Raw genomic sequence first — 55,827 nt, 5'->3', positions numbered from 1 at the left:
CCACAACCTCGACCTCCTGGAGACGTACGCGGAGCGCCACGGCCTCGCGTTCGCCCCGCACGGCAAGACCTCCATGGCGCCGCAGCTCTTCGCCGACCAGCTGGAGCGCGGCGCGTGGGGCATCACGGCCGCCGTGCCGCACCAGGCGCGGATCTACCGGGCGTACGGCATCGGGCGGATCTTCCTCGCCAACGAGCTGGTCGACGCGGTCGCCCTGCGCTGGCTGGCCGGCGAGATGACGGCCGACCCGTCGTTCCGCTTCGTCTGTTACGTCGACTCCGTGCGCGGCGTCGAGCTGATGGAGGCGGCCCTCGGCGCGGCGGGCGCCACCCGCCCGGTCGACGTGGTCGTCGAGCTGGGCGCGGGCGAGGGCGCGCGCACCGGGGCCCGCACGGAGGCCGACTGCGCGGCGGTGGCCGACGCGGTGGCGGCGGCCGGGTCGCTGCGCCTGGTGGGCGTCGCCGGGTACGAGGGCGAGGTGCCGGACGCCGACCCCGAGCGCGTACGGGCGTGGCTGCGGCGGCTCGTCGCGCTCGCGGCCGCCTTCGACGGCGAGCAGCGGTTCGCCGGCGCCGAGGAGATCGTGATCAGCGCGGGCGGCAGCGCCTGGTTCGACGCGGTCGCGGACGTCTTCGCCGAGATCCCCGAACTGAGCCTGCCCGTGCTGAAGTTGCTGCGCTCCGGCGCGTACGTCTCGCACGACGACGGGCACTACAAGCACCTCACCCCGTTCAACCGCGTCCCCGAGGAGGGCGCTCTTCAGCCCGCCTTCCGGCTCTGGGCGCAGGTCGTCTCCCGCCCCTCCGGCGAGCAGGCGTTCCTGAACGCGGGCAAGCGGGACGCCGCGTACGACCTCGATCTGCCCGAGGCCCAGGTGGTCCGCTCCGGCCGGGACGGCTCGGTCCGGCCCGCCACCGGGATCACCGTCACCGGCCTCTCCGACCAGCACACCTGGGTGCGCACGGAGGGCGGGGCGGAGCTGGAGGTGGGCGACTGGGTCGGCATGGGCCTGTCGCACCCCTGCACCAGCTTCGACAAGTGGCAGCTGATCCCGCTGGTCACGGCGGACGGCACGGTCACCGACTACATCCGCACGTTCTTCTAGAGCCGCCGAGCCGTACGGCGTTCCCCCTCCGAAAGGTGACCCATGGACCTGGTCCTGCGTGACGCGCTGGTCGTCGACGGCACCGGCGAGCCCGGCTACCGCGCCGATGTGGCCCTCGACGGCGGCCGCATAGCCGAGATCCACCCCGAGGGCGCCCCCGGCCCCCGCCCCACCGCCACCCGCACGGTGGACGCGGACGGCCTCGCGCTCGCCCCCGGCTTCATCGACATGCACGCCCACAGCGATCTGGCGCTGCTGCGCGACCCGGACCACAGCGCGAAGGCGGCGCAGGGCGTCACGCTCGAAGTGCTCGGCCAGGACGGGTTGTCGTACGCCCCCGTCGACGACCGTACGCTCGCCGAGGTCCGCCGCTCGATCACCGGCTGGAACGGCGACGGCTCCGACATCGACTTCGACTGGCGCACGGTCGGCGGCTATCTGGACCGCCTCGACCGCAACTTCGGCGGCCAGGGCATCGCCGTCAACGCCGCCTACCTCATCCCGCAGGGCACGGTGCGGATGTACGCGGTGGGCTGGGACGACCGGCCCGCCACCGACGCCGAACTGGCCCGGATGAAGGAGCTGGTGGACCAGGGCATGCGGGAGGGCGCGGTCGGCATGTCGTCCGGGCTGACCTACACGCCCGGCATGTACGCGGACGACGCCGAACTCACCGAGCTGTGCCGGGTGGTGGCCCGTCATGGCGGCTACTACTGCCCGCACCACCGCAGTTACGGAGCGGGCGCGCTCGAAGCGTACGAGGAGATGGTGCAGCTCACCCGGAACGCCGGCTGCGCCCTCCATCTCGCGCACGCCACCATGAACTTCGGCGTGAACAAGGGCAGGGCGCCCGACCTCCTGGCCCTGCTGGACGGGGCGCTCGCCGCCGGGGCCGACATCTCGCTCGACACCTACCCGTACACCCCCGGCTGCACCACCCTCGTGGCGATGCTGCCGAGTTGGGCGAGCGAGGGCGGACCGGAGTCGATCCTGACCCGGCTCGCAGACCCGGCGAGCGCGGAGAGGATCCGGCACCATCTGGAGGTGCTGGGCTCGGACGGCTGCCACGGCGTGCCGATCGAGTGGGACACCATCGAGATCAGCGGCGTGAGCGCGCCGCACCTGGCGGAGTACGTGGGCCGTACGGTGGCGGAGTCGGCGGCGGCGCGGGGCGAGGAGCCCTGGGTGACCGCGCGGCGGCTCCTCACCGAGGACCGGCTCGGCACGACGATCCTCCAGCACGTGGGCCACGAGGAGAACGTCCAGCAGATCATGCGCCACCCGGTGCACACCGGCGGCAGCGACGGCATCCTCCAGGGCGACAAGCCGCACCCGAGGGCGTACGGCACGTTCCCGCAGTATCTGGGGCGGTACGCAAGGGAGTTGGGCATCCTCTCACTGGAGGAGTGCGTCGCCCATCTGACCTCGCGCCCGGCCGCCCGGCTGCGGCTCGCGGACCGGGGGCTGGTGCGCGAGGGGTACCGCGCGGACCTGGTGCTGTTCGATCCGGAGACGGTGGCGGCGGGCTCCACGTTCGAGGAGCCGCGCACGCTCCCGGTCGGCATCCCGCATGTGCTGATCGACGGCCGGTTCGTCATCGAGGACGGCAGGCGGACCTCGGCGCTCGCCGGCCGGGCGGTCCGGGGAGCGGGGGCGGCGGCGGTCTGACGTTACGAGGCGTCAGCCGCGCGCTCCGCCGCCCAGGCGAGGTCCTCCTCGGTCGGGGCGTCGTCCTGGGTGAGGGCACGCCGCCAGTAGCCGCTGAACTCGACGGCGGCCTTGGGCAGTCGACGGTCCTCGACCAGGTGGCGGCGGAGCGCCCGGACGGCGGACGCCTCGCCCGCCACCCAGGCCGCGTCCACCCCGTCGAGGTCCGCTCCGGCGTCCCGTACGGCGTCCACCAGCGCGCCGCCCCGGTCCCGGCGCACCCAGCGGACCTCGGCCCCTCCGGCGGCGGACGGCAGTTCCCGTTCCTCCGCAGCGTCCGCGACCTCGGCGTACACCACGGCCCCGGTCCCGGCCGGCAGCGCCTCCAGCACGGTGGCGATGGCCGGGAGCGCGGACTCGTCCCCGGCGAGGAGCATCCGCCGGGCGGCGGGCAGCGGGCGGGCGTAGAGGGAGGACGGGCCGACCATGCCGAGGACGTCGCCGGGCCGGGCCGCCGCACCCCAGCGGGAGGCGGGCCCGTCCGCGCCGTGCAGCACGAAGTCCACGGTCATCACGTTGCGTTCGCGGTCGTAGGAGCGGACGGTGAAGCCGCGCATCCAGGGCCGTTCCGCCTCCGGAATCGCGAGGAACGCCTCGTACCAGCGCATGCCGTACGGATCGCCGGCGTCCCGCTCCGGCAGCAGCCCCTCCCGCACGCTCCGCCCCTCGCGCGGCAGGCACAGCTTCATCTGCTGGTCGGGGCGGTCCTCCAGCAGGCGGGGCAGCGCCTCGCCGGTGAAGCCGACCCTGGCGGTGCGCGGGGTGATCCGCTCCACTCCGGTGACCCGTACATAGCTGACCGGCATGGCCCGACTCATGACGCTGCGCCCTCCACTGATAGCCACCCTGATATCTTTACGCGGTAAAGCATTACCCGGGTCGAAGTTACTTTATGGCGTAAGGAGTCGCAAGTGGTGGTCTTTGCCGGGCAGGGCGACGCCCGCCGCTCCCTCTCCCTGCTCTGGCGCGCGGAGGTCGCCGCCCCGACGCGCGGCGGCCCCGGGCCCAAGCCCCGGCTGAGCGTGGACGCCATCGTGACGGCGGCCGTCGCGGTCGCGGACGAGGAGGGCATGGCGGCCCTGTCGATGCGGGCGGTCGGCGACCGGCTGGGCCGGACCGCGATGGCGCTGTACACCCACGTCCCGGGCAAGAGCGAGCTGCTGGACCTGATGTACGACGCGGTCCATGCCGAACTCCCGTCGGACTACGAGGAGTACGAGAGACAGGGCGGCTGGCGGGTACCGCTCACCGCGTGGGCCGGAGAGGTCCTGGAGTTCTACGTCCGCCACCCCTGGGTGCTCCAGGTCTCGCAGGCCCGGCCGGTGCTGGGGCCGCACGAGTACGCGAACCTGGACACGCTCGTCCGGCTGCTCGGGGCGACCGGGCTGGAGGCGCGGACGGTGCGGCGGCTGGTGGGGACGCTGTTCCCGCTGGTGCAGGGCTCGGCGCGGACGGTGGCGGACGCCCGACGGGCCGCGGCCGCGACCGGGAGCTCCGACGAGGAGTGGTGGGCGGCGCGCTCGGCGGCCCTGACGGAGCTGGTCCCGGACTTCGCGGAACGCTTTCCGGCGGTGACCGGGCTGGAGCGGGACGGGGCGCCGGAGCCGCCTCCGGAAGACGGCGGGCAGGACGCGGTGCCGTATCCGGAGCGGGAGGCACGCGAGACGTTCCGGGTGGGGCTGGACGTGCTGCTGGACGGAATCGAGGCGGCGCGCGCCCGGCGGCCCTGAGGAAGGTCAGGACCGCCCGGCGCGCGCCCGGGATCGCGTGGGACGACCGCTACGGCTTGGGCAGCGCGCAGCCCTCGGCGTCCAGGTCGATCTTGCTGCCGACCCCGATGCACGGGACCATGGTGTAGGTCTGCTGGGCGTAGTTGATGCCCTCGCGGACGGTCACCTCGCCGTTCTCGTCGACCTCGCACGGGTTGTTGTCCGTGCACTCCTCGCCGCTCTCGTTACCGGTGTTGTTGACGGCGACCACCTTGCCGGTGGCGTCGTCGATCACCGGCGAGCCGGACGTACCGCCGATGGTCTGGCACTCCGGGGTGTAGCGGACCGAGTCCTTCCAGGTCCACCGGCCCTCCTTGAGCTGGTGGACGAAGCCGTCGATGTCACAGCTGTAGGTGCGCTTCCAGTAGCCGGAGGCGACCGTGATGGCGGTGCCCGCCGTGGGGTGCGCGGTCTCCAGCTCCAGCGCCTGGATGCCGTAGCTGTCCTCGATCTGCTGGTAGGTGCTGGTGAGTTCGTAGAGCGAGAGGTCGGTGTCGGTCATCGTGCCGTACGCGATCTTGCTCGCCTTCAGCGTGCCGACACCGCTGCCCGAGGCGTTGAGCAGGGTGAAGGTCCGCGAGGACGGCTGGTCGAGGACGACCTCGCCGGGGCCCGGGAAGCCGGACTCCAGGCAGTGCCCGTTGGAGAGCACGAGGGCGGGGTCGGTGGGCTCGGCGTCGGGTGAACGGACGACGGAGCCCGAACAGTTGCTGAGCGCGACGGTCCCGGCGAAGGTCACGGCCTTCGCGGCGGGGGTGGCTTCGCTTGCCCGCGGCGCGGCTTCGGCCGAAACCTCGCTCGCGTTCCCGGCGGGTTCGGCCGCGACGACGGGCGCGGCACCCACTCCCAGGAGCAGGGCAGCAAGAAACGCACCGACGAGAGGCTTGTTCATGTGGGGGGTACCTCCGGTGATGCCATGGGCCGGAGATCTTCCGGCTTTTGACATGCGCATGTTGGCGCAGATGTCAGGCCATCACAAGGGGTCAATTCCGGCCACGGCGCCGGCCTCGGCCGCACCGCGGTAGATGTGGTCGCGCCCCCACAGCCCCAGCGGCTCCAGCGCCGCGTTCAGCGAGAGGCCCAGCGGGGTGAGCGAATACTCCACGCGCGGCGGCACCTCGGCATACACCTCGCGGTGCACGATGCCGTCGTCCTCCAGCTCCTTGAGATGGGAGCTGAGGACCTTCTCGGTCACCCCGGGCACGGCCCGGCGCAGCTCACCGAAGCGGCAGGTCCGCTCGTTCAGCGCCCACAGGATGAGCACCTTCCACTTGCCGCCGATCACATCCATCGCCGCGTCGATCCCGCAGACGAAAGCCCCCGGCCTCCGTACGATCCGTTTCATCGCCCGCTCCCCCACCTGCTCGCTCACCACGAGGTAACCACCCACTCCATAGTGCGTACTTGTCGCCTCCGGCACCGTCGACCAGCCTAATCGGCATGTCCGACAACACCGTTGCTCCCGTTCCGCCCGCCCCGCCCACTCCTCTCACCCTGCTCGGCCTCGGCGCGATGGGCGCCGCGCTCGCCCGCACCTGGCTCGCCGCCGGGCACCCGCTGACCGTCTGGAACCGCAGCCCCGGCCGGAGCGCCGAACTCGCCGCCGCCGGTGCGCGGGTGGCCGCCACGGCGGCCGAGGCGGTGGCCGCGAGCCCGCTGGTCGTCACCTGCCTCCTGGACGACGCCTCGGTCCGCGCGGCACTGGCCGACGCCGACCTCACGGGCAGGGACCTGGTCGACCTCACCACCTCCACCCCCGCCGAGTCGCGCACCCGCGCGGTCTGGGCGAACGAGCGCGGCGCCCGCTTCCTGGACGGCGGGATCATGGCCGTTCCGCCGATGATCGGTGTGCCGGAGGCCGGCGGCTATGTCTTCTACAGCGGTGACCGCGAGGTCTTCGACGCCCACCAGGAGGTGCTGTCCGTTCCCGTCGCCACCCGGTACGTCGGCGCCGACCCCGGGTTCGCGGCGCTCCACGACGTGGCGCTGCTCAGCGCGATGACCGCCATGTTCGCCGGAGCCCGGCACGCGGCCGCGCTGGTCGCGGGCTCGGGGGTCGACGAGAAGGAGTTCGGCGCGCTGGTGGCCGGCTGGCTCACGGCGATGGCCCCGTCGACGGCGGCGTACGCGGGCGGCCCGCTGCCCGACGACCCCACCAGCGCGGCCGTGGCGGAGGCGGGGCACGCGGCGCTGCTCCGTACGGCGCGGGAGCAGGGCGTCGACACGGCCCTGCTGGTCGCGTCGGCGGGCTCGATGAACGGCATCTGACGCCCGGGAGCCCGGAGGCCAGGGGACCCGAGGCCGGAGGCCGGGAGGCCCGGAAGCCCGGAGGCCCGGAGCCCCGGCCGCGTCAGGCGTCGGCGGCCGCGGCCTCCTTCGCGTACGTGACCGCCTGGAGCAGCGTCAGACCGGGTTCGGCCTCGCGCAGGATCTTGATGGCCGGCACGGAGTCCGCCGGGCCCTCGTGCCCGGCGGCGGCGAGGTGCTGCCGCACCCACCGGCCGCGCAGCTCCGCGGCCGGGCGCCCGGCCGATTCCTCGGCCAGCGCGAGGGCGCGCTCCAGGCCGGGGCGCTCGGCGTCCGTGGCGGTCTCCAGCGCGCTCCGGATCGCGGCGGCGACTTCGGGGGCGTCGTGGAGGACGAGGACGGCGAGGGGCTGGGGCTTCCGGAACAGGCTCATGGGGCCACCCTTCCCCGGCCGGCCCGGCTCTCACTTGAGTTGAGCAAGATCTGAGCCGCCCCGCCGTGCGCCGCGCCGCCGTGCGCCGCCCCGGCCGGTGCGCGGCCTCGGCCGGTGCGCGGCCTCGGCCGGTGCGCGGCCTCGGCCGGGGTCTCGGTCCGGACCGAGACCCCCCGGCCGCACATGTCGGTCCGCAGCCGGAGGCGCACCCGTGCCCCGGCTGCGTACGGTCGGCGTATGACACTCGACCTCGACGCGTATTTCGCCCGCATCGGCTGGACCGGGGAGCCCCGCCCCACCCTGGAGGTGCTGCGGTCGCTGCACCGCGCGCACCTGCTCGGCATCCCGTTCGAGAACCTGGAGGCCGTTCTCGGCTCCGCGCCGTCGCTGGCACTCGACGACCTGGAGGCGAAGCTCGTACGCGGCGGGCGCGGCGGGTACTGCTACGAGCACAACACCCTCTTCTCCACCGCGCTCCGGCAGATCGGCTTCTCCGTGACACCGCTGACGGCCCGGGTGGTGCTGGGTGCGGCGCCGGGCGACATCCGGCCCCGTACGCACATGCTGATGCGGGTGGACGTGGCCGGCGAGCCGCACCCGTATCTGGCGGACGTCGGTTTCGGGACGGTCGGGGCGCTGCTGGAGCCGATCGAGCTGGTGGAGGGCGCCGAGCTGTTCGACGCGCCGCGCCGCCACCGCCTGGTCCACGCGCCGCACCACGGTCCGCTGCCGCTGTGGGAGCTCCAGACCGATCAGGGCGGTTCGTGGGAGCCGCAGTACACCTTCACCCTGGATCCGTACGAGAAGCCGGACTACGAGGTGATCAACTGGTTCATCGCCACGCACCCGCGCTCGCCGTTCCGGCAGGCGGTGTACGCGCAGCGCACCCGGATCGGTTTCCACCTCGCGCTGTCCGGGCTCGACCTGGTGGAGACGGCCGACGACGGCACGGTCCGGGAACGGCAGCTGAAGGACGGCGACGAGGCGCTGCGGGTCCTGGCGGACGATTTCGACATCCGGCTCCCGGAGGGCACCCGGCTGCCGGAGTGACCACATCCGGTGCCCGGCTGCCGGGCTGCCGGAGTGATCCCTTCCGCCGTATGCCCTGCCGGGCCCCGCCGCCGGTGTGGCCCGCGTGGCGCATCTCACCCGTTCCGGCCGCCGACACCTCCTTTCCAAGCCGCGACGCCGCCCCGACCGGGCGATCCCACGGTCCGGGGCGGTGGCGGGCATGGCGATGGAAGACGGGCCGGGGCCGGAGCGCGCTCCGGAGGGCGTACGGCGGGAGCGATCCCCGAGCACCCCGCGAAACGCGGCCGTAAGCTCGCGGACATGCAGGTCATCCAGTCCACGAAGCTCTCCAACGTCTGCTACGAGATCCGGGGCCCCGTGCTGGAGGAGGCGATGCGGCTGGAAGCGGCCGGTCAGCGCATCCTCAAGCTGAACACGGGCAACCCCGCCGCGTTCGGGTTCGAGTGCCCGCCGGAGATCCTGGAAGACATCCTGCGCAACCTCGCGGGCGCGCACGGGTACGGCGACGCGAAGGGCCTGCTCTCGGCGCGGCGCGCGGTGATGCAGCACTACCAGACCAAGGGCATCGACCTCGACGTCGAGGACATCTACCTGGGCAACGGCGTCTCCGAGCTGATCCAGATGTCGATGCAGGCGCTGCTGGACGACGGCGACGAGGTGCTCGTACCGGCCCCCGACTATCCGCTGTGGACCGCCTCGGTCTCGCTGGCGGGCGGAACGGCCGTGCACTACCGGTGCGACGAGCAGGCCGACTGGATGCCGGACCTCGCGGACATCGAGCGGAAGATCACCGACCGCACCAAGGCCCTGGTGATCATCAACCCGAACAACCCGACCGGTGCGGTGTACGACGACGAGATGCTGCGCGGTCTCACCGAGATCGCCCGGCGGCACAACCTGATCGTCTGCTCCGACGAGATCTACGACCGCATCCTGTACGACGGCGCGACCCACACCCCGACGGCGTCGCTGGCCCCGGACCTCATGGTGCTGACCTTCAACGGGCTCTCCAAGAACTACCGGGTGGCCGGCTACCGCTCCGGCTGGATGGCCGTCTGCGGCCCGAAGGCGCACGCCACCTCGTACATCGAGGGGCTGACGATCCTCGCCAACATGCGGCTCTGCGCCAACATGCCCTCGCAGCACGCGGTGGCCAGCGCGCTCGGCGGGCGGCAGTCGATCGAGGACCTGGTGCTGCCGGGCGGCCGGATCCTGGAGCAGCGGGACGTGGCGTACGACCTGCTGACCTCGATCCCCGGGGTGACCTGCGTGAAGCCGAAGGGGGCGCTGTATCTCTTCCCCCGGCTCGACCCCAAGGTCTACAAGATCAAGGACGACCGGCAGATGGTGCTGGACCTGCTGCGGGCCGAGAAGATCATGGTCGTGCAGGGCACCGGCTTCAACTGGCCCGAGCCCGATCACTTCCGGATCGTCACGCTGCCGACGGTGGAGGACCTGACCGACGCGGTGACCCGGATCGGCACGTTCCTGGACGGTTACGGACAGCCGTAGCGCGCCCGGACGGCTTCCGGCGGTTACGGACAGCCGTGGCGCGACCACATTCCGGATCGAGCACAACTTTAGACTCATTCCAATGTAGGATGGTTCCACGCACCATCGGGAGGCCATCCATGTACGAGCCGATCCGCAGCCCCTCGGCCCACACCCCGGCCGACGACGCGGACTTTCCGCACCGCAGCCGCGAGGAGGAGCTGGACATCCAGCTCGCCGGACATCTGGCCGCTCTCCTCGCGGTCACCGACGAACTGGGCCTCGGCGTGCCGGGCGACCGCATCGCCGAGCAGGTGGCCCGGCTGCGCGGCGCCCCGCCCGCCCGGCACGCCGGCCTGACCGACGCCGCCCCCGCGGACCTCCACCGCCGCGCCCACGCGCTCGCGGGCCGCGCCCTGCTGGTGGCCGCGTCCCGCGCCGACACGACCGCCGCCATCCTCTCCGCCGAGCGGATGGACGCCCACACCGCGGCCCTGGCCGCACTCGCCGACGCCGCCCCCTCCGGGCAGCTGGTCGGCGCCCACTGACGGCCCCGGTCCGCATGCCGCGCAGGCGTGCGGACCGGGCGCCATGGCCTTCACCGGCCGGGACCGTTGCGTTCTGGGATGGGTCCTTCATCTGCCGTCCACCCAACTCGGCCCGGAATGTGGGTTTCCGCGAGCACGCTGCGCAGGGTGAGACGCATCGTGGGAATCGTCCTGGCGGTCGTGCTGATCGCCGGTGTGGCGGCGGCCGTCGCCCTGGGCCGTGACAGCGGGGACAGCGGCACCGCCGCGAAGACCGTGCGCGGGGTGATCGGGTCGGAGAAGGCCGAGTTCTTCGCCGACCCCGACACCGTGAAGGCCCTCGCCGCCAAGGGGTTCACCGTCCGTACGGAGACCTCCGGGTCCTGGGCCATGGACCGACTGCCCCTGAAGGGCTACGACTTCGCCTTCCCCGGTTCCAAGGCCCCGGCCGACGAGCTGCGCCGGGGAGCCGCGGACCAGGGCGGCCCGCTGCGGCCGTTCTACTCGCCGCTCGTCGTGGTGGCCCACCGCAACGCGGCCGAGGTCCTCGCCGACAACGGCCTGGCCCGGCTGCGGTCCGACGGCGGATCGAAGTTCACCACGCAGGGCACCCTGCTGATGGACCCCTACCTGGCGGCGGCGGAGGACGACCGGACCTGGCAGCAGCTCAAGGGGGCGTCCGGACATGCCGAGTTGAGCGGCACGGTGTTCATCACCAGCACCGACCCCGTCTCCTCCAACTCCGGCGCCCTCTACCTCGCCGCCGCCTCGTACGTCGCCGACGGCGGCCGGGTGGCCACGGACGCGAAGGCGGTGGAGCGCACGGCGCCGCTGCTGCGCAAGCTCGTCCAGGTGCAGGGCGCCCAGCAGACCAGCAGCGACGCGCCGTTCCGCGACTTCATCAGCGGGGTCGGCAATCCGCTCGTGCTGGTCTACGAGTCGCAGGTGGCCTCGCTCCTGATGAGCAGTCAGCGACAGGAGATCGGCGACCTCGTCGTCCTCTACCCGGACACCACGGTCTCCAGCGACCACACCCTCGTACCGCTGACCGGCCACGGCCGCGAGCTCGGCGAGCTGCTGTCCACCGACCCCGAACTGCGGAAGCTGGCGGTACGGCACGGCTTCCGGCCCCAGGGCGCGGCGGCCGAGTTCAGCGCCGCGACCGCGGATCACACCGCCTACATCGACCAGCGGCTGACCGGCGTACGCCAGGCGCCCGTGCCCACCGCGGAGGTGCTGCGCTCGATGGCGCAGCGGGCCCGCGGCTGACGACGCCCCGGTCCGCACCCGGCCCAGCCCTCCCGCAGTCAGGAGACCTCCACCATGACCCAGAACGCCGGGCCCCAGAACGCCGGACCCCGGAACGCCGGGCCCGAGAACCCCGGCCCCCAGGACCCCCGAAGGCCGTACGACCCGCCGACCACCCCTCTCGTCCTCACCCCGCCCGCCCCCGTCGCCCCCGTCCGCGCCGAGCAGGCCGCCGGGCTCGTCCCGGTCGACGAGGCCGTGCGGTCCGACATGGTCCGGCGCGCCGAGGAGTACGTCGACGGCCTCGCCGGACTCGACGCCCGCTCACCCGAGTTCGGCGCCCGGGTCGGGGAGATCGCCGCGCTCGGGCAGAACGACATCCGCAGCGCCGCCCAGCAGTCCAACCGGATGCTGGACCGCACCGTCCGCTCGCTCGCCTCCGGCGAGGGCGACGCCCCGGCCCGGGTGGGCTCCTCGCTGGTCGAGCTGCGCCGCACGGTGGAGGACCTCGATCCGCGCGACACCCCGAGGCGCGGGGCCCGCCGGCTGCTGTCCCGGCTGCCGGGCGGGCGCGGGCTGCGCGACCACGTCGCGAAGTACGCCTCCGCCAAGGGCACCCTGGACCGGATCGTGCGCTCGCTCCGCGGCGGGCAGGACGAACTGCGGCGCGACAACGCCGCGTTGTACACCGAACGCACCCGCCTCTGGGAGTCCATGGGCAAGCTCCAGGAGTACGTGGTGCTCACCGAGGCCCTCGACGGCGTCGTGGAACGGCGCGTCGCGGAGGCCGAGGCGGCGGGCGATCCGGCGCGGGCGGACGCGCTGCGGGCCGATGTCCTCTTCCCCGTACGGCAGAAGCACCAGGACCTGCTGACCCAGATCGCGGTCTGCGCCCAGGGGTATCTGGCGATGGACGTCGTGCGGCGCAACAACGACGAGCTGATCAAGGGTGTCGACCGGGCGGCCACCACCACCGTGTCCGCGCTGCGGATCGCGGTGATGCTGTCCTCGGCGCTGGAGAACCAGCGCCGGGTGACCGAGCAGGTGCAGGTGCTGCGCTCCACCACCGAGGACCTGATCCGCGGGAACGCGGAGATGCTCGCCACGCAGAGCGGGGAGATCCAGCAGCTGGCGGCCGATCCGGCGGTCGGCGTCGAGACGCTGCGCACGGCGTTCGGGCAGATCTACGCGACGCTCGACGCGATCGACACGTACAAGGCACGGGCGACCGAGACCATGGCGGCCACCGTGCAGGCGCTGACCGCCGAACTCCAGGAGGCCGGGGCCCGGTTGGACCGCAGCCGCACGGCGGATTCGGCACTGGACGGAGGCCGCTCGTGAGAGACCGCCGCCGCACGATGAAAGCCCGTCGCACGATGAGCGCCCGCCGCACGGTGAGCGCCCTTCCCGCCCTGCCCGCCCGGCGCGCCCGGGTGGCCCGGCGCGCGCTGCTCCCGCTGCTGGCCGCGCTGCTGCTCGTCCCGCTCGCCGCCTGCTCGACGGACCGGGACGCCGGGCCGGACACCGGCCGGGGCGGCGACGACGGGCGTCCGCGCACGGGCACGCTCCGGATCCTGGCCTCCAGCGAACTGAGCGACATGGAACCGCTGTTGGAGAAGGCCCGCGAGGCGACCGGGATCACCGTACGGCCCACCTGGGCGGGCACGCTGGACGCGGTGGAGCGGCTGGCGTCGGGCAAGGCGGACGGGGCGTTCGACGCGGTCTGGCTGTCGTCCAACGACTATCTGCGGCTCGACCCGGAGGCCGCCCGGAAGATCGCGTCCGAGACCCCGCTGATGGCCTCCCCGGTCGCGCTCGGCGTGCGGCCCGCGACGGTGCGGCGGCTCGGCTGGGACGCCGACGCGGTCAGCTGGGCCCAGGTCCACCGGGCGGTCGCGGACGGCGACCTGACGTACGGGATGACCGACCCGAACCGCTCCAACTCCGGTTTCTCCGCACTGATCTCGATCGCCTCCGGGCTCTCCGGCGCCCAGGCGGCGCTCACCGACGCCGATGTCCGCAGGGCCGGGCCGAAGCTGAAGGAGTTCTTCGCGGGGCAGCGGCTGACCTCCGGTTCCTCGGGCTGGCTGGCCGAGGCGTACGCCCGGCGGTCCACCGTGGACGCGCTGATCAACTACGAGTCGGTGCTGCTGTCGCTGAACCGGGACAGCGGCGCCGGGCTGACCGTGATCCGCCCGCGCGACGGGGTGGTCACCGCCGACTACCCGCTGAGCGCGCTCACCGGGGCCACACCGGAGGCCCGCGACGCCGTGCGGACGCTGACCGAGCACTTCCGGTCCACCGAGGTGCAGCGGGAGATCACCGCGCTGACGCTGCGCCGCCCGGTCGTCGCCGCCGCGCGCCCCGCCGATCCGCTCTCGCCCGAGCAGCGCCGCGAACTGCCGTTCCCCGGTACGCGATCGGTCGCGGACGGGCTGCTGTCCTCGTACGAACACCGGCTGCGGCGCCCTTCGCGGACCGTGTACGTGCTGGACACCTCGGGGTCGATGAAGGGCGGGCGGCTGGCTCAGTTGAAGTCCGCGCTGAACGGGCTGACCGGCGACTTCCGGGAGCGCGAGGAGGTCACGCTGCTGCCGTTCGGGTCCACCGTCAAACAGGTCCGCACCCACACCGTCGACCCGGCGGACCCGAAGGCGGGCCCGGCGGCGATCCGGGCGGACACGGCGGCGCTGACGGCCGAGGGGGACACGGCGATCTACTCCTCGCTCGCCGCGGCCTACGACCACCTGGGCCCGGACACCGAGTCCGCGTTCACCTCCATCGTGCTGATGACGGACGGCGAGAACACGGCGGGCCGGTCGGCGGCCGAGTTCACGGCGTTCTACCGGGCGCTGCCCGCCGCCCGGCAGGTCACTCCGGTGTTCCCGATCGTGTTCGGCGACTCCGACCGCTCGGAGCTGGACGTGATCGCCGGGCTGACCGGCGGCCGGCTCTTCGACGGGACGAAGAAGGAGGGCCCGGGCTCGCTGGACGGGGCGTTCGAGGAGATCCGTGGCTACCAGTAGGGATCCGGCGGGGAAGAGACCCCTGGCCTCGGGTACGGCGGTGGTGGCGGCCCGGGTGATCGGCTATCTGGAGTCGGCCCGGAATCTGACCGGCGGGGCCGCGGCCCTCGGCGGTCTCGCCCTCACCTTCGCCGGGTTCGCGGGCGCGTACTGGCCGGTGGTGGTCGGCGGGCTGTACGGGGCGGGCGCCCTGATCGCCCCGCCGCGCCGCCCGCCCGCCCCGGCGTTCGATGAGCCCTCCTCCCGGCTGGACGAACTGCGGTCCGACCTCGCGACCTTGCGGGCGTACCTGAAACAGGTGGACCTGCCGCCCGCCGCGGCGGAACGGCTGGAGGCGCTGACCGGGCTGCTGGACGGGCTGCTGGCGCCCGGCTGGGTCTCGGAGGCGCTGGCGGACGACCCGGAGAGCGGGCATGTGGTGGCGCGGGCGGTGCGCCGGGACGTTCCGGAGTCCGTCGACACCTATCTCCGGACCCGGTGGTGGACGCGGCTCGCGCCGGGCGCGCGGGCTCCGGAGGAGGAGCTGGAGCGGCAGTTGTCGCTGCTGCACGGGGAGGCGCAGCGGCTGGTGGACGGGTTGCGCGAGGCGGAGGAGCTGCGCCAGCGGTCGCACACGAGGTATTTGGAGGACCGGGGCGGCTCCGGGCATCCGGGCGACCTGGGCGGCTCGGCCGCAAGGGTGGAAACGGGGCGGCCCCCGGAACCGTGAGGGGGTTCCGGGGGCCGGGAGGGTGTCCTTGGTCGGGAACAGGCCCTCCGGGGCCGTCGGCGACGACTGGCGCGACGACAGGCCCCGTACCGCGGCGGATCGTTCGGCCCCACAGGTCAGGGCGGATGTCCGATGGACCCGGCCGCGGGGTCCGTGGGGTCAGTGGTGCCAGTGGGGAGTGCCAGGATCAGCCCAGGCGCTCGACGAGCGCGTGGTACTCGTCCCACAGCTCCTTGGGCGCGTGGTCGCCGAAGGTGTTGAGGTGCTCGGGGACCAGGGCGGCCTCCTCGCGCCAGACCTTCTTGTCGACCGTGAGGAGGAAGTCGAGGTCGGCCTCGGAGAGGTCCAGGCCCTCGGTGTCCAGCGCGCCCTTGGCCGGCAGGATGCCGATCGGGGACTCGACGCCCTCGGCCTTGCCCTCCAGACGCTCCACGATCCACTTCAGGACGCGGCTGTTCTCGCCGAAGCCGGGCCAGACGAACTTGCCGGCGTCGTTCTTGCGGAACCAGTTCACGTAGTAGATCTTGGGCAGCTTCGACTGGTCGGCCTTGTCCGCACCGACCTTCACCCAGTGGTTCATGTAGTCGCCCATGTTGTAGCCGCAGAACGGCAGCATGGCGAACGGGTCGCGGCGCAGCTCGCCGACCTTGCCCTCGGCGGCGGCGGTCTTCTCGGAGGCGACGTTGGCTCCGAGGAAGACACCGTGCTGCCAGTCGAAGGACTCGGTGACCAGCGGCACGGCGGAGGCGCGGCGGCCGCCGAAGAGGATCGCCGAGATCGGCACGCCCTTGGGGTCCTCCCACTCGGGCGCGATGATCGGGCACTGTCCGGCCGGGACGGTGAAGCGGGCGTTGGGGTGGGCGGCGGGCGTGGAGGACTCGGGGGTCCAGTCGTTGCCCTTCCAGTCGGTGAGGTGCGCGGGCGCCTCCTCGGTCATGCCCTCCCACCACACATCACCGTCGTCGGTGAGCGCGACGTTGGTGAAGACGGAGTTGCCCCACATGGTCTTCATGGCGTTGGCGTTGGTGTGCTCGCCGGTGCCGGGTGCGACGCCGAAGAAGCCGGCCTCGGGGTTGATCGCGTAGAGCCGGCCGTCCTCGCCGAACCGCATCCAGGCGATGTCGTCGCCGATGGTCTCCACGGTCCAGCCGGGGATGGTCGGCTCAGCGGCGAGCTTGGCATTGCTCGGCAGGCGTCGCGGGGACGGAGGCGGCGGCGTAGCAACGCCGTAGAGCCGGCCTCGGGAAGTGCGAGATGTATTTGGTGGTGTTGCAGGGCCACGGGACGTCCTCCTGGCCCTCCTCCAGGGGCGCGCCCAGGGTGTGGACGGCCTTCACGAAGAAGCCGTCGGTGCCCAGCTCGTCCAGGACGGCCTGGCCCATGCGGGTCATGGTGCGCATGGAGACGGCGACGTACGCGGAGTCGGTGATCTCGACGCCGATCGCGGAGAGCGGCGAGCCGACGGGCCCCATGCAGAAGGGCACGACGTACATGGTGCGCCCGCGCATGGAGCCACGGAACACACCGTCGGCACCGGTGAAGATCTCCCGCATCTCGGCGGGGTCCTTCCAGTGGTTGGTCGGACCCGCGTCCTTCTCCTCCTTGGAGCAGATGAACGTACGGTCCTCGACGCGGGCGACATCGCTCGGGTCGGACGCGGCGTAGTACGAGTTCGGCCGCTTGATCTCGTCCAGCTTGGTGAACGTGCCCTTGGCGACGAGCTCCCCGCACAGGCGCTCGTACTCGGCCTCGGAGCCGTCGCACCAGACCACCCGGTCGGGCTGGGTGATCGCTGCGATCTCGTCGACCCAGGAGACCAGCTCCTGGTGGTGGGTGGGGACAGTGAGGGGAGCCGCGATGTCGCGCGCCACGATCGCTCCTAGTTGAGGGTGTCAGTTGTCTGAGGCCCCGTGGGGGCTGCGACCCGGATGCTTCGTACCCTTCGAATTCCCCTGGCGCTCATCCGGTGCCGACTGCACTCATTTGATCATCCGACCGATCCGCCCATCTGTCCAGGGGGCCTCACACGTGAGCATCGCCACTCATTTGCGCCCGATATCCAGTACCTACGGTGGCGTAGGTAGCATGCGGATATGACTGACGCCGCCGCTAGCGCCGCGACCCCGGGCCCCGTCGTCCTCGACCCCGTACCCGTCAAACCACGGATGCGCGGCTGGCTGCACGCCGGAATGTTCCCGGCGGTGCTGGTCGCGGGCATCACCCTGATCGCACTGACCGACAGCACCACGGGCCGGATCGCCTGCGCCATCTACATCCTCAGTGCCTGTCTGCTGTTCGGCGTCAGCGCGGTCTACCACCGCGGCACCTGGGGGCCGCGCGGCGAGGCGGTGCTGCGCCGTCTGGACCACGCGAACATCTTCCTGATCATCGCGGGCACCTACACGCCACTGACACTGCTCCTGCTGCCCGAGTCGACCGCCCGGCCGCTGCTGTGGGCGGTCTGGGCGGCGGCCGCGGCGGGCATCGCGTTCCGCGTCTTCTGGGTCGGAGCGCCGCGCTGGCTCTACACCCCGTGCTACATCGCGATGGGCTGGGCTGCGGTCTTCTTCCTGCCGGACTTCATGCGGACCGGCGGCATCGCGGTCCTGGTCCTGGTGATCGTCGGCGGGCTGCTCTACAGCGCGGGCGGCGTGATCTACGGCATCAAGAAGCCGAACCCCTCGCCGCGCTGGTTCGGCTTTCACGAGGTCTTCCACTCGCTGACGCTGGCGGCGTTCATCGCGCACTACGTGGGCATCTCGCTGGTGGCGTACCAGCACGGATAGGGCACACGCAGGACAGACGGACGAGGGGCCGGCCGCACGAAGCGACCGGCCCCTCACTCCGTCCATGGGCGCTCACCCGCCGAGCTTGCCCGCCAGCTCCCCCGCGTCCGTCGTCGGCGCGTCGCACACGAAGTGGCGGCAGACGTACGCGGTCGGCTCCCCGCCCACCAGCGGCCGGTCCACCAGCAGCGGGAACTCGGCCCCCGCCCCCGGCCCTTCGCCGGCCGCGACCACCGCACCCGGGGCCCGCCCCAGCAACGCCGTACGGTGCAGCTCACCGCCGACCGGACCGGCCACGGCCACCTCGCGGGGCCCGTCCAGCAGCGCCTCGGCCACGGCGAGGCCCCAGCCGACGAACCGGGGGACGCGCGGGCCCAGGGCCTTCACCACACCGAGCGCGCCCTCGGCGGCGGTGCGATGGGCCTCAGACCCGGTGTGCGCGGCGTACGAGAGCAGCGCACCGGCGGCAGCGGTCCACCCGGACGGGGTGGCGCTGTCGGTGGGATCCTGGGGCCGCCGAATGAGCTGCTCGGCGTCATGGGCGGTGTCGTACAGCTGACCGCCCTCACCGGTGAACTGCTCCAGCACGATGTCCAGCAGGAACCCGGCGAACTCCAGCCAGGCGCCCTCCCCGGTCACCGCCGCCAGCGCGAGGAACCCCTCGGCCACATCGCCGTAGTCCTCCAGCACCCCGGCGTTGTCCCCGGCCCGCCCGTCCTTGGAGGTACGGGTCAGCCGGGCCACCTCGCCCAAGTGCACCCGCACGAGCAGGTCAGCGGCCTCGGTGGCCCGCTCCACGAGGTCGGGCCGATCGAAGTAGGCCCCGGTCTCGGCAAGGGCGGCGACAGCAAGCCCGTTCCAGGCGGCGACCACCTTGTCGTCCCGCCCCGGGCGCGGCCGCTCCTCACGGGCGGCCAGCAGCCGGGCGCGTACGTCGGCGAGCCGCGCGGCGTCCACGGGCCCCGCGTCCCCCGGCAGCCGGAGCACGGAGGCGCCCTCCTCGAAGGTGCCGTCCTCGGTCACCCCGAAATAGGCTGCGGCGAAGGCGGCATCGTCCTCCCCCAGCACCTCACGCAGCTGCTCCGGCGTCCACACATAGAACGCCCCCTCGACATGCCTGCCGTCCGCGTCCTCACTGTCGGCGTCCAGCGCAGAGGCGAACCCGCCCTCGGCGGTCCGCAGCTCCCGCACCATGAAGTCGGCGGTCTCCAGGGCGATCCGCCGCGCCTCGTCGGACCCGGTGGTACGCCAGAGATGAGCGTAGACACGACACAGAAGAGCGTTGTCGTACAGCATCTTCTCGAAGTGCGGCACGATCCACTCCCGGTCCACAGAGTACCGCGCGAACCCGCCGCCGAGCTGGTCGTAGATGCCGCCCCGGGCCATCGCCGAGCAGGTGTCGGCGGCCATCTGCAGTGCGCCTTCGGCCCCGGTCCGCGCATAGTGCCGCAGCAGGAACTCCACCACCATGGCCGGCGGAAACTTGGGCGCACCCCCGAACCCGCCGTGCTGCTCGTCGTACTCCCGGGTCAGCCCGAGCAGCGCCTGAGCGATCTCCGACTCCCCCGGCACCCCGTCCCCACCATGGACCAGCGACCGCCCCGCAAGATCGGCGACGATACGCCCCGCCACCTCGGCGACCTCGTCCCTGCGATCGGTCCAGGCGGCGGTGACCCCTTCCAGCACCTGCTGAAAGGAGGGCGAGCCGTGCCGGGCCTCGGGCGGGAAGTAGGTCCCGAAGTAGAAGGGTTCGGCATCCGGGGTGAGAAAGACGGTCATCGGCCACCCCCCGTGCCCGGTGGCCGCCTGCACGGCCTCCATGTAGACGGCGTCGACGTCGGGCCGCTCCTCCCGGTCGACCTTCACGGGCACGAAGTGCGCGTTGAGATAGGCGGCCACGATCTCGTCCTCGAACGACTCGTGCGCCATGACGTGACACCAGTGGCAGCTGGCGTACCCGACACTGAGCAGCACGGGCACATCCCGCTTCCTAGCCTCCTCGAACGCCTCGGGCGACCAGGGCCACCAGTCGACGGGGTTGTCGGCGTGCTGGAGGAGATACGGGGACATGGCATCGGCCAGGCGGTTCACCATGCGGGCAGTATCGCAGCACCGGCCGCGGGAACCCCGAAACCCGAACCCACTGGCGGAGTCGGTTCCAACCGGTCCGCCCGTGAAGCCCTGTCACTCGCATCGGGACTGCGGAGCCGAGCCCGACAGCAAGCACCACCCCCCCTTCTTGTGAAATTGACAATAACTGAAGTACCTTACAAAGCATGCAAGATGATGCATGGTCACCACCCCCTGTACTCCTGACGGTCGATCTCGTGATTCTGACGCTGCGGGAGGGCCGCCTCCACGTACTCGTGGTGGAGCGGGGTGAAGCCCCCTTCGAAGGCATGCCCGCCCTGCCCGGAGGATTTCTGAACCACGATCGCGAGGAGATCTTGGATGCCGCACACCGCGAACTGAACGAGGAAACAGCCCTGGCATCCAGCTGGGTACACCTTGAGCAGTTGGCTGTGTACGGAGAATCGAATCGCGACCCCCGGGGCCGAGTCGTTTCTGTGGCGCACCTGGCAATCGCACCAGGGCTACCCGACCCGGTCGCGGGAACGGATGCCACCGATGCCTCCTGGGTTCCCGCGGAAGCCGTGCTGTCGGGGCAGGTGGAACTCGCCTTCGACCACCGTCGAATTGCAACGGACGGGATCGAACACGCCCGTACCAAGCTTGAGTTCTCGTCGCTGGCCACGGCGTTCTGCGGGGAGGAGTTCACCATCGCAGAGCTGCAACAGGTGTACGAGGCAGTCTGGGGCACCGAACTCGACACGCGCAATTTCTACCGGAAGGTCCAAGCCGCGAAGGGATTCATCATTCCCGTCGGCACGGACCGCAGGAGCACGGGCGGGCGACCGGCACGGCTGTACCGGGCAGGGCCGAAAACCGTCCTGTTCCCACCGCTGATCCAACCCGCGCCGCCCGCAACAGAAGAGAACCCGAACGGGGAAGAGGAATAGATGTCGAAAGGCCCGGTGGTGATTCTCACCGCCCTCAATCTCGAGTACCAGGCCGTGCGAGAGAAGCTCGCGAGTCCGCAGGCGCACCTCCACGAGCGTGGCACCCGGTTCGAAGTGGGCACCGTGCAGGGCACGTCGTGCCGTGTCGCACTCGGCCTGACAAGCAAAGGAAATCATTCCGCCGCAGTGATCGCCGAACGCGCGATTCAGGAGTTCTCGCCGGCGGCCGTGCTGTTCGTCGGGGTCGCCGGTGCCTTATGGGACGCCACCAGGCTGGGTGACGTAGTAGTGGCGTCACATGTGTACGCCTACCACGGTGGGACCAGCGAGGACGACGGGCTCAAGGCTCGCCCGCGGGTGTGGGAAGCACCGCACGGGATCAGCCAGCTCGCCTTGCACCTGGCCCGCTTGGACGACTGGGCGGACTCCGCCTCCAGTCACGAGCACGCACCACAGGTGCGCTTCGGGGCGGTCGCCGCTGGCGAGATCGTCCAGAACTCAAGGGTCTCGGCCGAGGCGACATGGATCCGGCAGCACTACAACGACGCGCTCGCCATCGAGATGGAGGCGGCCGGGGTGGCACAAGCGGGCCATCTCAACGGGGCGCCGGTGGCCATCATCCGGGGAATCAGCGATCGGGCGGACGGCACGAAGAACAGTACGGACGACCGCAGCTGGCAGCCGCAGGCCGCAGCGAACGCGGCGGCGTTCGCCATCCGGCTGGCGGTGGAGCTGGCGGGGGAGCAGGAGAAGACCGTAGTGCCCCGAGACGACAGGGCCCCTTCGGCCGACCGACTCGACCGACACGTCAGCAACACTGCCCAGAACAGCACGGTTGGCATCATGGCCGGATCGGTCACGGGCAGCAGCGTGCACATGAACACGGCTCCGGAGGAGTCCGGACCGCTGAACCTGTTCGCGGCACTCGATGGCTTCCGAGAGAATCTGACGCGGCACCGCGCTGAAGGCGACCTCGACCAGGACACGTACCGAGAGGCCTTGGCCGACCTGGAATCCGCCATCCGGTCAGCCGGGGAACAAACCTCTGATTCGTCGAAGCGGGCGGCCATGACGCTCAGGAGACTGCGCGGACTGGTCGTGGAGTGCCCTGCGCTGATGGCCGAGCTGGCCCCGTTGATCGCCGCAGCCGGTGACCGGGCATGAGCGACAGCGACGGTGCCACGTACAGCTCTGCCGCGCACGACTCCACCATCGGGATCCAGGCAGGGGTCGTACACAACTCCAGCGTCTACTTCGTTCACCCGGATGCCTCGCCGCAGGAGAAATACAGGGTGGGCGTGCGACTCCTGGAAGACGGAGTCCCCAGCCGCGCTCTCGAAGTAATCACCGATGCGATCGCCCACGGCTACCACAACGCGGAGGTTCGATTCCACTGGGTGCTCGCCATGTTCAGCACACGCACCCATCACGACCTCAAAGCCGAAGAGGTCCAGCAGTTGCACCGCGCCTCCGGGCTCGTTCGGACCTACCCCGAGGGCGAGTGGAAGGAAGCCCTGCGCGTCGCTTTCGACCTGCTGGCGGCGCTCGGCTCCTCCGGCGGAACAACCGGACCTGTGCTGAAGCAGTTGCAGGACCTGCCTTCCCGCCAGCATGATGCGATCCTCCGCCACCTCGATCTCATGCTCACCGGGGGCCTGAAGGACGACCTGTGGGCGGAGACCCTCGAAAAGGCCGAAGTGGAACGCTTGGGCAACGACCGGGCCAAGCGGGTGTGGGCCTACTTCGAGCCTTCCCCCATCGGGGCACGGGCCGCACTCCCCCGCCTGAACACCGCTGCCGCTGCCGCTGCCCAGGCGGCCCTCCCGCCCCGGGTGGCCCTGTTCGTAGTCAGCAGTGTGGCCCTCGGAGCCCTGGCATGGATCGCCCACCCGGCCCTGGCGGTCATCGAGTCACTGGTCGCACTCGGCGCAGGCCGCGCCGCGGCCCGATGCGGCATCCAGTGGTGGGGCCGACAGCTCCGGCCGAACCAGACGGGCGGGTCCGACGCCCCACAGCCTCACAGTCCCGCACCTCCCGAGGGCGGGTTCACCAACAGCGTCCGCAACAGGTTCGATCACTACTTCAGAGTCCGCACGCCCCACGGATTCACCCCGGATGCCTGGCTTGCGCACACCGCTGAGGTCCGGAGCGACCTCGCCGCCGAGATCGCCGACCTCTACCGGGAGAGCCGGATCGGTGTCGACCGGGTCAACTGGCTGATCCGATACCTCGCCGAGGAGGCCCGGAACCGGCACGACAATGGCACCCTGTTCGATCGGCACCCACAGGACCGAACGCCGATCAGGACGAAGGTTCTGACCGTGGCAGCCCTCGCCGTTTGCGGCGCCGCGGTCCTGGCAGGGCTGGGCACTGCGGCCCGGGGCGCTGTGCAACCGCGGCCGGTGTGGGCCCTACTGGCCTTTCTCGGTGTGGCTTGGTCGGGGCACGCGGCCGCTCAGCTGTGGCTGAAGGTTCGGCGTGAAAGGCACCGTCTGGCCCTGGAGGCGCGGGAGTACCAGGAAGAGCTGGCGGCACGGCGGAAGGCTCACCAGCGCTGGAAGGCGCTCTTGGACCAAACCCGCCCCAGTGAGCTGGAGATGGAGACCTGGCTCGCCTGTGACAAGACATCGTTCGTGGATGAGGCGCTGCGGCACCACCGGCTCACCTGGCGGGATCTGATCACGCACACCATCCTGGTGGCTCCTGCGCGCCCCTACAAACGGGCCCGAGTCCAGGGCGGCCCATGGCGGTACTCGCGTTACGTCATCCGCCTGTTCCTGTTCACCAGGGACGGCATCCGCGAAGTCAGCTCCGAGCTCAAATTCTCCGACTCGACACGCAGGAACGAGCAGCGGAGCAACTACCGGTTCGACGCCCTGTCCTCGGTGCAGGTGACGGAGAACGCCGATGCCGGTTACGACCTGGAGCTCGTCCTCACCAACGGCCCAGCCCGGAAGATCCGTGTGAAGGACGCCGATGCCCATCAACTGGCACCGGACGAAAACGCCCGGGAGATTTCCGAGATCAGTCTCAGCACGGCCGGCTTCACCCATACCTTCCGCCTCCTGGAGGGGGTCGCAGCAGACGGGAAGGGCTGGCTCGAACGACACAACCCCGAAAACCTGATGCCCTTCCAGATCGCCGACTGATCCGAAATCGAGCACCGGAAGGCTGTGACCGACATGGACGATGTCACCGAGAGCAAAGTCCTGCTGGCCGAGTACGACCGCCTCAAGGAGGAACAGAAGACCCGCATAGGATTCCGCGACAACCTGCTCTACTTTACGCTCGCCGCAGTCACCGCGGTCGTAGCGGTCACCGTCCACAGTGGTCAGGCCGGACTGTTGCTCTCCGTCCCCGCGATCTGCCTGATCCTGGGCTGGACCTACCTGGTCAATGACGAGAAGATCTCGGCGATCGGCTGCTACGTCCGCGACCGGCTGGGGCCGCGTCTGGGAGAACTCGCCTCCGCCAGGGGCGCAATGTTCGGATGGGAGGTCTATCACCGCGATGTTGCGGGCCGCGCGATGCGCAAGCGGCTTCAGACAACAGTGGACCTGTTCACGTACCTGATCCTGCCCATGGTCTGCATGATCGCGTTCTGGTGCTCCCACACCGCTCACTTCCTACTCGTGCTCACTTCACTTGTGCAGACGCTCACCCTGGCGGTGCTGGGCTGGCAGTTCCTGCGCCGTGCGGAGGGGTAGCACTTGCCCTGCCGCAGCGCAAGCTCCGCGCTGATCACTCGATCGAAGGCGGCGCTTGCGTTAGGTCCGGGCAGTCAATTTCGGCGATTCAGGCGATGCCTCCGGCGGCGTTCGGTCCGACGGGTACACGGACGATCTCGCGAATGTAATAGAGATGGTCTTACACTGATTTCATGAAGCAGAATCGTTCGGGAGTCACTGAGAACGTCTCCGTATCCATGCCTTCCGAGCTGGTCAGTGAGCTGCGATCAAGGACCGGCCGCCGAGGGCTGTCCAGCTACGTCACCGAGGCTGTCAGGCACCAGCTCGCCATGGACGGGCTCGCCGAGATCGTCGCGGCCCACGAAGAAGAGCACGGTGCGCTCACGGAGCAGGAGATCGAAGCCGCTCGTCGCGAGCTGTTCGCAGACGAGAACACGGAGCGGGGCGCTGCGTGAAGGAGCAGCCGGCCCGCTCACTGGTGCTCGACTCCGAGGCGCTCTCCCTGCTTCTGCGCAACGACCGCGGCATGGCGGCTCGCATCGAGGCATCCCGGCAGGTCGGGGTCCCCGTCCTCGTGTCTGCGCTGACCATCGTCGAAGCCGTACACGGCAAGACCGATCTTGCGCGGTTGAAGTGGGTGCTCTCCCGACTGCGGGTAGAACCGGTCACCCCGGAGGACTCCCTGACCGCCGTGGCGCTGCTTCAGGACGCAGGCGGGCTGCATGGGCACAAGTACGCGATCGACGCCCTCGTCGCCGCGCTCGCGCTCCGCGTACCGGCCCCTGCGATTGTTTTGACCTCCGACCGTGACGATTGGTCCAAGCTCTGCGGTAAGCGCGTGATCATCAGAGACGCGTAGGCAGCACGGCCACATTCCGCCTCGGGCGACAACAGCCAACAGCAGACGGGGGTGCTGGCGAGCTGGAGGAGATAAAGCGAGGCGGTCTGCGCAATCCGGTTGGTCATAGGCCCGATCCACATGCACCCGACTCCCGGGCACCCGCGCCACAGAGCGTGGTACGAATGGGCAAGTGGGACAGGTCGGCGCTGCCGACTCCGGGCAGCCGGACAACACCGGGAAGCAGGCTGAGTCCAACAGCGCCGAAACTGTGCAGGCATCGAAGGAGGCACACCATGCATACGCAGATCAGCGCGGAGCAGTACGACTCCTGATCCGAGGTGCGGTGCGCCGGCATCGAGATCGTGGACGGGCTGGTCATCGTGAGCCCGAGCGACTCCAAGCGCCACAACCGGCTGGCCCGGATCCTGGCCAACGCCCTGGAGGCCGCCGCGGGCCCGGACTGGAACGCCGACACCGACTTCGACGTCCGCTTGCAGGACGTTCCCCTCGCCAACCGCCGCCCAGACGTCATCGTCTACCGGGCGGAGACCATCGACCTCATGCCTACCCGCCCCGAGCATGTACTCCTGGTCGTCGAGGTGGTGTCGCCCGGCTCGGAAACCACCGACCGGATCGTGAAAGTGGACCAGTACGCCAAGGCCGGCATCCCCTTCTACTGGCGCATCGAACAGGCCGCCACCGAGGTCCCGATCGTCTACACCTACGTTCTTGATCCCACCACAAAGGCCTACAAGGACGGCGAGATGTCCACCGGCTTGATCGAGACCATCGCCACAGCCTCCGTCACGGTCGGCCTCGGAACCCTCTGAGGAACGGAGCGACTTCGTACAGCGCACGGTGCCCACAGGGCGCTCGCAGGGTTCCTCGTTCGGGTGGCATCACCGGAGTGGAGCGTTCCCCGAAAGGGACGGCCTCGTTGGGAAGTCAGGAATTCTCGCACCCCGGCCACTGCTCGCCCGGGTCGTCCTGTCGCCTTCGCAGGAACGTATCTGCGAAGGCGTTCCAGGACGACTTGGTGGCGGTGGCCCCCACCCCCGACGGTGGCCACCGCCACCGTCACGACGGATACGAAAACCGTGAAGAAACTCATCGCGACCGCACTGTTCGCCGGCGCCTTCGCCACCGGCACCGCCATGACCGCCCCCGAGGAGCTGACCAGCCGCACCTCCGATCTGCCGGCGGCCGACGCGCTGTACGACCTGTTGCAGGAGGACACCGTCGATACGTCGGCGACCGAGGCGAGGTCGGTGGCGGCGTCGCTCCGAAGCTCTGCCATGTGATCGAACCGCCGCGCCGGGCGCGCCGGGGCCGGGCGCCCGCAGGGCCTGCGTCGCGGTGATGTGGGCCCCTCTCCGGGTCCCTGGGCCCTACTCCCGCCCACCGATGCGTCGCTACCTTCGGTCCCGGCGGGCGTGCGGCCCGGTGATACGGCGGCGAGGACGAGGTGACGCGTGAAACGCAGCGACCGGATACGACGGGGTGTGTGCGCGAGCAGTGGGCAGACCGCCGTCGAGTACCTGGCCCTGATCGCCGTGGTGGTCGCCGTGGTCGGTGCGATCGTCGCGACCGGCATCGGCGGTTCGCTGTCCCGTTCCGTCCACGCGCAGGTCTGCCGCATCGGCCCGGCGGGATTCGGGGGCGTCGACTGTTCCGATGACAACGATGTCGACACCGCTCGGGCGGAGCAGCCGAGCGGCGACGACTCCGGTGCGCCGGTCGACGAAGGAGCCGGCGAGCCCCTCGGGCGGACGCTCGACGAGCCGGTCCGCAAGTCCGTCGAACTGCCCCCCGGCAGCACCCCGAACGCACTGCCCGACCTGTGCTTCGAGCCCCGGGAGTCGAACTCCTCGGTGAAGGTGCCGGGCAGCGGGGTGCTCGGCAACACCGCAGCCTGGGGCTACTCCTGGCTGGTCAACTTCGTCATCGACAAGATCGACAACGAGAAGAACAAGGAGAAGCGGGTCAAGCTGGCGCTCGACGATCTCGCCTACTGCCTGCCGGACTACAACATCGTCATCGCCCAGCCGCACGAGGGAAACCTCCAGGAGATGGACGGCACCGCGCTGATCGAGACCGTAAAGATCAGCGGCACGACCTACCGCGTCTACGCCTTCAGGACCGGGAAGTTCACCTGGGCCGAGGACGCCGACCTCGGCTGGAAGAACCGGGCGTTCCACGGTGTGTTCGACATCAGCGAGGACCGCCGCACCGTCACGTTCCAGGAGCCGCCCAAGCCGAAGCGCAAGGAGGGCTGGAAGCCGGGCGACGAGGGCTGCCAGGTCGAGGGCCAGGAGCCGCCCGACCGCAGCCGGTACTACAACACGTACTCACCGCTGGACGACGAGGGATCGACCCAGGCGGTGCGGATGCTGGTGAACGACATGCGCCGCTGCTATCCCGACTACAACGTCGTCGCGATGCACTCCGAGCAGGACTCGCACTGGGTCGACGAGCCGGACTCCTTCGTGCACCGGGGCCGCTACCGGCTGAACTCCACCGATTACCACGAGGACGAGAAGGGCGACGACATCGCTTCCGGCCGGGCCGTGTTCGACGTCTACGTCTTCGAGAAGGGCACGTTCAAGAACGACGGCGACGGCGGCTACACCAACTGGGCCATGTACGGGAACTTCGAGCGCGACGGCATGGAGGCGACCTTCGACCGGCCGGCCCCCGCCGACCTGGACGCCGACTCCACGGCCACCGGATCCGGCACCGTCCACTTCAACGACGAGACACCGAAGTACACCGGTGGCGGCCCGTATCCCGGCACCGACTACTCCGGCAAGGTGCCCGGCGACAAGGCCGAACTGACGCACTCGCTCCTGGAGGAGTACGGCCGCAGCTTCCCCGACAAGAACATCATCACCGCCAAGTCGTTCAACGACCTCTCCTTCTCCGGGGTGTCCGGGCTGGAACACCTCGCGGTGGTGGACGGTGTCGACGTGTTCGCCGTCGACAGCGGGACGATCACCAACCGGGGCGACGGCGGCTGGAAGAACTGGGGCTTCACCGGCTCCTTCGCGTACGAGGAGGACGCGAAGGCGGTGACCTTCGCCAATCGGTGATCCGGGAGGGGGAAGCGGCGGTGCTGTTGCCCCTGCGGCGGCCGCGCGGACTCCCGCAGTCCCCCCCTCCGTCACCGCCCTCCGGCCGTGCCTTGACCGGCCCCTTGCCCGGTGCCCCTCGCGCCGGAGCGCGCTACGCAGGACACTTGACCCCGACGCTTGGTAACTGACGTTCGGTAACTGACGCTCCGGAACCCGAGGTTCGGAGCGCAGCACGACGCAGCTCTCGGAGGGGGACACATATGCGGGACAGCCATCGGGCGGAAGCCGAGAGGCTGTTGGTGCGCGCCGTGGAGGAGGAGACGCGGCGTACCGGCGGGCGGACCGATGCCGGGGTGCTGATGTCGCGGGCGCGGGCGGCGCTCGACACCATGGCGGCCAGCGCGGGCGAGGAGTACGCCGCGTACACGCAGGCGCTGGACTCGGTGGCGGCGGGCGACCGGCCGCTCGCGGAGCGCTTCAGCAGAGCGACGCTGGGAACGCCCCTGCTGGTGACGGGTGTTGCGGCCGCCGCCGCGTTCGGGGCCGATCTGGCGCTCGGCGCGAACACCGGTCTGGCGTTCGGTGCGGGCGCGGTTGTCGCGGTGGCCGGTACGGCGACGACCGTGGCGAAGGTGACCGCTTCGCACTGGCCCGCCGCCCACCGCCGGGCCGCCGCCGCCGGACAGCCGGGCGGGGCCGAGCAGTTGAGGCTCCAGTGGCTGACCGCCCTGGAGGTACGGGGCATCCGCCCGTACCTGGACCAGCAGCGGATGCTGACCCCGGCCGCCCGCGCCCCGAAGAAGCAGGCCGCCCCGGCGGGGCGGCCGTTGCGCGGCGGCGACCGGAGCGCGGCGGCCCGTACCCGGGTGGTGCTGGAGCAGTCCTTCGGTCATCTTCCGCACGCGGAGGGGCCGTTCACCGGGCGGCGGGCCGAACTGGCGCAGATCGCCCAGTGGGTGCACGCGGCCCGCGCCTCCACGCAGACCCGGCCGACCGTCGTCGTGCTGCACGGTGAGCCGGGTTCGGGGCGTACCGCGCTCGCGGTGCGGGCCGCTCATGCGCTCAAGGACCAGTTCCGGGGTGCGTGCGTGGTCGATCTGCGCGGCCAGGTGGCCGGGGAGAGCCCGCTGCCGACCCGGGACGCGCTGTTGCATCTGCTGAACCGGCTGGGCGCGCCGCGCGAGCAGTTGTTGTTCCGGGAGGGTGCTTCGGCGGAGCAGCAGGTGCGGCGGCTCTCCGAGCTGTACCACCAGCACCTCACCGGGACGCCGGTCACCGTCGTGCTCGACGACGCCACGGACGCCGGGCAGGTCCGCACCCTGGTGCCGGAGCGCTCGGACAGTCTGGTGATCGTCACCGCCCGGGAGCCGCTGGAGCTGCCCGAGGATCTGCCGGCCTGGGTGCACCATCTGCCGGTCGGCGCGCTGGAGGCGGCGGGCGCGGAGGAGCTGCTGCGCGAGGTGGCCGAGGAGGAGGAGACCGGGCCGTACGACTATCCGTCCACGGACGCGATCGTGGAGCTGTGCGGCGGACTGCCGCTGGCGCTGCGAGTGGCCGGTTCCGCGCTGGGCGCGCGCAGTCGGCACACGCTGGCGGAGGACCTGGGCGCGTACGGGCCGGTGGACCCGGTGGAGCGGGCGCTGTGGCTGCGCTACACCGACCAGGGCGATCAGGCACGGCGGCTGCTGCGGCGGCTCGCACTGGCGGGCCGGGCGAGCCTGGGCGCGGCGGCGGCTGCCGCGTTGCTCTCCGCCGACGAGCAGGAGGCGGAGCGGCTGCTGACCGTGCTGGCCGGGGCCGGGCTGCTCACCCGCGTACGGGGATCGCGCTACCGGCTGCACGATCTGGTGCGGGCGTTCGCGCTGGCCCGGCTGCTGGACGAGGAGGAGCCGGCCGAGCGGACGGCGGCGCAGGAGCGGCTGCTGACCAACTACGCGGAGCTGGCCGACGCGGTGATCCGGATGGTCGACGGGAAGATGTCGACCCGCGCCGGACAGTTCGGTTCGCACGGCTTCGGGTCGCTGGACTCGGCGCTGCGCTGGCTGGACGACGAGTCGAGCTTCATCACGGCGGCGTTGCGGCACGCGGAGGGCGTCGACCAGGCCACGGTGCTGCATCTGCTGGGTGCGCTGTGCGACTACTGCCTGCTGCGCGGCGACCTGTACCGCCTCGGCGAGATCAGCGAGCTGACGCAGGCCGTGGACCAGGGGCTGCTGGAGCGCTCGGTGCAGTGGCGTACGGGCATCGCGGCCCGGCAGCTCGGCGAGCTGGACAAGGCCCGCACCACGCTGTCCTCCGTCGTCGGGCTCTACCACGAGGCGCAGAACGACGCGGGCGAGGCGCTGGCGCTGTGCTCGCTCGGCATCACCCTGCACCACCAGGGCAATCTGACCGAGGCGGCGGCCCGGCTCGGCGAGGCGCTGGCCCTGCAGTCCTCGCCGGCGCAGGCCGAGGACCGGGCCTGGACCCTGCACGCGCTGGCGGCCGTGGAGCGTGACCGGGGCGATCTGGTGAAGGCGCTGGCGCTGCTGGCCGACGCGTTGCGGCTGCACCGGGAGGGCGAGTCGCTGCACGGTGAGGCCTGGACGCAGTTCCAGCTGGGACAGGTGCGGCTGCGCACGGGCGAGGTGGCGGCGGCCGAGGAGGCGCTGAGTACGGCCCTGGAGCTGTACGGGCGCACCCGCGACGGGCGCGGTGAGGCCTGGGCGATCACCCAGCTGGCCCGGGCCCGGCTGCTGGACGGCGATCCGGCGGCCGCGCTGGAGCAGCTGCGCGAGGCCCTGGACCGGCACCGGGACAACGAGGACGCGCGCGGTGAGGCGTGGACCCTGTACTACCTGGGTCAGGCGTTGGAGGAGGACGGGGACACGGATCAGGCGGTGCGTGAGCTGGAGCGGTCCCGGACGATGTTCTCCCGGATGCGGGACGTGTACGGGCTGGCGTGCGCCCGGCACCATTCGGGCCGGGTGACCCGGGACCAGCGGGCCGCGCAGACGGGAAACCTGCGCAATTCCGGGTTCGCCCGGCAGCTGCTGATGGACGCGCGGGCGGACTTCCGGCGGATCAAGGTGCCGTACGGCGAGGCCTGGGCGTGCGTGGAGCTGGCGCTGATCGACGCGGGCAACGGGCGGGCGCCGCAGGCGCTGGAGCTGTGCGGTGAGGCGGCGGAGCTGTTCGATTCGTACGGGGACGCGCGGGGCGGCGACTGGGCCCGGTTCCTGCGGTGCACGCTGCTGCCGTACGCCTCGCCCGGGGGCGTCGAGGTGGGCACGGTGGTCGCCCAGCAGGAGCTGGCGGACCTGGTCGAGGCCCGGCATCCGGCGCGGGACGGCAAGCTGGAGCAGTCAGCGGCGGCGTTCGCGGTGGCCCTGGAGCGGGGCGTGGACCTGGAGGACGGCTGGCAGGCGTGGCGGCTCGGGCTCACCCCGACCCGTGGCGCCGGCCAGATCATGGGCGTGCCGACGGAGCCGGCCCGGCCGTGACGCCGGGGACGGCACGGACGTAACGCTGGGGACGGGCCCGACTGTGTCGGCTGTGATGGCGGGGACGGCAGGGCGGTGACCGGGCGGGCGTCGGGGAGAACCCGGCGCCCGTGGCCGTACCCGTAACCGACGGCCCCCGTTCCCGTACACGTACACGACGGGCGTCCGGCACCGGGCCGGACGCCCTTCCGTACTCGTACGGCCTGCCGCGCCGGCTACTTCCGGGGCGCGGCAGCCGCGTCGGCGGCCGGCTCGGCGTCCGGGTCGGGGGCCTCCTCGAAGTTCACCCGGCCCATGTGGCGGTTCATCGACTTCATCAGGGCCCACACGCCGACGGCGAGCGCGGCGAACACGAGGAAGCCGAGGACGCCGGGGGTGACCTTGTTCTTGTCGAGCTCTTCGGCGGCGAACGGGACGAGGTGCGTCAGTGCCTGGGTCGCGTACATATCAGGCATTGTCGCGGATGCCCGCGAAGAGGTCGCTCTCGGGGAGGGAGGTATCGACCAGAGACTTCGCCAGCTCGTACTCCTCGGTCGGCCAGACCTCGCGCTGGATGTCCATCGGAACCCGGAACCAGCCGCCCTCCGGGTCGATCTGCGTGGCGTGCGCGATCAGTGCCTTGTCGCGGATCTCGAAGAACTCGTCGCAGGGAATGTGCGTGGTCAGCGTGCGTTCGACGCGCTCGAACTCCTTCCACCGCTCCAGCCACTCGCCGTACGGGGACTCCAGACCCCGGGCGATCAGCGCCTCGTGCAGCGCGACGGTGCGCGGCCGGTTGAAGCCCTGGTTGTAGTAGAGCTTCCGCGGCGTCCAGACCGGGCCGAACTCGTCCTCGGGGAAGCGCTCCGCGTCGGCCGCACCGTCGAACGCGATCATCGAGATCGTGTGCGTCATGATGTGGTCGGGGTGCGGGTAGCCGCCGTTCTCGTCGTACGTGGTGATGACCTGCGGCCGGAACGCGCGGATCTTCGCCACCAGGCGTCCGGCGGCGACCTCGGGGTCCTCCAGGGCGAAGCAGCCCTCGGGCAGCGGCGGCAGCGGGTCGCCCTCGGGCAGACCCGAGTCGACGAAGCCGAGCCACTCCTGCTGGACGCCCAGGATCTCCCGGGCCTCGTCCATCTCCTTCTTGCGCACCTCGTGGATGTTCTTCTCGATGTACGCGTCACCCTGGAGCTTCGGGTTGAGGATGGAGCCGCGCTCGCCCCCCGTGCAGGTCACGACCAGCACGTCCACCCCCTCGGACACGTACTTGGCCATGGTGGCCGCGCCCTTGCTCGACTCGTCGTCGGGGTGGGCGTGAACGGCCATCAGTCGCAGCTGCTCAGTCAAAGCTCGATCCTCAGTCATTGGTCGCTCTGGTTCGGTCGCTCTGGTTCGAAGAGAGGTGCCGGCCCGCGCGACGTCGGTGTGGGGCGCGGTCGGGTGACGGGCGGGCGGCTTCTATAGTGACTGAACGAGGGACCGGAAAATTCCTCGATGCCCGGTCCGGAGGGAACGATCATGACGGCGGTTCGCGAGGCTGCGCCCGAGGGGCGGTACGGCCGGACCGAGGATCAGCGTGCGGACCGCAAGCTGAAGATCGTCGGATCGGTCCTGGGCGTCGCTCTGCTCGGCGTGATCGGGTGGATCGGTTTCGACTACGTGGGCGGCCAGGGCATCAGTGCCGAGATGATCAAGTTCAAGATCGTCTCCGACACCCGGGCCGATGTCCACCTGGAGGTCCGCAAGGACCGCGAGGGCCACGGCTACTGCCTGGTGCGGGCGCTCAGCGAGGACGGCTCCGAGGTGGGCCGCAAGGAGGTCCGGTTCGACCGGGCCGAGGACCGGATCGACGAGGTCGTGAACGTGGTGACCCGGTCCCGGGCGACGGCGGTCGAGCCGATGGGCTGCACCGCCGACGACGGCCCGACCGGCTGAACCGCAGCACACCCCGTGTGACCTGCGACGATACGGGTCGCAGCGGCCGGTCCTGGCGTGTGACGGTTTACCTTCTCCCCCTTTTCCTGGGGAATTGTTAGGCTCGTGGTTTCGCCCACCCGCAGAGGCACATGCTTCTGGGTAGGGCGATGCTTTGTATTTCCCAGCACTTCCCAGTACCGACGAGGAGCACCTGTGACCCAGACCAGCGAAAACGTCACCTGGCTCACGCAGGAGGCGTACAACCAGCTCAAGGCCGAGCTGGAGTACCTGTCTGGTCCCGCGCGCACGGAGATCGCCGTCAAGATCGCGGCGGCCCGTGAGGAGGGTGACCTCCGGGAGAACGGCGGGTACCACGCGGCCAAGGAGGAGCAGGGCAAGATGGAGCTGCGGGTGCGCCAGCTGACCCAGCTCCTGGAGCACGCGAAGGTCGGCGAGGCGCCGGCCGACGACGGCGTGGTCGAGCCCGGCATGGTCGTCACCATCGCCTTCGACGGCGACGAGGACGACACGCTGACCTTCCTGCTCGCCTCCCGTGAATACGCCAGCACGGAGATCGAGACGTACTCCCCGCAGTCCCCGCTCGGCCTCGGTGTGAACGGCAAGCGGACGGGTGACGACGCGGACTACGAGCTGCCGAACGGCAAGACCGCCACGGTGAAGATCCTGGCGGCGAAGCCCTACTCCGGCTGACCCGGCCGACCACGACCGAACGACACGGGAGCCCCGGCCTCAGGGAGGCCGGGGCTCCCGTGCGTCGTCGCGCCGCGGCTCGGCCAGGCGGGCGGGCGTCCGTCCCGGCAGGTCAGGAGTGGTCGCCGGTGCGGCCGAGGGTCTTCTCCGGGGTCGCGCCGGGGCGGGTCCACTGCGGGGTGGGACGGCTGGCCGGACCCCAGCTGGCGGTGGCGTCCGCGTCCGTGCGCCAGTACCAGCAGGGCCCGCCCTCCCCCGGATACCCCTCGCGGGCCCGGCCGAGCACCGGCCGGCCCTCGGGGTTGTCCTCCCACGCCTCGCCGCGGCCGTAGGGCGTCATGTCGAGCAGCCCGAAGGACCCGTTGGCCGGCTCGATTCCGCGGCCCGTCGTGGAGTAGGTGAGGAACACCCGGTCGCCCTCGCGCAGGAAGCAGGCGAGGTGCCCCATCTCGCCGCCGATCGGCGCGTCCAGGCCCCGCACCGAATACCAGGGCTGGGTGTAGCCCATGAACGCGGTGAAGGCGGCCACCTCCTCCCAGGCCCCCGAGGTCAGGACGGCGAACGAGACGCCCCGGGCGTTGAGGTAGACGGCGTCCTTCATGTGCCAGACCGCGTCGGTGCAGCCCTCGCACTGGCCCTGGTGCGGTGCGCCGTCGTACCACATGTGCTGGTAGACGACGAGCTCGTCACGGCCCTGGAAGAGGTCCAGGAACGGGACCGGGCCCTCGGCTCCGACGACCTCGACGGTCCCGTCGGTCTCCACCATCGGCAGCCGCCGGCGGGCCGCGGCGATCGCGTCGCCCTGGTGGGTGTGGGCCTTCTCGCGGACCAGCAGTTCGTCCCTGGCCGCCTGCCAGGTGGCCCGGTCGACGACGGGCGGGCGGCCGGGCCGCTCGGAGGCCGGGTCGTGGTCGTGGCCGTCGGGAGCGGTGGTGGTCATGGTGTCCTCCGTGGTGTCTGCGGCGTCCCCCGTCCCCCTGACATGACTCGCACCGCCACCGGAACTCATCGCTCCGCCCGACGCGCGGCTGCCGAAACAGCTGTCACACGGCTACTGGGCGGAGCCCCGGTGCGCCTGTCAGGCGGCGGCCGAGCGGTACTTGCGGACCGCGAGGGTCCGGAAGACCACGATGATCAGCACCGACCAGATGACCGAGGCGAGGATCGGGTGCTCCATCGGCCAGGCCCCGGTGACGGACTTCGGCATGTTCGGCATGGTGTTGCCGAAGAGCTCACGGGCCCCCGCCACCGTGGCGCTGAAGGGGTTCCATTCGGCGACGTGCTGGAGGAACGTCGGCATGCCGGTGACCGGCACGAAGGCGTTCGAGATGAACGTCAGCGGGAACAGCCAGATCAGCCCGCCGGAGGTCGCCGCCTCCGGGGTGCGCACGGACAGGCCGATCAGCGCCCCGATCCAGGAGAACGCGTAGCCGAGCAGGAGCAGCAGCAGGAAGCCGCAGAGCACCTTGCCGATGTTCTCGTGGGTGCGCCAGCCGACGATCAGCGCGACCCCCGCGAGCACGACGAGGGTGAGGGTGGTCTGGACGAGGTCGGCGAGCGTCCGTCCGGTGAGGACCGCGCCCCGGGCCATCGGCAGCGACCGGAAGCGGTCGATGAGCCCCTTGTGCATGTCGTCGGCGATGCCCGCGCCGGCGCCCGCGGTGGCGAAGGTGACGGTCTGGGCGAAAATGCCCGCCATCAGGAACTCCTTGTACAGCTGCGGATCGGTGGAGCCGCCGATGCTGATCGAGCCGCCGAAGACGTAGGTGAACAGCACCACGAACATGATCGGCTGGATCAGCCCGAAGATCACCATCTCGGGGATCCGGGTCATCCGGATCAGATTCCGCTTCGCGACGACGAGGGAGTCCTTCACGGACTGGGTGACACCCCCGGAGGGGCGGGGAAGCAGCGCCGGGGCCTCGTCCTTGGCGATCGCGCTCACTGGGCGTCCTCCTTGCTCTGCTCGGAGACCTCGGCCGCGTGGCCGGTGAGGGAGAGGAAGACGTCGTCCAGGGTGGGCCTGCGCAGGGCGATGTCGTCGATCTCCACACCCCGGGCGTCCAGGTCGCGGATGATCTCGGCGAGCAGCTTGGCCCCGCCGCTCACCGGGACGGTCAGCTTCCGGGAGAGCCGGACGACGGTGACCTCGCCCTTGCCGAGGGCGGTCAGCACGCTCCGGGCGGGCTCGATCTCGTCGGGGCGGTGCACGACGACCTCGACGCGCTCGCCGCCGGTGCGGGCCTTCAGCTCGTCGGAGGTGCCGCGCGCGATGACCTTGCCGTGGTCGATGACGCAGATGTCGTTCGCGAGGCGGTCGGCCTCCTCCAGATACTGCGTGGTCAGCAGCAGGGTCGTACCGCCCGCCACCAGGTCCTCGATCACGTCCCAGAGCTGCTGCCGGTTGCGCGGGTCGAGGCCGGTGGTCGGCTCGTCCATGAACATCACGGGCGGCGAGACGACGAGCGCCGCCGCGAGGTCGAGCCGCCGGCGCATACCGCCGGAGTACGTCTTGGCGGTGCGGTCGGCGGCGTCGGAGAGGTTGAACCGGTCCAGCAGAACGGCCGCGCGGGCCTTCGCGTCCCGGGCGCTCAGCTGATAGAGCTGCCCGACCATCTGGAGGTTCTCGCGGCCGGTCAGATACTCGTCGACCGCGGCGAACTGTCCGGAGAGCCCGATCGAGCGGCGTACCTCGTTGGGCTTCTTCAGGACGTCGATCCCGGCCACGACGGCCGTGCCGCTGTCCGGGCGCAGCAGCGTGGTCAGCACCCGTACGGCGGTGGTCTTGCCCGCGCCGTTGGGCCCGAGCAGTCCGAGGACGGTGCCTTCGGGGACGTCGAGATCGACGCCGTCGAGGGCTCGTACGTCGCCGAAGGTCTTCACCAGACCTTCGGCGTGGATCGCACCTGGCATGGAAGAACTCCCCCGTCGTCGCGGCTGACCGCACCTGTACGTGGCCTCTCTTCGCGATCCTAGGATTCGCGGGGCTCCACCGCGCGGCGAATAACGGGATCCGGCCAATCGGCGCGAAGCGGACGGTCAGCTCATCACGCGGTAGCCCGCCGCCCGCAGTGCCGCCTCGACCTCGGCGCAGTGCTGCGGGCCCTTCGTCTCCAGACGCAGGTCGACCTCCGCCTCGGTCAGCCCCAGGCGCGGGTCGGTGCGTACATGGCTGATGTCGAGGACGTTGGCGTCGGCCACGGTCAGCGCGGCCAGCAGGGCGGCCAGCGCCCCCGGGCGGTCGGTGAGCCGCAGCCGCAGGCTCAGATAGCGGCCCGCCGCGGACATCCCGTGCCGCAGGATGCGCTGCATCAGCAGCGGGTCCACGTTGCCGCCGGACAGCACCGCCACCACCGGTCCCCGGAACGCCTTCGGGTCGCCGAGCAGCGCGGCCACCGGGCTGGCCCCGGCCGGTTCCACGACCAGCTTGGCCCGCTCCAGGCAGAGCAGCAGCGCGCTGGACAGTTCGTCCTCGGTGACCGTGCGGACCTCGTCGACCAGCTCCTCGACCAGCCGGTACGGTACGTCGCCGGGCCGGCCCACCTTGATGCCGTCGGCCATCGTGGCCGGGGAGTCGAGCGAGACGGGGTGCCCGACGGCCAGCGAGGGCGGGTAGCAGGCGGCGCCCTCGGCCTGGACGCCGACGATCCGGACGTCGGGGCGCAGGGCCTTCACCGCGACGGCGACGCCCGCGGCGAACCCGCCGCCGCCGATGCCGAGGACGATCGTGCGGACCTCCGGGCACTGCTCCAGGATCTCCAGCCCGACGGTGCCCTGGCCCGCGATGATGTCGGGGTGGTCGAAGGGGTGGATGAAGACCGCGCCGGTCTCCTCCGCGTACCGCTCGGCGGCGGCGAGGGTCTCGTCGACGACCTGGCCGTGCAGCCGCACCTCGGCCCCGTACTCCCGGGTCGCGGCGACCTTGGGCAGCGGCGCCCCCACGGGCATGAAGACCGTGGAGCGTACGCCGAGGAGCGAGGAGGCGAGCGCGACGCCCTGGGCGTGGTTCCCGGCGCTGGCGGCGACGACCCCGGCCGCCCGCTCCACCGGGGTGAGGCCGGAGATCCGGACGTAGGCGCCGCGCAGTTTGAAGGAGCCGGTGCGCTGGAGGTTCTCGCACTTGAGGTGGACCGGGGCGCCGACCAGCTCGGTCAGATGCCGGCTGCCCTCCAGGGCGGTCACCCGGGCCACCCCGGACAGCATTTTCTGCGCGCCCCGGACGTCGTCGAGGATCAGGGCCGGGTGGTGGGCGGTCGCGCGGAAGCTCATGTCCGCAAGTCTTGCAGCTCGCGGAGCACGCGGCAGACTTGTCTCATGGCGGCCTGCGGTGGTGTCCGCAGGTTTGTGCGGCACTGGTACGCGTTGCCCCGGGGCCGCGTACTCTGTCCCCCACCCATCCGACCCCGCACTGAAGAGAGCCCCCGGCCATGCCCCCTCAGGACATGACGACTGCTGCGTCTCCTTCCGGGGGCGCCGCCCCCGAACACCCGGGCCCCGACCGCCTGCTGGACGCGCTCCAGCACCAGGTGGCGGTCTTCGCCCGCCGTGCCGAGCAGACCCGCCTCGGCGGTGTCGGCCAGGTCCGCAACTCGATGGACCGGGCGGCGTACCTGCTGCTGAACCGTCTTGACCGGGAAGGTCCGATGGGCGTCAAAGCGCTGGCGGCCGGGATGGGTATCGACTCCTCGACAGTGACACGGCAGGTCGCGCCGCTCGTCGACACCGGGCTGGTCAAGCGCACCTCGCACCCCGAGGACGGCCGGGCCGTGGTGCTCCAGCTGTCGCCGCGCGGCCAGGCCCGGCTGAACGAGGTCCGCGCCTCGCGGCGCGAGCTGATGTCCCAGGTGACGGACGGCTGGTCGGAGGAGGAGCGGGACATCTTCTGCACCCTGCTCACCCGGTTCAACGGCTCGCTGGCCGCCCGGCAGGCCGCGCACCAGCCGCCGCAGTCCGACTGACGGCCCCGGACCGCGCGCACCGGCCGCGTCCGGGCTCTTGACCGGGGCGGTGCACCGGGGCTCGTATGTGGTCCATGGCAGAGCGGGCGACCCACCGGGACCGGCTCCGCGCCCTGGAGTTCGAGGCCTTCGTGGCGGGCGCGGGCGGACGCCTGCTGCACACGGCGACGCTGCTCACCGGTGAACCGGCCGAACCGCCGGGCGCGTACGTACGGGCCGAGCGGCTGCTGCACGCGGCGCTCACCCGTACCTACGCCGGCTGGGACCGGCTGCACGGCGGCGACCCCTACGACCTGGCCCGCCGGGAGCTGGCCCTCCGGTTCGCCCGGGAGGCCCGGCGCCACCAGCGGCCGCGCGGCGGTCTGCTGGACCGGCTGACCCCGATCGAACGGCTGGTGCTGGTCCTGCGGATGTACGAGGAGGTCGGCGAGGACCAGACGGCGGCGCTGCTCGGACTGCCGGCCGACCGGGTCCGCGCCGTGTGCGCCCGCGCGGTGGCGGCGCTGCGGTCGGGCGGGCCCCGGCGCGGGGCGGCCGGGGTGACGCCGTGAGCGCGGGGCGCCGCGATCCGCGCGAGGAGCAGGTCCGCCGGATGCTGGACGGCCCGCATCCGGCCCTGCCGCCGGACCTGGCCGCGCGGGCGGTCCGGCACGGTGGACGGCGGCTGCGGCTGCGCCGGGCGGCGGTCCGGACGGCGGCCTGGCTGCTGGGCCTGGCGCTCGCCGCGTTCCTCGTCTGGGCCGGCGTCGAGCAGCCGTGGGCGACCGAGCCCGCCCAGGTCACTCCACCGTTGGAGGGCTGGTGAGCCGTTGGGCCCCCGGCGCGGGAGGCCTACGCTGGAGTGGTCGGTCGTCGTACGAGCCGAGGAGGCCGTGATGACCAGGAAGACGGCGGACTGCCGTAAGTATCCGAGCGAGATGAACTGCACCCTCACCATCGTCGGTGAGGAGGACGAGGTCGTCCGGGCCGCGAGCGAGCACGCCGCGTCGGTCCACGGACACGAGAACAGCCCCGAACTGCGCGAGCAGATCAGGGGCATGCTGGAGGACGCGGACGAGAAGGTGAGCACCTGAACGCCGGAACGTCTGAACGCCGGAACATCTGAATGTCCGAACGCGAAGGGCGCCTGCCGTCACCGGCGGGCGCCCCTCGTGTCACCGCTGTCGCTCCTGCCGGATCAGCCCAGCGCCTGCGTGAGGTCGGCGATCAGGTCGTCGCCGTTCTCGATGCCGACGGAGATCCGGACCAGGTCGGCCGGGACCTCCAGCAGGGAGCCCGCGACCGAGGCGTGCGTCATCCGGCCCGGGTGCTCGATCAGCGACTCCACGCCGCCGAGGGACTCGCCGAGCGTGAAGAGCTTCGCCCGGTTGCAGACCTCGACCGCCGCCTCCTCGCCGCCCGCGACGCGGAAGGACACCATGCCGCCGAAGGCCTTCATCTGCTTGGCGGCGACCTCGTGGCCGGGGTGCTCGGGCAGGCCCGGGTAGAGGACCTGGGAGACCTTGGGGTGCCGGGTCAGCAGGTCGGCGACCTTGGTGGCGTTCTCGGTGTGCCGGTCCATGCGGACGGCCAGCGTCTTGATGCCGCGCAGCACGAGCCAGGCGTCGAAGGGGCCGGAGACCGCGCCCATGGCGTTCTGGTGGAACGCCAGCTCGTCGGCGAGTTCCGGGTCGGTCACGACGAGCGCGCCGCCGACGACGTCGGAGTGGCCGCCCATGTACTTGGTGGTGGAGTGCACGACGACGTCCGCGCCGAGCGCGAGGGGCTGCTGGAGGTAAGGCGAGGCGAAGGTGTTGTCGACGACGAGGCGGGCCCCGGCCTGCCGGGCGACCTGGGCCACGGCGGCGATGTCGGTGATGCCGAGCAGCGGGTTGGACGGGGTCTCCACCCAGATCGCCTTGGTGCGCGGGGTGATCTCGGCCCGTACGGACGCCACGTCCGAGGTGTCGGCCACGGAGAACTCCACGCCCCACCGCGCGGCGACCTTCGCGAACAGCCGGAACGTGCCGCCGTAGGCGTCGTTCGGGATGACCACGTGGTCGCCGGGGGTCAGCAGCGTACGCAGGAGGCAGTCCTCGGCGGCGAGGCCGGAGGCGAAGGCGAGACCGCGACGGCCGCCTTCGAGGGCCGCGAGGTTCTCCTCCAGGGCGGTGCGGGTCGGGTTGGCGCTGCGGCTGTACTCGTATCCGCCGCGCAGTCCGCCCACGCCGTCCTGCTTGTACGTGGACACCTGGTAGATCGGCGGTACCACCGCGCCGGTGAGGGGGTCGGCGGTGTTCCCCGCGTGGATGGCGAGGGTTTCGAAGCTGTGCTGGTCGCTCATGGGGCCGAGCGTAGTTCGTGGAGAGGGCCCTTACCGGCCACTCGCCGCTCCGGGGACAATGGGGCCATGGAGATTCTGTTGTTCCTGCTCGCGATGTGCATGCTCGCGGCGATCGTCGGCCCCTGGGTCATGCGTCGCCGGGGCGGTATCCGCCAGGTCGAACCCGGTGCGCCGGACGCCGCCGACCCGGACACGTACGGCTTCGCCCGCCAGGAGGAGCTGGACGTCCGGATGCCGGGCCCCGACCAGGATCTCCTGGACGTGCTCGACGTCGTCCAGGGCACCCAGGACTGGCGCGCGGCCTCCCAGCTGCTGGCCGGGACGCCGAAGGAGGGCGAGGTGCGCTGGCAGCGGATCCAGGCCTTCGCGGGCGCGGCCTCGCTGGAGCTGGCGCAGCGTCCCGGCGTGGGCGGCGCGTGGCTGCGGACCTGGCGCGCGGAGTCGCCGAAGGACGCGGGCGGGGCAGCGGTGCACGCGGAGTTCCTGGTGCAGCAGGCCTGGCGGTCCTCGGCCGCGGGCAGCGACGACTTCCGGATCATCCTGGAGGAGGCCCGTACGGTCTGCGGCGAGGCGGCCCTGCTCGCGCCGGGCGACCCCGTTCCGTACATCGTGGAGCTGGCGGTGGCCCGGGGCCTGAACTACACCCCCGAGCAGTTCGACCAGCTCTGGGCGAAGATCATCGACCGGGCTCCGGCGCACATGGGCGCGCACATCGCGGCGCTGCACTTCCACTGCGAGAAGTGGCACGGCTCGCGCAAGGACGCCGACGCGTTCGCCACGGCCGCCGCCGCCCGCGCCCCGCAGGGTTCGCTGCTGGCGGCGCTGCCGCTGTTCGCGGTGTACGAGCATCTGCCGGAGGTCAACCTGGTGCAGAGCTTCTACCGGGGCCAGGTGGTGACCAAGGCGGTCGAGGGCGCGATGTTCGCGGTGCACGCGGCGCGTCCGGACGACCCGATGCTGGCCCACGTACGCCACCTCCTGGTGCTGTTCCTCGTGCACATGGAGCGCTGGTCGGAGGCGATGCACCAGCTGGTCCGGATCGACGGGCACGTGGGCGCGCTGCCGTGGACGGCGGGCCCGGACCCGGCCGCGCAGTACACGGTCTACCGGGCGCTGGCGGTCGCGGGGTACGAGGCGAACGGCGGCAGCCCGGCGACGCTGCCGCACTGATATCTCCGTACGCTGCACGGCTTCACGGCTTCATGTGCGGTACGGCTTCACGTGCGGCGGTACGGCTTCACGGCTCGGCGCGGGCGGGACCGGGGCACGGGGTGAGCGCCGGTGCCCGGAATCCCGGCGGCCGCTCCCTTGTTGTAGGTACCGAAAACCGACCCCCGGAGGAGCCCCGCATGTTCCTGAACCACCGCACCCCCGTGCTCCCCACCCCGGAGCAGGCCCTCCGCGGCCGCCCCGTCCCCGAGTTCACCGTCCCCTCCCGCCACACGGTCCTCGGCAACCCGCTGGTGGGCCCGTATCCCGAGGGCCTGGAGGTGGCGGACTTCGCGCTGGGCTGCTTCTGGGGCGCGGAGCGGAAGTTCTGGCAGACCGAGGGCGTCTGGACGACGCTCGTCGGCTACCAGGGCGGCTACACGGAGAACCCGACGTACGAGGAGGCCTGTTCGGGACTGACCGGCCACACGGAGGCGGTACGCGTCGTCTTCGACCCGGCCGTCGTGTCGTACGAGGAACTGCTGAGGCTGTTCTGGGAGTCGCACAACCCGACCCAGGGCTTCCGCCAGGGCAACGACGTGGGCACCCAGTACCGCTCCGCGATCTACACCCACTCCCCCGCCCAGGCGGCGGCCGCCGCCGCGTCCCGTGAGGCGTACCAGAAGGTCCTGACGGCCTCGGGCCACAAGGAGATCACCACGGAGATCCTCCCGGCCGACGGCCGCCCGTTCTGGCCGGCGGAGGCGTACCACCAGCAGTACCTGGACAAGAACCCGGGCGGCTACTGCGGCATCGGTGGTACGGGCGTCTCCTGCCCGATCGGCGTTGCCCCGGCCGAGGGCTGAGCCGGCCCACAGGAGTCTCCCGGACGCAGGAGTCTCCCGGGCGCGGGAGTCGCGGGCCCGCGGGAGTCGCGGGGCCGCTCGCCCGGGCCCCGCGTCCTGTGGTGCCCTGCGTCCCGCGTCCTGGCTCAGCCGGTCAGCATCGCCGGAAGCACCCGCCGCAGCAGCCGTACGAAGAGGGCGTCCCGGTCGTCGGGCCCGGCCGTGGGCGGGGCGCCCGCCGCGGTGAGGGCGGCGAGCAGGTGCGGATGGCGGCCCTCGGCGGCGACCGCGGCCAGGTGGGCCGCCCGGGCGGGCGGGGTCTCGGTGTCCACCGCGAGGGCCTCCCGGCGGGCGAAGAGCGTGGCCAGGCCGCCGAGCAGGCCGATGGCCTCCAGCTTCTGGCCGGGGGTGCCTGGCGCGGGGGCCAGGATCCGGAGCGCGTGGTCGAGGTAGTCGATCGCGTGCGGGCCCAGCACCTCGCCGCGCCGGTCGTTCAGATCGGCCAGCCACGGGTGCCGGACGTGCGCGGCCTTGGACTGGCGGGCCAGGCCGACGAGATCGTCCAGCCAGTCGCCGGAGGGGTCCGCGGAGAGGTCCAGCTCGGCCGCGACCGCGTCCGCCATGAGGTCCAGCAGCTCGTCCCGGCTCCCCACGTAGCGGTAGAGCGAGGCGGGCCCCGTGCCCAGCCGCTGCGCGAGCGCGCGCATCGACACGGCGGTCAGGCCCTCCGCGTCGGCGAGGGCGAGGGCGGCCGTCGTGATCTCGGCACGGCTCCGCTCGGGTGCGGGTCCGCGCGCGCCCCGCGCGGGGCGTGACCAGACGGTCGTCTGCCGGGTCTCGCGGTCGGCCACGGTCCGCACCTTCCCCCTCGGTCGTTCCGGACTGCTGGACTCGCTGTAGTCTAATACCGCGAACGCCGTTCGCAGTATTTTCCGCTCGGCGCCGAAGGAGCCCGTCATGACCTGGACCGAACGCCGCTTCGCCCGCAACGGTGCGGTCGAGCTCGCCCACGACCGGCTCCAGGAGGGCGCGGACGGTGAGCCGCTGCTCCTGGTGATGGGCCTTGCGGTCTCCCGGCACTGGTGGCCCGGGGAGCTGTGCGCGGCCTTCGCCGACGCCGGGTTCGCCGTCGCCCGCTACGACCAGCGGGACGCGGGCGAGTCCACCCGGCTGCCGAAGCCCGCCTCCCGGGGCAACCCCTTCGCCGCCCTGGCCGCCGGCCGCGGCGCGGCCTACACCGCCGAGGACATGGCCGACGACGCGGTCGCCGTCCTGGACGCGCTCGGCTGGGAGTCGGCGCACCTCTTCGGGCACTCGCTGGGCGGGGTCGTCGCCCAGCGCGTGGCCCTGCGCCACCCGGACCGGGTGCGCACGCTCACCTCGTCCGCCGCGCTGCCCAGCGATGTCGGCGGGCTGGGCGCCTTCCGCCACCTACGGCTCGGCACGCTCGCGAAGTTCGCCCGCATCAAGCCCGCCCGGGACCGGGCGGGGCGCATCGCGGCCGGGCTCGCGGTGGCACGGCTCTGCGCCTCGCCCGGCTACCCGTTCGACGAGGCGGAGGCCCTGGCGCGGATCACCGCCGACGTGGACACCGGTATCGCCGACCCGGACGCCCAGTCCCGCCAGATCGGCGCCCCCTGGCACGGCCCGGACCTGTCCGAACTGCGCCTCCCCACACTGGTGTTGCACGGCACGGACGACCCGCTGCTCAAGCCCTCGGCCGGCCGGGCCACCGCCGCCGCGATCCGCGACGCCCGGCTCGTCCTCCAGCCGGGCGTCGGCCACGACATCCCGCGCGAACGGCACGCCGCCGTCGCCGCCGAGGTACGAGCCCTCGCGGACCGGGCACCCCGGGGTGACCACGACCGGCCGTAACGTGCCCTCCCGCGTGCGGAGCGACCGCGCGCAATACCCCTCCGAGGTGCCCGGGCGACCGCACGCAACGCCCCTCCGAGGTGCCCGGGCGACCGCACGCGTAACACCCCCTCACGCCCCCTCGGGTCAGGCCGCCAGCAGCACGCCGCCCATCGGGCCCGCCGGGCCGCCCCGACGAGCCGGGCCCGCCGTCCGCACCGACCGGTGACCGCCCGCCGCCCCCAGCGACCCGACCCCGGACCGGGACCGGGACCGCACCGCCGTGAGGCTGACCAGCCGCTCTCCGGCCAGCGCCAGAACGTCCGCGAGGCTCAGGCCGAGCGCCTGGGCCGCGGCGGCCAGCACCTCGGAGGAGGCCTCCTTGCGGCCGCGCTCCACCTCGGAGAGGTACGCCATGGAGATCCGGGCCGCCTCGGACACCTCCTTCAACGTCCGTCCCTGCGCCTGCCGTTCACGGCGCAGCACCTCTCCGACGAGGTCACGCCAGAGCGGTTCCCGGGGCAGGCCCGGCAGCTCCGGTGTCGCGGGGATCGCCGGAGGCGCCGCCGTCGGGAGCGGGCGCAGAGGGATCACGTCGGCCTGGTTCGTCGCTCGGATGCTCACCGTCCCAGCCTAGGAGCGCGGCACCGCCCCGACACGGGCCGGGCGTTGCGCTCCCGGCGGATCTGCTGACGGCGAAGTCGCGTGACAGGCCACCGGTTCCGAAGGGAAAGGACGGCCGTCGTGGTCACGCCCGGGCTATCGTCCCGACCGACAGCGGGTTCTCTTCAGGGGGTCAGGATGAGGCGAGAACGGCAGGCCGCGGGGCGTGCGGGGCACCACGATCCACAGGCTCTCCGGCAGCACCCCTGGTTCGCCGCCAACGAAGTCCTCGCCTTCCTGCTGGAGCTCGCGGCGATCGGCTGCCTCGCCTGGTGGGGCTTCACCGCCGTGGACGGAGCCCTCGTATCGGTGCTGCTCGGTCTCGGGGCGCCGGCTGCGGCCGTGACCCTGTGGGGGCTGTTCGCCGCGCCCCGCGCCCGGTTCAGGCCCCCGCTCGCGGGGGTGCTGGCGGTGAAGGCACTGGTCCTCGGCGGTGGTGCGGCGGCGCTGTACGGGGTGGGGCACCCGGTGGCGGCCGGGGTGTTCGCCGTCGTCCTGGTCCTGAACACGGGCTGCGCGGAGTACTACCGCCGCCGCCCGCCCGCGTGAACGACTCCTTCCGGGGCTCATCCGGGGACGACGGCCGCCATCGGCCGGACGCGTCTGCCGCCGATGAGCGGTATCCAGGCGGCCGGCAGCAGTAACAGCGGTAACGCGTAGGCCAGGCGCATCGCCCAGCGGGGAACGGGCCGCTCGGTGTCATCGGCGGACGGGGGTCGGTGAAGGATCTTCAGCGTCATGACTCCACCCTCGCGGAGCAGGCACGCCGAGGAATCCCCCGCGCGAGCCAACCCGCTCCCCCGCGCGGGGGAGACCACACCTGGCGGCCTCGCCCACGCGGGGTGGCGGTGCCGGCGACACCCCCACCGGCACCGACGCCTCGCCGCGTACGGTCAGATCAGACCCTGCGCCAGCATCGCGTCCGCGACCAGCTCGAAGCCCGCGATGTTCGCGCCCACCACGTAGTTGCCGGGGCTGCCGTACCGCTCGGCGGTCGTGTAGCAGGAGTCGTGGATGTGCCGCATGATCTCGGCGAGCCGCTCCTCGGTGTGGGCGAAGGACCACGAGTCCCGGGACGCGTTCTGCTGCATCTCCAGCGCGCTCGTCGCGACCCCGCCCGCGTTGGCCGCCTTGCCGGGGGCGAAGGCGACGCCCGCCTCCTGGAAGGCCCGTACCGCCTCCGGGGTGGTGGGCATGTTGGCGCCCTCCGCGACCGCCTTGACCCCGTTGCGCACGAGGTCCAGCGCGTCCGCCTCGTGCAGTTCGTTCTGCGTGGCGCAGGGCAGGGCCACGTCCACGGGGACCGACCACACCCCCGTACCGGGCACGAACCGGGCGTGGGCGCCGCGTCGTTCGGCGTACTCCGAGACCCGGCCCCGGCCGGTCTCCTTGATCTCCTTGAGGAGGGCGAGGTCGATGCCCTTCTCGTCGACGACGTAGCCGCCGGAGTCCGAGCAGGTCACCACGGTCGCGCCGAGCTGCTGGGCCTTCTCCACGGCGTAGATGGCGACGTTGCCGGAGCCGGAGACCGCGACGGTCTGGCCCTCCAGCGACTCGCCCCGGCTGCGCAGCATCTCGGCGGTGAACAGGACCGTGCCGTAGCCGGTGGCCTCCGTGCGGGCCTGTGCGCCGCCCCAGCCGAGGCCCTTGCCGGTGAGGACGCCGGACTCGTAGCGGTTGGTGATCCGCTTGTACTGGCCGAAGAGGTAGCCGATCTCGCGGCCGCCGACGCCGATGTCACCGGCGGGGACGTCGGTGTACTCCCCCAGGTGGCGGTGGAGTTCGGTCATGAAGGACTGGCAGAACCGCATGATCTCGGCGTCGGAGCGGCCCTTGGGGTCGAAGTCCGCGCCGCCCTTGCCGCCGCCGATGGGCATGCCGGTGAGGGCGTTCTTGAAGATCTGCTCGAAGCCGAGGAACTTCACGATGCCGAGGTTGACCGAGGGGTGGAAGCGCAGGCCGCCCTTGTAGGGGCCGAGCGAGCTGGAGAACTCCACCCGGAAGCCGCGGTTGACGTGGATGTCGCCGGAGTCGTCCGACCACGGCACCCGGAAGATCAGCTGGCGCTCGGGCTCGCATATCCGCTCGATGATGCGCGCGTCGACGAACTCGGGCCGCCGGGTCAGCACCGGCCCGAGCGTCTCCAGGACCTCGCGGACCGCCTGGTGGAACTCCTGCTCACCCTGGTTGCGGCGCAGGATCTCGGCGTAGAGCGGCTCAATGACGCGGGCCGCGGCGTCGTGCGTGCGGGCGGAGTCGGGCGAGTCGGGGATGACCGGCATCTGATTCTGACCTTCCGTGGTCGGGCTCGTGCGCGTCGGCGCCCCCGTCCCGGAGGGCGCCACCGGTCCGCCTCCCCCGCCGGAGGCCCGCGGACTCCCGCTCGGGAGGACCGCGCGGCCGTCGCCCGGCCGGGCGATACGCAGGACCGTCGTACGGTCCGATTCTCCAGTGCGGCCCGATGATCTTCGAGGACCATCCACATATTGACCATGATCAGGCGTTTTGATCAGCGTCCGGAGTGCTCCGCCGGGCTCTGGGCCGCCCGCCGAACCGCTGTCACGGGCGGAGCACGCAGGCCCGGGCCGCCGCCCCGGCAGCGAACCTTTGAGTGACGAACATCACATCCCGCTTCAGCTCTCCTGTGGGTCGCGCAGCATCCAGAGCCCGATCCCGGAGGCGATCGCGGTGACGCCCGCGGCGACGCTCAGGGCGATCTGGAGGCCGCTCTCCTCGACGGCGAGACTCAGGAAGACGTTGGCGGCGAGTGCGGCGGACAGGACGAGCCAGAGCAGGGACTTCATGACGGCGATGCCTCCGTGGTCGGTGATGCTCCGAGTCTGTCGGCCGGGGCGCGCCGCGGGGAGGGAGAGCACCCCCGTATCGGGGGTGGAGCGGGCTACACCCCCGCCATCGCCGGCCGGCCGGGAACGACGTGTCCGTGCGGCCGGGAACGCCCCTTTCGTGCGCCCGGGGGCCGCCAACCGTAAGGGTCCGGTGAAACAACGCGGGGCCGTGGGAGTTACCCGTCAGGAACAGGGACACCCCGCCTGACGATCAGTCATGATGCCCCCATGACGAAGCCGCGGGGGCGTCGGAGAGGGCAGCCTCCTGACGAGTTACGGGCGCTGTACGGAGTGCGCCGGGCCGGGAGCGGCCCCGCGCTGTCCCGTCCGGAACCGCCCCCCGCACCGCCCCCGGCGCCGTACGGGCAGGCGGTTCCACGGGCCGCGTACCCGGCGTACGCCCGCGCCTCCGTGTATCCCGCCCCGGCGCCCCGGGGGCGGCCGCGCGTCCCCAAGGGCACGGGTGACATGCGGCGCTATCTGGCGGTCGGGCTCGACGCCTACCTGTGCCTGCTGGCGGTGGGCCTGCTGGTGCGGTCCTGTCTGCATTCCGGCGGGGCGGGGCACGCGGCCGCTCTGCTGGTGGTCCAGCTCGTCGTGCTGTCGTTCGCCAACCAGGTGCTGCTGACGCTGGCGGTCCGGGCGAGCGCCGGAAAGCTGATCATGGGCGTCCGGGTGATCCGGCTGCCCGACGCGGGCCGGCCGGAGTTCCGCCGGCTGGTGCTGCGCTGGCTGTACGGGCTCCTCTGGCTGCCGCTCCAGCCCTGGCACCGGCTCCGGGGCCCTGCGTCGCCCAGCGGCCCGGAGCGGCCCGGTGGCCGCCCCGCAGAGGGCCACGAGGACCTCGCGGGGGTGCGCCAGGTCCTCCGCAGCGACCTGCGGAGCTACCGGGCGGCGGTGGCGGAGGAGCGTACGGACTGAGCCGGGTCGCCTTCGGCCTCCTGCGCCGTACGGTCCTGCGCCGTGCCGTCCTGCTCCGTACGGTCCTGCGCCGCACGGCCCCCGGCCGTACGCTCCCCGGCCGTACGCTCCCGCGCCGCCCGCATCGCCGCCGCGGTGGCCGACGCGTCGTACTCCGGGCCGACGCCCGGAACGATGATCACGTCACCGCCGAGATGCCGGGTACGCAGCGGCAGGATCTCCCGGTACGCGGGCGAGGCGTACCAGGCGCGGGCCTCCTCGACCCCCGGGAAGCCGATGATCACCACCGCACCGGGCCAGGCCCCCTCCACCACCTCCACCTCGGCGCCGTGCACCAGGAAGCGGCCCCCGTAAGGCCTCATGGTGGCCTGGATCCGCTCGATGTAGCTCAGCACCTCGTCCTGGACGGGGCCGTCGGCGGGGTGCAGGTGGGCGATGGCGTACGCGGTCATGGCCGGTCCTCCGTGGTGGCGTCGGGGCGGTTCCCGGGCAGTCTCCGGGACACCCACGATGCTGCCGGGCCGGGCGGAGGGCGTCGATTACCCCGGAGGTCATGCCTGGCCCGCCAACGCCGAAGGCGGCGGCCCCGGAGTGTTCCGGGGCCGCCGCCTTCGGGCGGGGACGGGGGTGGTGCGGAGGAGCGGGGGTCAGGCCTGGGAGCCGGCCGTCCACTCGGCCCAGCTCATGTTCCAGCCGTTGAGGCCGTTGTCCGGGGTGATGGTCTTGTCCGGGGAGTTCTGGACGATGACCACGTCGCCGACGATCGAGTTGTCGTAGAACCAGGCGCCCGGCGCGTTGGGGTCGTTCGCGCCCTTCACGTCGGCGAGGCCCACACAGCCGTGGCTGGTGTTGGCGTTGCCGAAGATGCCCTTGCCCCAGTAGTTGCCGTGGATGAAGGTGCCCGACGTGGACAGCCGCATGGCGTGCGGCACGTCCTTGATGTCGTACTCGCCCTTGCCGTCGTCATCGGTGAAGCCGACGGTGGCGCCGTTCATCCGGGTCTCCTTGTGCTTCTCGGAGATCACCATCTGACCGTTGTACGTGGGGTTGTCGGGGGAGCCCGCGGAGATCGGGATCGTCTTGATGGTCTTGCCGTCGCGGGTGACCGTCATCTGCTTGGTCTTCGCGTCGACGGTGGAGACCTGGTTACGGCCGATCTTGAAGGTGACGGTCTTCTGCTGGACGCCGTAGACGCCGTCCGCACCCTCGACGCCGTCCAGCGCCAGCTTCAGGGTGACGGTGGAGCCGCCCTGCCAGTAGTCCTGCGGGCGGAAGTCCAGGCGCTGGCCGTTGAACCAGTGGCCGACGACCTCCTGGCCGCTGCTGGAGGTCACGGTGATGCCGTCCTGGACGGCCTTCTTGTCCGTGATCGCCTTGTTGAAGTTGATCGATACGGGCATCCCGACGCCGACCGTGGAGCCGTCCTCGGGGGTGAAGTTCCCGATGAAGCTGTTGTCGGGCGAGACGGTGGTGAAGGAGCTGTTCTCGTGCGCCTTGCGGCCCTTCGAGTCCTCCGCCGTGGCGTCGATCTTGTACGTGGTGGAGCGCTCCAGCTGACCCGCGGGCTTCCAGCTGGACCCGTCGGCCGCCAGCGTGCCCTCGACCGGGGTGCCGTCGGCCGTGGTCATGACGACCTCGGTGAGCTTGCCCTTGGCGACGGTGACCTGGGCCGCGTTGTTGATGCTGGCGTTGGTGGCGCCGTTCTTCGGCTTGATCGCTATCTGCGCCTCGGAGGCGTCCTCGGCTGCCGCCTTGTCCACCTCCTGCTGCGACGACTCCGAACTCCCGGCGCTCGTCTTTCCGCCCTTGTCGCCGTCGTCGGTACAGGCCGAAAGCACCAGCACGCCGCCGAGCAGTGCGGACACGGCCACGAGGCCCCTGCGCCGCTTGCTGTCCGTCATCACACGCTTCTCCATCGTTGCCGATTCCCCAAAATCCCCGGACGGGGCCGCCAGGCGGCTATTCCCCGTCAATGTTCCAAGAACACCCGGAACGGGTGCTCCGTTCCGCATCCACGACAGATGTGGGGAACACCACTCATCGACGCGGCCCCGCGGGCGGTGGTTCCCGCGATCGGGCCCCGGTTTCCGTCGCCGCACGGCGCGGCCCCGGTCCGCGGGTGAGCGGGGCCGGGGCCGGTGTTCTCACACGTCACACCCGCTGCGCGGGGTCACCGTCCTCGCCGTCGTTCTTCCCATTGTGCGCGACCGCGTCGCCGTACCCCTCCTCGTCGCCCTCGTCCTGCGGCAGGAAGAGGCCCTCGTCACCGTCGTCCGCCTCGTCCCAGCCCTCCGCGTCGGGGTCGTACTCGATGGACTCGCTGCTCCAGGAGGCCTGGGCGAGTTCGACCCCGGGCACCTCGCTGACCAGGTCGAACGGGTCGACCAGGGAGGCGAGGGCCTCAGCACCGTCTGCCCGGACCGTGGCCTCGGCATGCATCCGCTCCTCGGCGGTGTCGGTGCCGGCGACCGCCGCGACGGGGTCCCCGTACTCGGCGGCGATGGATTCGAGGGCGGTGCCGGTCAGGGCGTCGAGGTCCGTGACCTCCAGCACCATCTCCACGCGAAGTCGAACAAACCTGGATGTCTCTTCTGTGCTCATAGGCCGGAGCGTAAGGCTCGGCGAGGCCGCGACTTTCCACCGACCCGCTGCTTTGCTTAGCATCGGCCCACGGGGCTAACTCATGGTTGTCGCAAGGGGATCGAATCTGTGTCCGTCGCTCGTCGCACACTGCTGACCGCCACCGCCGCAGGCACGCTGCTGGCCGCTCTCTGGTTCGTCCCGTCGGCCAACGCGACCGGGGACACCGGGGAGAACCGCCCGCAGTCCGCACCGGCCGCCCCGGCCGGCCGCGCGGCCGTCGGCGCCGCTGACGACGCCTCGGACGCGCGCCTCGCCGACACCGGTGCCGGCCCGGAGACCACCCCGTATCTCGTCGGCGGCACCGCCCTGTTGGGCCTCGGCACCGCCTTCGTCACCTACTCGGTCCGCCGCTCCGTGGCGGGTGCGCGCCCGGCGCTCTGATCCCGGACGTACGACGAAGGGCTGCCGCTCCGGACTGGTGCGGCAGCCCTCTTACGTACGTACGGGGGCGGCTCAGGCCAGCGGTCCGGTGACCGGCTCCACGGCCGCGACCAGGCGCCCTTCGCGTACGAACGTGTCGGCGGCGGCCAGGTCCGGCGCGAGGAAGCGGTCCGGGCCCGGGCCCTCGGCTCCGGCGGCCCGCAGCGCGGCCACGGCGGCCTGCGAGGCGGGGGCGGGGACGAGACCTTCGGCGGCGCGGATCTCCACGGCGCGGGTCGCCGCGTACAGCTCGACGGCGACGATCCGGGCCAGGTTGTCCACGGCGGTACGGAGCTTGCGGGCGGCGGACCAGCCCATGGAGACGTGGTCCTCCTGCATCGCGGAGGACGGGATCGAGTCGGCGGAGGCGGGAACGGCCAGCCGCTTCATCTCGCTGACCAGGGCGGCCTGGGTGTACTGGGCGATCATCAGACCGGAGTCGACCCCGGCGTCGTCCGCGAGGAACGGCGGCAGGCCGTGCGAGCGGCTCTTGTCGAGCAGCCGGTCGGTGCGGCGTTCGCAGATGGAGCCGAGGTCGGCGGCGACGATCGCGAGGAAGTCGAGGACGTACGCGACGGGCGCGCCGTGGAAGTTGCCGTTGGACTCGACCCGGCCGTCGGGCAGGACCACCGGATTGTCGACGGAGGAGGCCAGTTCGCGCCCGGCGACGACGGCCGCGTAATCAAGGGTGTCGCGGCCCGCGCCGTTGACCTGGGGTGCGCAGCGCACCGAGTAGGCGTCCTGGACCCGGGGCGCGTCGTCCTGATGATGACCCGTCAGTCCCGAACCCGCCAGCACCCGCAGCATGTTGTCCGCGCTGACGCCCTGACCGGGGTGCGGGCGGATGGCGTGCAGTTCGGGGGCGAGGACCTTGTCCGTGCCGAGCAGCGCCTCCAGGGAGAGGGCGGCGGTGATGTCGGCCGAGGTGTAGAGGTTCTTCAGGTCGGCGAGGGCCATGACGAGCATGCCGAGCATGCCGTCGGTGCCGTTGAGGAGGGCCAGGCCCTCCTTCTCGCGCAGCTCGACCGGGGCGATGCCGTGCGCGGCGAGCAGCTCGCCCGCCGGGCGGACCGTGCCGTCGGGGCCCTCCGCTTCGCCCTCGCCCATCAGGGTGAGCGCGCAGTGCGAGAGGGGCGCGAGGTCACCGGAGCAGCCGAGCGAGCCGTACTCGTGGACGACGGGCGTGATGCCCGCGTTCAGCACGTCGGCCATGGTCCGGGCCACCTCGGGGCGTACGCCGGTGTGACCGGAGGCGACCGTCTTCAGCCGGAGGAACATCAGCGCGCGGACCACCTCGCGCTCGACGCGGGGGCCCATGCCGGCCGCGTGGGAGCGGACGATGTTGCGCTGGAGCTGCGCCCGCAGCTCGGGGCTGATGTGGCGGCTGGCGAGCGCGCCGAAGCCGGTGGAGACGCCGTAGACCGGCTCGGGCTTGGCGGCGAGCGCGTCCACGATGAGACGGGAGGCGGCCAGGGCTTCCACGGCGGCGGCGGAGAGTTCGACCCGGGCGCCGTGGCGGGCCACGGCGACGACGTCCTCGGCGGTGGTTCCGGACGTCCCCACCACAACAGTGTGCATATCCATATTCAGCAGCGTACGGATTGAAAGCCTTCATGTCACTAGTGGTACCGAGCAGGGCCCCTTACGAGGCGGCCCGAGCGCCTGAACGGGTTGCCCGCCGCGCATGATCCGTGGAGGCTGCACGCATGCGCCGACTCCTGCTGCTCGCCCCGCTGTTGCTGCTCGCCGTCTCCGGCTGCGGAGCGCTCCGCTCCTCCGAGGGTGAGGCGGCGGACGCGGCGCGGGACGTGGCCAGGAGCGCGGGCGAGCGGCTGCACAGTCAGCGTCCGCGGACGGCGGAGGAGGTCGGGTACGCCGCTTCCGGCATCGACGGGGTGGAGGTGCTGCGGGTGAAGGGCGCATCGACCCACGACGGGGACGGCGTCGAGGTGACCGTCCGGACGTCCGGCTCGGCGTACAACGAGATGTTCGACCCCGATCCGGTCACCGTGCGGCGCTGTTTCGCGATACGGGTGTCGCCGAAGTCGGAGTGGCGCGAGGTCCCGCGTGACGTGGACTGCCCGGACGGCCCCCGGCCCACCTTCGCCCCGCCGCCGGAACCGCCCCCGCTGCCGTACGAGGAGCTGCGCGCGAAGCTGCCGCGGGTGCCGGAGGGCGGCCGGGTGGACGTGGCGGAGATCCGGCGCGCGGTCGCCGCACTGGACCTGGACGAGGCGATCCGCACTGAGGTGAAGGCCGACGGCGGCCGGGTCGGCGTTCTGCTGTCGGTGCGGGGCAACGGCTACGACCCGCAGGACTGCCTCCTCGGCCATGTGCGCCCCGGCTCCACCGAGGTCTGGGTGCCGTCCCGGATCCAGCGGATGCCCGGAGAGGGCGGCTGCACCATCGGCA

General features: G+C 71.8%; 54 protein-coding genes and 3 pseudogenes (2 of these 57 running past the window's edge). 35 read left to right on the top strand and 22 right to left on the bottom strand.

What is annotated here, in order from left to right:
* Together KV381_RS24085 and KV381_RS24080 are read left to right on the top strand one after the other, a co-directional pair.
* Nucleotides 1-1,105 carry the 3' portion of an alanine racemase gene (locus KV381_RS24085; RefSeq protein WP_218786211.1) on the top strand. It extends 254 nt beyond the left edge of the window, so only the last 1,105 of its 1,359 coding nucleotides appear in the window; its start codon lies off the left edge, out of view; it ends in the stop codon at nt 1,103-1,105.
* Between the two features lie 42 nt (nt 1,106-1,147).
* The gene (locus KV381_RS24080; RefSeq protein WP_030630438.1) at nt 1,148-2,773 is read left to right on the top strand and encodes an amidohydrolase family protein; all 1,626 of its coding nucleotides are present in this window, start codon (nt 1,148-1,150) and stop codon (nt 2,771-2,773) included.
* 2 nt (nt 2,774-2,775) lie between these two features.
* Here the strand turns inward: KV381_RS24080 and KV381_RS24075 are convergent, their stop codons facing one another.
* Nucleotides 2,776-3,630: a siderophore-interacting protein gene (locus KV381_RS24075; RefSeq protein WP_030630440.1), complete on the bottom strand. Its 855-nt coding sequence runs from the start codon at nt 3,628-3,630 to the stop codon at nt 2,776-2,778.
* Nucleotides 3,631-3,723: 93 nt separating this feature from the next.
* Between KV381_RS24075 and KV381_RS24070 the strand changes: the two genes are divergently transcribed.
* Complete coding sequence (locus tag KV381_RS24070) at nt 3,724-4,542, top strand: TetR/AcrR family transcriptional regulator (RefSeq protein ID WP_030630442.1); 819 nt, start codon at nt 3,724-3,726, stop codon at nt 4,540-4,542.
* A gap of 49 nt (nt 4,543-4,591) precedes the next feature.
* On the opposite strand, the gene KV381_RS24065 is transcribed toward KV381_RS24070, so the two are convergent.
* Together KV381_RS24065 and KV381_RS24060 are read right to left on the bottom strand one after the other, a co-directional pair.
* Nucleotides 4,592-5,473, bottom strand: a complete 882-nt coding sequence (locus tag KV381_RS24065) for a serine protease (RefSeq protein WP_030630444.1) — start codon at nt 5,471-5,473, stop codon at nt 4,592-4,594.
* An 81-nt stretch (nt 5,474-5,554) separates the two neighbouring features.
* Complete coding sequence (locus KV381_RS24060; RefSeq protein ID WP_032787323.1) at nt 5,555-5,926, bottom strand: helix-turn-helix domain-containing protein; 372 nt, start codon at nt 5,924-5,926, stop codon at nt 5,555-5,557.
* A gap of 95 nt (nt 5,927-6,021) precedes the next feature.
* On the opposite strand from KV381_RS24060, the gene KV381_RS24055 reads away from it, so the two are divergent.
* On the top strand, nt 6,022-6,849 hold the full coding sequence (locus tag KV381_RS24055; RefSeq protein WP_030630452.1) for an NAD(P)-dependent oxidoreductase: 828 nt from the start codon (nt 6,022-6,024) through the stop codon (nt 6,847-6,849).
* A gap of 82 nt (nt 6,850-6,931) precedes the next feature.
* Here the strand turns inward: KV381_RS24055 and KV381_RS24050 are convergent, their stop codons facing one another.
* Nucleotides 6,932-7,261 (bottom strand): hypothetical protein, encoded by a 330-nt coding sequence (locus KV381_RS24050; RefSeq protein ID WP_030086934.1) that lies wholly within the window; start codon nt 7,259-7,261, stop codon nt 6,932-6,934.
* Between the two features lie 237 nt (nt 7,262-7,498).
* Here KV381_RS24050 and KV381_RS24045 point away from each other — a divergent pair, with 237 nt between their 5' ends.
* The 7 genes from KV381_RS24045 to KV381_RS24015 all read left to right on the top strand — a co-directional run bounded on the left by KV381_RS24045 (nt 7,499) and on the right by KV381_RS24015 (nt 15,294).
* Complete coding sequence (locus KV381_RS24045; RefSeq protein WP_030086933.1) at nt 7,499-8,311, top strand: arylamine N-acetyltransferase; 813 nt, start codon at nt 7,499-7,501, stop codon at nt 8,309-8,311.
* 282 nt (nt 8,312-8,593) lie between these two features.
* Entirely contained in the window at nt 8,594-9,805 is a 1,212-nt protein-coding gene (locus KV381_RS24040) for a pyridoxal phosphate-dependent aminotransferase (protein WP_030086931.1), read from the top strand.
* A gap of 119 nt (nt 9,806-9,924) precedes the next feature.
* The gene (locus tag KV381_RS24035; RefSeq protein WP_030630460.1) at nt 9,925-10,332 is read left to right on the top strand and encodes a hypothetical protein; all 408 of its coding nucleotides are present in this window, start codon (nt 9,925-9,927) and stop codon (nt 10,330-10,332) included.
* Nucleotides 10,333-10,479: 147 nt separating this feature from the next.
* Nucleotides 10,480-11,580, top strand: a complete 1,101-nt coding sequence (locus KV381_RS24030) for a hypothetical protein (protein ID WP_030086928.1) — start codon at nt 10,480-10,482, stop codon at nt 11,578-11,580.
* Between the two features lie 54 nt (nt 11,581-11,634).
* Nucleotides 11,635-12,900 (top strand): toxic anion resistance protein, encoded by a 1,266-nt coding sequence (locus KV381_RS24025; RefSeq protein ID WP_030086926.1) that lies wholly within the window; start codon nt 11,635-11,637, stop codon nt 12,898-12,900.
* A gap of 35 nt (nt 12,901-12,935) precedes the next feature.
* Nucleotides 12,936-14,585 carry a substrate-binding domain-containing protein gene (locus tag KV381_RS24020; RefSeq protein ID WP_247595049.1) on the top strand — a complete coding sequence of 550 codons (1,650 nt, stop codon included), beginning with the start codon at nt 12,936-12,938 and terminating at the stop codon, nt 14,583-14,585.
* A gap of 43 nt (nt 14,586-14,628) precedes the next feature.
* Nucleotides 14,629-15,294, top strand: coding sequence for a hypothetical protein (locus KV381_RS24015; protein WP_030086921.1), 666 nt, complete (start codon nt 14,629-14,631; stop codon nt 15,292-15,294).
* A 187-nt stretch (nt 15,295-15,481) separates the two neighbouring features.
* On the opposite strand, the pseudogene KV381_RS24010 reads toward KV381_RS24015, so the two are convergent.
* Nucleotides 15,482-17,165: pseudogene (locus KV381_RS24010) on the bottom strand (phosphoenolpyruvate carboxykinase (GTP)).
* 222 nt (nt 17,166-17,387) lie between these two features.
* Between KV381_RS24010 and KV381_RS24005 the strand changes: the two are divergent.
* The gene (locus KV381_RS24005; protein WP_030630468.1) at nt 17,388-18,080 is read left to right on the top strand and encodes a hemolysin III family protein; all 693 of its coding nucleotides are present in this window, start codon (nt 17,388-17,390) and stop codon (nt 18,078-18,080) included.
* Between the two features lie 72 nt (nt 18,081-18,152).
* Here KV381_RS24005 and KV381_RS24000 read toward each other — a convergent pair whose 3' ends face one another.
* A complete protein-coding gene (locus tag KV381_RS24000) occupies nt 18,153-20,174 on the bottom strand; it encodes a thioredoxin domain-containing protein (protein ID WP_218786208.1) in 2,022 nt (673 codons plus the stop codon).
* Between the two features lie 182 nt (nt 20,175-20,356).
* On the opposite strand from KV381_RS24000, the gene KV381_RS23995 reads away from it, so the two are divergent.
* The 10 genes and pseudogenes from KV381_RS23995 to KV381_RS23950 all read left to right on the top strand — a co-directional run bounded on the left by KV381_RS23995 (nt 20,357) and on the right by KV381_RS23950 (nt 32,183).
* A complete protein-coding gene (locus KV381_RS23995) occupies nt 20,357-21,100 on the top strand; it encodes an NUDIX domain-containing protein (RefSeq protein WP_218786205.1) in 744 nt (247 codons plus the stop codon).
* Nucleotides 21,101-22,264: a 5'-methylthioadenosine/S-adenosylhomocysteine nucleosidase gene (locus tag KV381_RS23990; protein ID WP_218786201.1), complete on the top strand. Its 1,164-nt coding sequence runs from the start codon at nt 21,101-21,103 to the stop codon at nt 22,262-22,264. It abuts the gene before it with no gap.
* Nucleotides 22,261-24,249 carry a hypothetical protein gene (locus KV381_RS23985; RefSeq protein ID WP_218786198.1) on the top strand — a complete coding sequence of 663 codons (1,989 nt, stop codon included), beginning with the start codon at nt 22,261-22,263 and terminating at the stop codon, nt 24,247-24,249. Before KV381_RS23990 ends, KV381_RS23985 begins: the two co-directional genes overlap by 4 nt.
* 33 nt (nt 24,250-24,282) lie before the next feature.
* Entirely contained in the window at nt 24,283-24,807 is a 525-nt protein-coding gene (locus KV381_RS23980) for a hypothetical protein (RefSeq protein ID WP_218786195.1), read from the top strand.
* Between the two features lie 173 nt (nt 24,808-24,980).
* Nucleotides 24,981-25,244 (top strand): hypothetical protein, encoded by a 264-nt coding sequence (locus tag KV381_RS23975; RefSeq protein WP_218786193.1) that lies wholly within the window; start codon nt 24,981-24,983, stop codon nt 25,242-25,244.
* On the top strand, nt 25,241-25,648 hold the full coding sequence (locus tag KV381_RS23970; RefSeq protein ID WP_218786191.1) for a type II toxin-antitoxin system VapC family toxin: 408 nt from the start codon (nt 25,241-25,243) through the stop codon (nt 25,646-25,648). The genes KV381_RS23975 and KV381_RS23970 overlap by 4 nt, the downstream gene beginning before the upstream one ends.
* 275 nt (nt 25,649-25,923) lie before the next feature.
* Nucleotides 25,924-26,460: pseudogene (locus tag KV381_RS23965) on the top strand (Uma2 family endonuclease).
* A gap of 231 nt (nt 26,461-26,691) precedes the next feature.
* On the top strand, nt 26,692-26,931 hold the full coding sequence (locus KV381_RS23960; RefSeq protein WP_218786189.1) for a hypothetical protein: 240 nt from the start codon (nt 26,692-26,694) through the stop codon (nt 26,929-26,931).
* Nucleotides 26,932-27,102: 171 nt separating this feature from the next.
* Complete coding sequence (locus tag KV381_RS23955) at nt 27,103-28,719, top strand: hypothetical protein (RefSeq protein WP_218787365.1); 1,617 nt, start codon at nt 27,103-27,105, stop codon at nt 28,717-28,719.
* 242 nt (nt 28,720-28,961) lie between these two features.
* Nucleotides 28,962-32,183 (top strand): tetratricopeptide repeat protein, encoded by a 3,222-nt coding sequence (locus KV381_RS23950; RefSeq protein WP_218786188.1) that lies wholly within the window; start codon nt 28,962-28,964, stop codon nt 32,181-32,183.
* Between the two features lie 215 nt (nt 32,184-32,398).
* On the opposite strand, the gene KV381_RS23945 is transcribed toward KV381_RS23950, so the two are convergent.
* Complete coding sequence (locus KV381_RS23945) at nt 32,399-32,629, bottom strand: hypothetical protein (protein ID WP_030086905.1); 231 nt, start codon at nt 32,627-32,629, stop codon at nt 32,399-32,401.
* Between the two features lies 1 nt (nt 32,630).
* A complete protein-coding gene (mca, locus tag KV381_RS23940; RefSeq protein WP_078611264.1) occupies nt 32,631-33,512 on the bottom strand; it encodes a mycothiol conjugate amidase Mca in 882 nt (293 codons plus the stop codon).
* 171 nt (nt 33,513-33,683) lie between these two features.
* Here mca and KV381_RS23935 point away from each other — a divergent pair, with 171 nt between their 5' ends.
* Both KV381_RS23935 and greA read left to right on the top strand, forming a co-directional pair.
* Entirely contained in the window at nt 33,684-34,100 is a 417-nt protein-coding gene (locus tag KV381_RS23935; protein WP_030086901.1) for a DUF4307 domain-containing protein, read from the top strand.
* Nucleotides 34,101-34,295: 195 nt separating this feature from the next.
* Nucleotides 34,296-34,793: a transcription elongation factor GreA gene (greA, locus tag KV381_RS23930; protein ID WP_030086899.1), complete on the top strand. Its 498-nt coding sequence runs from the start codon at nt 34,296-34,298 to the stop codon at nt 34,791-34,793.
* 112 nt (nt 34,794-34,905) lie between these two features.
* Here greA and KV381_RS23925 read toward each other — a convergent pair whose 3' ends face one another.
* The 4 genes from KV381_RS23925 to ilvA form a co-directional block, all read right to left on the bottom strand.
* On the bottom strand, nt 34,906-35,733 hold the full coding sequence (locus tag KV381_RS23925) for a DUF899 family protein (RefSeq protein ID WP_218786186.1): 828 nt from the start codon (nt 35,731-35,733) through the stop codon (nt 34,906-34,908).
* A 138-nt stretch (nt 35,734-35,871) separates the two neighbouring features.
* On the bottom strand, nt 35,872-36,738 hold the full coding sequence (locus KV381_RS23920) for an ABC transporter permease (protein WP_030086895.1): 867 nt from the start codon (nt 36,736-36,738) through the stop codon (nt 35,872-35,874).
* On the bottom strand, nt 36,735-37,706 hold the full coding sequence (locus KV381_RS23915; protein ID WP_086779136.1) for an ATP-binding cassette domain-containing protein: 972 nt from the start codon (nt 37,704-37,706) through the stop codon (nt 36,735-36,737). Before KV381_RS23915 ends, KV381_RS23920 begins: the two co-directional genes overlap by 4 nt.
* Nucleotides 37,707-37,832: 126 nt before the next feature.
* Nucleotides 37,833-39,062 carry a threonine ammonia-lyase gene (gene ilvA, locus KV381_RS23910; RefSeq protein WP_218786184.1) on the bottom strand — a complete coding sequence of 410 codons (1,230 nt, stop codon included), beginning with the start codon at nt 39,060-39,062 and terminating at the stop codon, nt 37,833-37,835.
* Between the two features lie 158 nt (nt 39,063-39,220).
* Between ilvA and KV381_RS23905 the strand changes: the two genes are divergently transcribed.
* From KV381_RS23905 to KV381_RS23895, 4 genes are all read left to right on the top strand, one after another.
* Nucleotides 39,221-39,751: a MarR family winged helix-turn-helix transcriptional regulator gene (locus KV381_RS23905; protein WP_030086889.1), complete on the top strand. Its 531-nt coding sequence runs from the start codon at nt 39,221-39,223 to the stop codon at nt 39,749-39,751.
* A gap of 74 nt (nt 39,752-39,825) precedes the next feature.
* Nucleotides 39,826-40,302 (top strand): sigma factor-like helix-turn-helix DNA-binding protein, encoded by a 477-nt coding sequence (locus KV381_RS23900; RefSeq protein ID WP_256995142.1) that lies wholly within the window; start codon nt 39,826-39,828, stop codon nt 40,300-40,302.
* A complete protein-coding gene (locus KV381_RS36665; protein WP_256995141.1) occupies nt 40,299-40,556 on the top strand; it encodes a hypothetical protein in 258 nt (85 codons plus the stop codon). Before KV381_RS23900 ends, KV381_RS36665 begins: the two co-directional genes overlap by 4 nt.
* A gap of 70 nt (nt 40,557-40,626) precedes the next feature.
* Nucleotides 40,627-40,824: a DUF1059 domain-containing protein gene (locus KV381_RS23895; RefSeq protein ID WP_030086886.1), complete on the top strand. Its 198-nt coding sequence runs from the start codon at nt 40,627-40,629 to the stop codon at nt 40,822-40,824.
* 104 nt (nt 40,825-40,928) lie between these two features.
* Here KV381_RS23895 and KV381_RS23890 read toward each other — a convergent pair whose 3' ends face one another.
* On the bottom strand, nt 40,929-42,074 hold the full coding sequence (locus KV381_RS23890; RefSeq protein WP_218786182.1) for a cystathionine gamma-synthase: 1,146 nt from the start codon (nt 42,072-42,074) through the stop codon (nt 40,929-40,931).
* A gap of 66 nt (nt 42,075-42,140) precedes the next feature.
* On the opposite strand from KV381_RS23890, the gene KV381_RS23885 reads away from it, so the two are divergent.
* The gene (locus tag KV381_RS23885) at nt 42,141-43,244 is read left to right on the top strand and encodes a hypothetical protein (protein ID WP_030086884.1); all 1,104 of its coding nucleotides are present in this window, start codon (nt 42,141-42,143) and stop codon (nt 43,242-43,244) included.
* A 179-nt stretch (nt 43,245-43,423) separates the two neighbouring features.
* Entirely contained in the window at nt 43,424-44,089 is a 666-nt protein-coding gene (gene msrA / locus KV381_RS23880; protein WP_218786180.1) for a peptide-methionine (S)-S-oxide reductase MsrA, read from the top strand.
* Between the two features lie 125 nt (nt 44,090-44,214).
* Here msrA and KV381_RS23875 read toward each other — a convergent pair whose 3' ends face one another.
* Entirely contained in the window at nt 44,215-44,919 is a 705-nt protein-coding gene (locus KV381_RS23875; protein ID WP_030630497.1) for a TetR/AcrR family transcriptional regulator, read from the bottom strand.
* 106 nt (nt 44,920-45,025) lie between these two features.
* On the opposite strand from KV381_RS23875, the gene KV381_RS23870 reads away from it, so the two are divergent.
* Nucleotides 45,026-45,943 (top strand): alpha/beta fold hydrolase, encoded by a 918-nt coding sequence (locus tag KV381_RS23870; RefSeq protein ID WP_218786178.1) that lies wholly within the window; start codon nt 45,026-45,028, stop codon nt 45,941-45,943.
* Nucleotides 45,944-46,069: 126 nt separating this feature from the next.
* Here the strand turns inward: KV381_RS23870 and KV381_RS23865 are convergent, their stop codons facing one another.
* Nucleotides 46,070-46,546: a helix-turn-helix domain-containing protein gene (locus tag KV381_RS23865; protein WP_218786176.1), complete on the bottom strand. Its 477-nt coding sequence runs from the start codon at nt 46,544-46,546 to the stop codon at nt 46,070-46,072.
* 177 nt (nt 46,547-46,723) lie between these two features.
* Here KV381_RS23865 and KV381_RS23860 point away from each other — a divergent pair, with 177 nt between their 5' ends.
* On the top strand, nt 46,724-47,134 hold the full coding sequence (locus KV381_RS23860) for a YrdB family protein (protein WP_193463428.1): 411 nt from the start codon (nt 46,724-46,726) through the stop codon (nt 47,132-47,134).
* Nucleotides 47,135-47,151: 17 nt separating this feature from the next.
* Here KV381_RS23860 and KV381_RS23855 read toward each other — a convergent pair whose 3' ends face one another.
* From KV381_RS23855 to KV381_RS23845, 3 genes are all read right to left on the bottom strand, one after another.
* Nucleotides 47,152-47,325, bottom strand: coding sequence for a hypothetical protein (locus KV381_RS23855; protein ID WP_181007880.1), 174 nt, complete (start codon nt 47,323-47,325; stop codon nt 47,152-47,154).
* Between the two features lie 153 nt (nt 47,326-47,478).
* Nucleotides 47,479-48,867: an NADP-specific glutamate dehydrogenase gene (gdhA, locus tag KV381_RS23850; protein ID WP_218786174.1), complete on the bottom strand. Its 1,389-nt coding sequence runs from the start codon at nt 48,865-48,867 to the stop codon at nt 47,479-47,481.
* 351 nt (nt 48,868-49,218) lie between these two features.
* The gene (locus KV381_RS23845; protein ID WP_167396301.1) at nt 49,219-49,389 is read right to left on the bottom strand and encodes a hypothetical protein; all 171 of its coding nucleotides are present in this window, start codon (nt 49,387-49,389) and stop codon (nt 49,219-49,221) included.
* 510 nt (nt 49,390-49,899) lie between these two features.
* Between KV381_RS23845 and KV381_RS23840 the strand changes: the two genes are divergently transcribed.
* Complete coding sequence (locus KV381_RS23840) at nt 49,900-50,352, top strand: RDD family protein (RefSeq protein WP_103536739.1); 453 nt, start codon at nt 49,900-49,902, stop codon at nt 50,350-50,352.
* Nucleotides 50,353-50,447: 95 nt separating this feature from the next.
* On the opposite strand, the pseudogene KV381_RS23835 reads toward KV381_RS23840, so the two are convergent.
* From KV381_RS23835 to KV381_RS23825, 3 genes and pseudogenes are all read right to left on the bottom strand, one after another.
* Nucleotides 50,448-50,804: pseudogene (locus tag KV381_RS23835) on the bottom strand (DUF1330 domain-containing protein); the annotation flags it as partial.
* Nucleotides 50,805-50,999: 195 nt separating this feature from the next.
* Entirely contained in the window at nt 51,000-52,268 is a 1,269-nt protein-coding gene (locus tag KV381_RS23830; protein ID WP_032787315.1) for an Ig-like domain-containing protein, read from the bottom strand.
* Nucleotides 52,269-52,503: 235 nt separating this feature from the next.
* Nucleotides 52,504-52,953, bottom strand: a complete 450-nt coding sequence (locus tag KV381_RS23825; protein WP_230543719.1) for a hypothetical protein — start codon at nt 52,951-52,953, stop codon at nt 52,504-52,506.
* A gap of 108 nt (nt 52,954-53,061) precedes the next feature.
* Between KV381_RS23825 and KV381_RS23820 the strand changes: the two genes are divergently transcribed.
* A complete protein-coding gene (locus KV381_RS23820) occupies nt 53,062-53,376 on the top strand; it encodes a hypothetical protein (protein ID WP_193463426.1) in 315 nt (104 codons plus the stop codon).
* A gap of 72 nt (nt 53,377-53,448) precedes the next feature.
* Here KV381_RS23820 and hutH read toward each other — a convergent pair whose 3' ends face one another.
* Nucleotides 53,449-54,999: a histidine ammonia-lyase gene (gene hutH / locus KV381_RS23815; protein ID WP_030086862.1), complete on the bottom strand. Its 1,551-nt coding sequence runs from the start codon at nt 54,997-54,999 to the stop codon at nt 53,449-53,451.
* A 122-nt stretch (nt 55,000-55,121) separates the two neighbouring features.
* Between hutH and KV381_RS23810 the strand changes: the two genes are divergently transcribed.
* On the top strand, nt 55,122-55,827 hold the 5' portion of the coding sequence (locus KV381_RS23810) for a translation initiation factor IF-2 (RefSeq protein WP_103536738.1). Its footprint extends 32 nt past the window's final position; 706 of the gene's 738 nt are visible here — the first part of the coding sequence; it begins with the start codon at nt 55,122-55,124; the stop codon falls past the right edge of the window.

Origin of the sequence: Streptomyces sp. WY228 (assembly GCF_019287315.1) — a bacterium.
Classification (GTDB): domain Bacteria; phylum Actinomycetota; class Actinomycetes; order Streptomycetales; family Streptomycetaceae; genus Streptomyces; species Streptomyces caviscabies.
Note: the sequence above shows the minus strand (reverse complement) of the source record. Positions and strands in the feature narration are given on the sequence as shown.

Bases quoted from the DNA above. Each gene is read 5' to 3' on its own strand.
- KV381_RS24080 (WP_030630438.1), top strand. From the start codon at position 1,148: ATGGACCTGGTCCTGCGTGACGCGCTGGTCGTCGACGGCACCGGCGAG.
- KV381_RS24075 (WP_030630440.1), bottom strand. From the start codon at position 3,630: ATGAGTCGGGCCATGCCGGTCAGCTATGTACGGGTCACCGGAGTGGAG.
- KV381_RS24065 (WP_030630444.1), bottom strand. From the start codon at position 5,473: ATGAACAAGCCTCTCGTCGGTGCGTTTCTTGCTGCCCTGCTCCTGGGA.
- KV381_RS24060 (WP_032787323.1), bottom strand. From the start codon at position 5,926: ATGAAACGGATCGTACGGAGGCCGGGGGCTTTCGTCTGCGGGATCGAC.
- KV381_RS24055 (WP_030630452.1), top strand. From the start codon at position 6,022: ATGTCCGACAACACCGTTGCTCCCGTTCCGCCCGCCCCGCCCACTCCT.
- KV381_RS24050 (WP_030086934.1), bottom strand. From the start codon at position 7,261: ATGAGCCTGTTCCGGAAGCCCCAGCCCCTCGCCGTCCTCGTCCTCCAC.
- KV381_RS24045 (WP_030086933.1), top strand. From the start codon at position 7,499: ATGACACTCGACCTCGACGCGTATTTCGCCCGCATCGGCTGGACCGGG.
- KV381_RS24040 (WP_030086931.1), top strand. From the start codon at position 8,594: ATGCAGGTCATCCAGTCCACGAAGCTCTCCAACGTCTGCTACGAGATC.
- KV381_RS24035 (WP_030630460.1), top strand. From the start codon at position 9,925: ATGTACGAGCCGATCCGCAGCCCCTCGGCCCACACCCCGGCCGACGAC.
- KV381_RS24025 (WP_030086926.1), top strand. From the start codon at position 11,635: ATGACCCAGAACGCCGGGCCCCAGAACGCCGGACCCCGGAACGCCGGG.
- KV381_RS24020 (WP_247595049.1), top strand. From the start codon at position 12,936: ATGAGCGCCCGCCGCACGGTGAGCGCCCTTCCCGCCCTGCCCGCCCGG.
- KV381_RS24005 (WP_030630468.1), top strand. From the start codon at position 17,388: ATGACTGACGCCGCCGCTAGCGCCGCGACCCCGGGCCCCGTCGTCCTC.
- KV381_RS24000 (WP_218786208.1), bottom strand. From the start codon at position 20,174: ATGGTGAACCGCCTGGCCGATGCCATGTCCCCGTATCTCCTCCAGCAC.
- KV381_RS23995 (WP_218786205.1), top strand. From the start codon at position 20,357: ATGCAAGATGATGCATGGTCACCACCCCCTGTACTCCTGACGGTCGAT.
- KV381_RS23990 (WP_218786201.1), top strand. From the start codon at position 21,101: ATGTCGAAAGGCCCGGTGGTGATTCTCACCGCCCTCAATCTCGAGTAC.
- KV381_RS23985 (WP_218786198.1), top strand. From the start codon at position 22,261: ATGAGCGACAGCGACGGTGCCACGTACAGCTCTGCCGCGCACGACTCC.
- KV381_RS23980 (WP_218786195.1), top strand. From the start codon at position 24,283: ATGGACGATGTCACCGAGAGCAAAGTCCTGCTGGCCGAGTACGACCGC.
- KV381_RS23975 (WP_218786193.1), top strand. From the start codon at position 24,981: ATGAAGCAGAATCGTTCGGGAGTCACTGAGAACGTCTCCGTATCCATG.
- KV381_RS23950 (WP_218786188.1), top strand. From the start codon at position 28,962: ATGCGGGACAGCCATCGGGCGGAAGCCGAGAGGCTGTTGGTGCGCGCC.
- KV381_RS23945 (WP_030086905.1), bottom strand. From the start codon at position 32,629: ATGTACGCGACCCAGGCACTGACGCACCTCGTCCCGTTCGCCGCCGAA.
- KV381_RS23935 (WP_030086901.1), top strand. From the start codon at position 33,684: ATGACGGCGGTTCGCGAGGCTGCGCCCGAGGGGCGGTACGGCCGGACC.
- KV381_RS23925 (WP_218786186.1), bottom strand. From the start codon at position 35,733: ATGACCACCACCGCTCCCGACGGCCACGACCACGACCCGGCCTCCGAG.
- KV381_RS23915 (WP_086779136.1), bottom strand. From the start codon at position 37,706: ATGCCAGGTGCGATCCACGCCGAAGGTCTGGTGAAGACCTTCGGCGAC.
- ilvA (WP_218786184.1), bottom strand. From the start codon at position 39,062: ATGAGCTTCCGCGCGACCGCCCACCACCCGGCCCTGATCCTCGACGAC.
- KV381_RS23905 (WP_030086889.1), top strand. From the start codon at position 39,221: ATGCCCCCTCAGGACATGACGACTGCTGCGTCTCCTTCCGGGGGCGCC.
- KV381_RS23900 (WP_256995142.1), top strand. From the start codon at position 39,826: ATGGCAGAGCGGGCGACCCACCGGGACCGGCTCCGCGCCCTGGAGTTC.
- KV381_RS23895 (WP_030086886.1), top strand. From the start codon at position 40,627: ATGACCAGGAAGACGGCGGACTGCCGTAAGTATCCGAGCGAGATGAAC.
- KV381_RS23890 (WP_218786182.1), bottom strand. From the start codon at position 42,074: ATGAGCGACCAGCACAGCTTCGAAACCCTCGCCATCCACGCGGGGAAC.
- KV381_RS23885 (WP_030086884.1), top strand. From the start codon at position 42,141: ATGGAGATTCTGTTGTTCCTGCTCGCGATGTGCATGCTCGCGGCGATC.
- msrA (WP_218786180.1), top strand. From the start codon at position 43,424: ATGTTCCTGAACCACCGCACCCCCGTGCTCCCCACCCCGGAGCAGGCC.
- KV381_RS23870 (WP_218786178.1), top strand. From the start codon at position 45,026: ATGACCTGGACCGAACGCCGCTTCGCCCGCAACGGTGCGGTCGAGCTC.
- KV381_RS23860 (WP_193463428.1), top strand. From the start codon at position 46,724: ATGAGGCGAGAACGGCAGGCCGCGGGGCGTGCGGGGCACCACGATCCA.
- KV381_RS23855 (WP_181007880.1), bottom strand. From the start codon at position 47,325: ATGACGCTGAAGATCCTTCACCGACCCCCGTCCGCCGATGACACCGAG.
- gdhA (WP_218786174.1), bottom strand. From the start codon at position 48,867: ATGCCGGTCATCCCCGACTCGCCCGACTCCGCCCGCACGCACGACGCC.
- KV381_RS23845 (WP_167396301.1), bottom strand. From the start codon at position 49,389: ATGAAGTCCCTGCTCTGGCTCGTCCTGTCCGCCGCACTCGCCGCCAAC.
- KV381_RS23840 (WP_103536739.1), top strand. From the start codon at position 49,900: ATGCGGCGCTATCTGGCGGTCGGGCTCGACGCCTACCTGTGCCTGCTG.
- KV381_RS23830 (WP_032787315.1), bottom strand. From the start codon at position 52,268: ATGGAGAAGCGTGTGATGACGGACAGCAAGCGGCGCAGGGGCCTCGTG.
- KV381_RS23825 (WP_230543719.1), bottom strand. From the start codon at position 52,953: ATGAGCACAGAAGAGACATCCAGGTTTGTTCGACTTCGCGTGGAGATG.
- hutH (WP_030086862.1), bottom strand. From the start codon at position 54,999: ATGGATATGCACACTGTTGTGGTGGGGACGTCCGGAACCACCGCCGAG.